Here is a 57,671-nt window from a genome sequence, read left to right as displayed (position 1 = left end):
CGGTGTACGCGTACCGCTCCTTCATCGCCGCGGCCGTCGCTGGATTAACGGCAATGTCCAGCACCGCCCGCGTCGTCCCGCGTGGGTCGGTCACCAGGTGCAGCACCTGCGACCGGGTGGCCTGCGTTAGCACCTCGGCCGCCAGCGTGTAGGCAACGTCAACCTCGTTCGCGTCCAGCTCCCGGTCGCCGTCGTCATCGACGCCCTCCTCCAGCACCTGCGCGTAGCCGGTCGGGTTGGCCGGGTCGGCGTGGTAGACCGTCGTCTGGCCGCCCTCGGTCCGCTCCACGCGGAAGCCGCCCGCGTCGTAGGCGTAGGTGACGGTCGTCGCGGTCGACCCGCTCGTGACCGCCACCGAGGACATGCGACCCGCCACGTCGTAGCCGTACGTCGTCGACTCGGTGATCGTGCCACCAGAGGTCAGGCCCGCCCGAACAACCTTCTTGGTTTGGTCGGTGCCCGGGTTCGTCGGCCCCCCGTACTCTAACGTGGTATGGCGGTCCTCAGCATCGGCGCTGCTGTCCTTCACCTCGCGCAGCAGCCGGTCGTTGCCGTCGTACGTCGCGGTCACCACCGCGTCGGCACCGGCCGAGCCGGGCGTGCCGCCGGCCGTCTGGTCGTCGTGCGCGGTCTCGATCCGGTTGCCCGAGAAGTCGTACCGGAATCGGTCGACGTACGTCAGCGGGTCGCCCGACCCGTCGAGCCCGGCGAGCGCCTCGCGCGCCACTCGGCCCAGCCCGTCGTACGCCCACATGACCGCCGTCGTGCCGACGGCGTTCGTCCGCGTCTCGCTGCGGCGACTGCCGTCCTTGTCATAGGTATAGACGAGGCCTTCGACGAGCGACTCGCCCGTGTCGTAGGCGTGATTGTCGTTCGCGTCGACGAAGTGCCGGGCGGAGGCGACGCGGCCCTGGGTGTCGTACGTGCGGTCTTCGGTGACCTTCACGCCGCCGCTCTTCGTCCAGGTCAGCTCGTAGTCGATCTGGCCGTCGACGGCGAAGACCGTGTCCGTACGCTCGGGCTGATTGCCCGTCGCGCCCGAGTCGACGTCGATCGGAGCATCGAACCGGCGGACGGCCTTGGTGCTGGTCAGGCGGTTCAGGTCGTCGTAGCCGTACTCGGTCAGCGTCGTCGCGCCCGTCCGGGCGGCGGCGAGGGTGCTCTCGCTGCCGGTCCAGGTGGCGACCTTGCGACCGAGCGCGTCGTACGCGTAGTGCAGCGTGCCCTGCGGGCTGTCGATCGTCGTGAGCCGGCCCTCTACATCATAGACGTATTGGTTGACGGCCGGCGCGAACGCCGAGTCGTTGACGGTTGTCTGTCGCCCGAAGGCGTCGTAGGTGGAGCTGATCTTGCGTACCGCCGCAGTGCCGTTCGTGTCGGCGGTGTAGGCAGCGAGCGTGTTGTAATAACGTACGGCACTCACGCGCCCGCGGCCGGTCGACGTGTTGTCGTAATCGTACGCCGTCACGCGCCCTTCGAAGTCGACCTCGTACTTCAGTTGGCCGTAACCGGGACCCAACGTCGTCACATATACGGAGCGTTCTACGAAATCATTGGCGTCCCCGGTCGTCTGCACGCCCAGCGGCAGCGTGCGCGTCAGCTGCCGCCCTTCGCCGTCATACGTGAACCGCGTGACGCTTCCCTTGTCCTTGGGCCACGTGCCGTACGCTGCGTTGGACGGTCGTGAGACCTCCGTCGTGCTGCCGGCGGCGTCGCGGGTAACGTAGACGACCTTAGCGGTCGCGTCGTCCAGGAATGCGTGCGCGACGATGTGCGTGCGGTTGCCCTGAGCGTCGTAATGGTACTCGTACCGCGGGCGGCGGCGATCCGCCGTGCCGGTGGCGCTTCCGTCAACGTCAACGGCAGGCTGGGTGACGGCGATCAGTCGGCCGTCCCCATCGTACTCGTAGTCCGTGCGCCGGCCGAGCGCGTCGACGTCGGCAAGGTGCCGACCGCGCTCGTCGTAAACCTGCTCGAGCACGATGTCGTCGGCCGTACTCGTGTCGGCCGGCGACCCCGGCGTCACGTTCGCCGGCGTGAGCCCCCGGAGGATCGTGTGAGTGGCCTGTCCTTGGGCGTCGTACTGGGTTTCGGTCACGCGTCCAGCGGCGTCGCGGACGAGCGTCTGGCGCCCTTGCGCATCGTAAGCGAACGTCGTCTCGTGCAGGTCGTCGTCACCGTCCCCGTCGATGTCCAGTTCAAACCAGACCCGTTTCTCTCGGTCGGCGTCGTCATACTCGTGATGCGTGACGAGCCCGGTCTCGCTGACGGTCGTCTCGACGCGCCCGCGACCGTCGTAGGTCGTGGACGAGGCGGAAATGACGCGGTCCGCGGCCGGCGTGCCGGCGTAGGTGTCGGCAACTCGGTCGTACTGGAACGTGGTGCGGAACAGACCTCCCAGGTAATCAGAACCCGTACCGCCCGTCACATGCGTCAACGCGACGTCCACGCCACCGATCCGTCGGACTTCATGGGCGCGGCCTGCGTTGTCGTATAGCGTATGCGTGACGCGCACGTTCGTAGTCGCGGTTCCCTCGACGTAGGGATCGGTTCGGGCGATGACGCGACCGTCCGCGTCGTACGCGGTCCGGACGATCACGACGACGTCGTTGCCCTGTGCGTCCTTCTCGGGGCTGCGAGATTCAACGACATTGCCGCGGGCATCGTATCGGTTGACCGTGACGTGCCCGAAGCGGTCGACGACAGTCAGCATTCGTCCGCCCGCATCGAACGAAGCGGCGTCTTCCGTCACTTCCACATCATTGACGAACTTGCGGACCCCGGTGATGCGTCCGGCCGCGTCATAGTCCGTCTCGGAGCGGACGACCGTGCCGTTCGCAGCGACGTAGGAGGTCGACTTCAGGCGACCGCGGGCGTCGTAGCCGTACGACGTGACCACGCCGGTCGAATCGGTGCTCGACGTCATCTGTCCGAGCAAGTTGTACCCGGTATTCACCAGATCGCGCACCTGCCCGGACGGTGTACGTTGTTCAACGCGGACGAGGTTGCCCTGCTCGTAGTGATAGATGGTGAGGTTGCCGGCCGGATCGACCGACTGGGTCAACTGCCCCGTTGTCCTGTCGATCGTGTTCGTCGTCAATTCACCGCCTTCGGTCATCGAGATGACGTCGCCGCGGCCGTTATAAACGTAAGTCGTCTCGACGCCGGCCGCGTCGACCTCCTTCGTCGGCAGGTGCGGGTGACGATCGTCGTTGTACTCGCCCCGATAGGCGTGGACGGCCGTGCCGCTTGGAGTCGTCGTATATCGGAGCGTCGTGGTCCCACTGCTCTCTGTAATCGAGAACGGGCGGGTTTCGGAGATCTTGTTGTCCTCGCCGTCGTAGGCCGAGACGGTCACGAGATAGGTCAATGTTCCCGTCTGTTGAATCTGACGGACGACGTTCCCGCGGCCGTCGCGAACGGTTTCGGTCGCGTACCCAGCAGTGTTGCGGACAATCTCAGCAGTCAGCCCGCCCGGCAGTGCGGTCGACACCGAGACGGCCGCAGAGTTTCCGTCGGCATCGATAAACTTCTGAAGGTGGCCCGTAGCCGGGTCAAATATGGCGCGCATGACATCAACGCCGTTGGTCCCATCCGTGATGCGCGTCAGGAAGTGCGGGCGGCCGAGCAGACCGTCCGACTTGACCCATTGGCCGTCAACCAGCTCCCACTTCTCATTGTACCCGTAGTGCGTCGCCTTACCGGTCTGGTCGGTGACGGTGACGAGTTCCCCGTTGACGTAGTCGTACTCGATCGTGTCGCTCGTCGTACCTTGGGCGCCGCTGTGGAACCACGTGATCTTGTCGACGAGGTGCGACGACGGCAGGCGGACGATCTCGACCTTACCAGTGAGCGTGCCGTTCTTGCGTGACTCGATGACGTCGCCGTCGTTGGCATAGGTAACGCTGTTGCCAACGCGGTCGGACTGGCCAATGAGCTCGCCGGTCTCGGAGTCGTAGGTGTACTTGGTACCGTCGAGCGTCTCGACCTGGAAGTCAACGCCGTGGGTGGCCGGGTTCCACGGAAGGCCGCCGCCCATAAGGGGCTCGCGGAACTCTCCGTTGTCATCGACGTAGAGCGTCGTCGTGACGAACCCGTTCTCCGTCAGCGCCGGCGGCAACCCGAGATCGAGCGGCAAGCCCTGCCCGGGCCCGACGTTCAGCGGTTTGACGTCGCCCGAGGCAAGTTCGAGGCGGACGTCGCGGCTGTCGTCATCGGGCATGAAGGCGATCGTGTACAGGCTGGCGAAGCTGAGGAACCCACCCGCTCCAAAATCCCCTGACGTGTCAGGCAGCGCCACCGCGGTGAACCCACGGGTGCTACCGTCGGGCAGCGTAATGGTGACGCGCGTACCCGTCGCGTAGGCTCGCAGATAACCATCAAAGAACGGATCCTCGCCGGCGCGGACATCGACCTCCAGCTTGCCGCGACTGACCGTCAGGTCCCAGCCGAAACCGAAATCGCCAGATTGGTCCGCACGGTTGCTGCTGTACGTGCGCTGGATCGTGATCGGCACGGGCCCGACGGTCGTCTCAAGGTCTGTGAAGTTCAGGGCGAAGTCGCCGACCTTGTCGGCCGTATTGCTCTTGACGGCGGCGGTGAAACTGAGGCTTCGCTCGCGGCGGCTAGCGTCCTGAGCGAAGAGCTGGAAAAGGTAGTTGCCGTTCGCCAGTTCACTCGTGTTCACGGTCGCGAGGAACCCGTCAACCGAGTCGATCGGCGTGGTGCCGTTGAGCGTTCCGTCGGACGCCAGCGTGATCGGCGCGCGGCCGTCGCTCGGCGTGGCGACGAGCGACCAGTAGACGAGGTCTCCATCCGTGTCGGTGACGCGGCCGGCCAGGTCCGTAGGTTGGTCGAATACAACGCCGTTACCAACGCCGTAGAGCGCGATGGCCGGCGACGCGGTGCCCGCAAAAGCTACCGCGAGCGGCAGCGCCCCGGTGGTTACGACGTTCCCGCCGGTGTCGCGTACCGTGGCCTTAATGCTGAACGATTGACCGGCAATCGTCGAACTCGTCGGCAGGGTGTAGCGAGCTATCCCGTCGGTGCCGACGTCGATCACCAGCGGCGTGGTAAGCCAAGGCGCAGTGAGGGTCACCTGACGGGCGGCGATGCCCAAGTCGTCCTGAGCTTGGACGAAAAAGCGGACCTCGCTACCAGCGGTTGGGGAGGTCGTAGATGCGGCGAGCGACACCGTGGGCGGCAGGTCGGTCCCGATGCCGACATCAAAGTTCTGATCGTCAGTCGCGCCCAGCGGGTCGACCGCTCGCACGGTGAAGCTACGTGGCTGGGCGCCGGGCGGCACCGCCCATTCGACCCGGCCCTGATTGTCGATGCGAAGACCGTCCAGTTCACTTACGGGATTGTCTCCGTCCATTAGCCAGAACGTCAACGCATGCCCGTCTGGATCGACCGCGAAGACCCGGTACTCGAACGTGCCACCTGGCACGGCGCGCAATGTGCCCGTGGCGGGCTGGATCGTCGGGGGTGCGTTGCTGGCCGCGGGATCGGTGACGCGGACGCGGAATCGCTGGGAAGCAGTTGCACCGGCCTGTGATGCGGTCACGATCACGTCGAACTCGCCGATGTCCGCCGTCGTCGTCTGCCAATCGATCGTGCCCGTAGCGGTATTGATCGATGCCTGCAGTCCGGGCCGGGCCGGCGCTAGGAGGCCGTAGCTGATGGGTGCGGTCGTCGACGCATCGGCGTCGGTGGCGGTCACCTTCTGCCGGTATGGTTGCCCGGCAACAACGGCGTAAATCGGCTCACTCGTGATCGTTGGCGGCGTGTCGGCCGTGCCCGCGCCGGTGCCGGAGCCCGTGCGCAGGACCAGCCGCTGCTCAGCCCAACCGCCCTGACCGTCCGACGCGCGGATCGTGAAGTCACGCTGCGTGTCTGGCTGCGGGCTGGCCCACCGGACCCGCGCACTCTGGCCATCAATCCGGACGATCGTCAAGCCGCCCGCGTCGGCGCCGCCGAGCGTGAACGTCACATCGTCTCCATCAGCGTCAGTCGCTCGGACGACGTACACGTAATCCGCGCCGCCCACACCCGGCAGCGGCGGCGTCGATGTGATCGTCGGCGGGTTGTTCGGTGGACGGGTCTGTAGCACCGCCAAGTCGAAGGACTGGACCTCACCGGCGCCGTCGGGCACATCCGCGGCACTAACCTCGACGCGCACCGGGCCCTTGACGGCCGCGGTGGGTGTCCACTCGATCAGCAGTTGTCCGGGCTTGACCTGCGTCTCTGTGTAACCGGTGATGGGCGTACCGTCGGCGTCGAGGAACTTCGTGACCGACATTGTCACGGCGTCGCCGTCAAGGTCGCGCGCCTTGACGAGGTACTGCCACGGACTGCCGACCAGCGCAGGCCCGGTCGGTTCGCTGTAGATGTCGGCCGACCGGTTGACGGTCGGGCGGTTCTCGACCGGCAACGTCAACGTTTGGCTTGCGGTCGCACCACCGCTGTCCTGGACACTGATGGTGACGACGAACGTACCGCCGACGCGCGGCGTCCACGTCAACCGCCCCGCCGCATCGATCGCCATGCCCAGTTCGGTCGCGGCCTCGTCGAGGTAGAACGTGAACTTGTCATTCGCGCCTGCGGCGTTGTCGCCGTCCTCGATGTCGCTGACGAGCAGATCGTAGGACCACTCTTCATCGACGAAGATCGGCCCCTCCGGCGCACTGGCAATGTGGGGCGGCGTGTTCTCGTTGACGACCGACAGCCAGAACGTTTGTACGTCCGTGCCGCCGCGGCCATCGGACACCGAGACGGCAATGCGGAACTCGCCGACTTCCTCCGGCGTCCAAGATAGTAGCCCGGACGTAGAGATGGTTACGTCCAGTGCGCGCGACGCTGCATCCAGCGCCCACATGAGCTTGTCGCCGTTACCGTCCTCCGCTGACAATTGATAGCGGTACGGCTGATCGAGCGCCGCTGGCCCGGTAGGCCGGGATGTGATCTCCGGGGACAGGTTCGTCGTGCGCACGTCGAGTTCGTAACGCTGGATCGCGGTGCCGCCGCGGCCATCGCTAACGCGGACGAGGACGACGTGCGCGCGCACGTCCGTCGGGCGAGGCTGCCACGTGACCTTACCGGTGACGGCGTCGATCGTCATGCCCACCGGCTTCGTCACGAGCTCGTACGCCAAAGCGTGACCGTTTGGATCGGTCGCGACGACTTGGTACTCGTACTCGTCGCCTTCGTGGACGGCCCACGCCGGCACCGAGGTGATCACTGGGTTCTCGTTCAATGCCAGCGGCGCGGATCCCAGAACGAGGCTGTAGCTGTTGTTCGTCTCGTTGCATTCAGCCACAGTTTCGTTGTCGTCCACGACGACCCAGAGATCATCGGATGGCGCGTTTGGCACGGTCACACTGACGTCTTGGTACCGGCCTGCGTCGATCGTACTTAGAGTTGCGTTCGTGGCAAGGAATGTTCCTCCAGCGTTTGGATCGCCATCATAGAACGCAACTCGTACATTCGTAGGAGCCTGGACGTTACCCGCGTTACCGACGCGGACAGTATATGAGGTGTTACCGGACTCTTGCGACGTCCGGAGATACGAGGGGATGAGGTCGGGTGCTTCGCCGCCTGCGGTGTGTAGGTGGAACTGGTCGAACGTGAGTGCGACGTGATCTCGGACCGTTGGCAGGACCAAGAGGCGTACGCCAAGCCAGTCGAGCTCACTCGCAACTGCCGTAGCGAGGATGTTAGTCAGATCGAACGACAACACGTCGTGGAGTGCAAGGTCACTAGTACCGAACGTTCCAACGACACCTAGCGACGGTGCCTCGTAGTCCGTGATATCCTCGGCGCCGTTGCCGGCATAGGCGTCGACCTGAATAGTGTGGTTCAACAGCGGCCCCTGCCAGAACAGCCCGCCCATGATCCCGACCCGAAAGTCAATGCTCGCCTCGCCTGCGAGGCCGTCGATAGCAAATTCCGTAAGCCCTCGGACGGACTCGCTGTATTCGAACCCGCCGACCTCGGCTGATCCCGGCGGGTTACCGAATGGAATGGTGGCACCCGCATGGAAATGATTACCCACGTTGGTAAAGTTGCCCTCGTTGTCATAGCCGTCGGCTATCGAAAAGGTATAGCCGGGCGCCGTCGTCTCCAGCAGCCGACAGTCCCGTTTAGTTCGGTCCGCATTATTGAGTTCGTTTGTTTCCGCTATTACACCGCCACTGTCGACGAACGCCCAGATGTGTCCGCCGGCAAACTGCACCGCGCCGGAGATCGCCGCAGCGACCGCGATCGGTTCTGTCGGCATCAATGGTTGTTCCACGCGAGTCGAGCCGAGGACATTATCGGTAGATGACGTGTACTGGCCGTCGAAGTTGAGGTCCTCGAAAAACAGCACGTCGAACGGGTCGTTCACCGAGCCGAGGCCAATGTTCGATATGGTGGCCGTCACAACGCCCTCGGCACGGAGCCGTTGCGGGTCGAAACGGACACCCTCGGCGCTGACGTTGGTGACCGTAAGGTCGGGCGTGCCAGACACCCCGGGGATCACGCCGCGGCGAACCTCGATCTGATACTCTTGCTCGCCGTAGAGGGCCGGTTCCTGCTGGTCACTGACGCGCAGGCGGACGGTGAACGTCTTACCGATGTCCGCGTACGTCGGTCGCCACGTCACCACGCCGTTGCCTGGCGCAATGGCGAAGTCCCCGCCCGGCCGCAACGTTTCGTCCACATCCGGCAGATACGAGAACGCTAATGTGTCGCCGTCCGGGTCGAATCCGTCAGCGTCGTAGCGGTACTCCTCACCGGCGTAGGCCACGACCACGGGCGTGGTGGTGAACCGTGGCGGGCGGTTCTGCACGTTTGTGACGGCGCGAACGGTGAATATCTGGTCGTAGGCGCGATCTGTAGCGCCGTGCGGTTGATCCAACACGCGAAGCCGCACCGTATGCGTGCCCGCAAGTGTCGGCTGCCACGTTAGTACGGGCTGACCATCGACGTCTTCGACCGTCATGCCGGCCGGGCCGGAGACGATCTCGAAGCGGACCGGGTCCTGTTCACGATCGTCGCCTGCCAGGGGATACCGAAGCGTGTTGTCGCTCTTCGCGACGATCTCTAGAACACTGCCGCCGGCCGCTTCCACGGAGTACGCATGCCCTTGGTCGCCGGCGTACGGGTCGGACGCGAAGCGAGGCGCCGTGTTCCCACCGGACAGGATCTGCAGAGTGTAACCGAAGCGCTGGCGCCCGGGATTGAGGAACTGGAGCACAGCTTGCGTCGCAGCCGTAGCAGGGAACTGCCCTGCAGAACTGGATCCGATGGCTGCCGTCAGATCGTAGTACGGATGACCATCAGCGGTCAGTCCGTGAGCATTCGGGAGGACGATGCCGGGCTCGCTGATGTCGCGGACGACCAAGAGCAAGCGGTTCCGCATGAACGTGCTGTCGCCAGCCTTTCGTTCGACCGAAAGGCCCGCGAACAGAGCGTCATCTGCATCGTAAAGGCTCGTGCGGTCGTACCCGAACTCGAACGCCGACGTCACGTCCCAGAGATCGCCGACGCCAGGAACGCTGTGTACGGTGCCCGGCGTGCTCGACACCATCGGAGGCATTGTCGGCGGGTCCGCGATGCCCTCGGGCGTCGTATTGGCGGTCTGCAGCGCGAACGTGCCGGCGGCGGAACGCGCACCGTCGCGCCAGTCGGTGGCGCCGGCGTAGTGGTACACCTGCCGCGTCGTGCGGTCGACGACCCACAGGTCGTCCTCGCCAGCGGCCAACGTGATGCCCGACGCGTTGGCGTTCGCCGCGTCGAGCTGCCACTGGCCCAGGAGTTGCCCGTCCCGGGCGTAGACGAACACCTTGTCGGTCGCGTCGTCGGTAACCCAGATTGTCGTCCCGTCCGTTACTACGTCGGTCGGGCTCGCGTTCGCCGCGGCAAGCGCGAACGACGACGCCTCTGACGCGATGCCCTTGCGCAGGCCCGCTGCGTTGGCGTACAGGCGGACGCGCTTCTGGACATCGTCGACGACCCAGATGTTCGTGCCGTCAGTCGTGATGCCGCTCGCCCGCTCGACCTGCGCCGCCCGCCAAGCGCCCAGGAACGCGCCATTGCCCGCGTTCGTCACCTGCACCTGCCCGGCCCCGTCGATCGTCCACAGCAGGTCGCCGACAGGATTGGACGCCACGCCGCGTGGCTGGCGCATCGTCGCGTCCATCGCGTAGAAGCCGATCGCGCCGCCAGCGGCGGTGTAGCGATACGCATTGTCGCCCGACGCGGCCGCGCCGTCATTGACGACGAAGAACTTCGGCGACCCGGGGAGCGCGCCATGGGCTCGGGTCGGCAGCGAGCCGTTCGTCTTGATCTCGTCCATGCCGACGAAGAACGTGCCGTCGTTGAGCTGGCCGGTGACGAACGCCTCCGTGTCGCCCAGTCGGATCCCGCTCAGCGCCGTTCGGAAGTCGGCGCGCCGGAACGGGTTGTTCCCCTGCGACTCGAGTTGGCCGTCGTCCTCGGGCGCGCCGCCGGGGCCGAACCGCAGCGTGTCGACGTCGATCTCGTCCGGCTCGAACCAGGGGCGCTTGTAGATGTGGACCGAGGTGACGCCCGTGCTGCCGACGTTGACCGTCGGCACGACGCGGATGTCGACGAGGCCAAACCCGAACGACCGCGTCGCGGCGCCCTGGTCGTCATCGGCGGCCGTCACGGTCGCATTGAAGAACCGCTGCCCGGCGAACGACGGCGCGTTGGCGTACACGTGGGTCGCCGTGAACGTGCCGACCGTCTCGGTGCCGGCAGCGCCCGGGACGACCGAGGCGGCGACGCGCTGTGGCGCGGTCCCATCGCCCCAGTCGATCGTGACCGTGAACGTCTCGCTCGTGCCCGCCGACGGATTGTTGAACGCCGGATCGGCGAACGTCCCGGAGATCACGGTCGCCAGTTGCCGGGCGTTCTTCTGGACGATCGGCTCGAACCGGATGCTCGCGTCGAGGCGCGGCGCGACGTTCTGGACGGTTGCCGTGGCCAACTCCGTTACCGGCTCGGTCACGCCATCCGTCAACTGGACGCGCGGGTGGTAAGTTCCCTGCCCCGTGGTCCGGTTGCCATCGTCGGCGTAGACGTGCTCGGCGGTGATCGTCTTGGTGACCGGGTCGATCGTGGCCGGCTGCGGGCCGCTCATGTCGCCCCAATCGATCATCGCCGCGTGCGAATCGCCAGCGTCCGGATCGCTGAACGTGGCGACGAGGGTGGCGCGACCGCCCTCGTCCACGGTGATCGGCGCTATCGGGTCCAGCTGCGGACGCGTCGCCTGTGGCGCCTCGCTCCCGACCAGCCGGACGGTCGAATCGTTGTCGGCGTCGGCGTTGACGAGGCGCAACTGGACGCGCACCTGCTGTCCCTGCAGGGCCGCGACGTCCAACTGCAGCTCGGTCCGCCCGTTGCCTAGGTCGCTTGCCACGACCCCGGCGCCGGCCGCGTGTCCGGACACCGTGTGCGTCACGTTGTACGCCGCATCACGGTCGGCCGCGAAGCTCGCGAGCGGCCGACCGTCGGCCGCCAGCAGCGCCACCTCGAGCGCGTCGTTGATTCGGCCCTGGCTCGTCCCGTCGAACGTCAGCCCCTCGTACACGAGCGCGAGCGTGTCGACGCCGGACGGAACGGTCAGTGTGCGCTCGATGCCGACGAGGAACGATGCCCCCTCGCGCAGCACCCAGTGCGCCCCCTCCGCGAGTGCCGTCCCTGGGTCGGCCGCCGCTGGCGACGTCACCGCCACCCAGTCGTTCCCGTCCAGTCGAAGGACGCCGTCCGCGACGGTCGACGAGCTGCTGATCAACATGGGCAACGGGCCCATGATCGCCATGGATGACAGTGCGGGAGCGACGTCCAGAACCAGCGGCTCGACGCGGTAGCTGCCGTCCTCGTCGATCGCGACCGCGCTGATCGCGAACTGGCCGGCGGCCGAGTAGACATGGGTGACCGACGAGGGGTTGCCCGTCACCACCTGCACGGCCGAGCCGTCGCCCCAGGACACGCGCCACTCGACGACCGTGTCGGTCCCGGGATCCGACGCGTGCAGGCCCAACTGGTACGTGTCCCCGGCAGTCGCTGTCACGGCGCCGCTCACCGCCACCGTGGGCGGCACCTCGCCGACGTCGACGTGGACCGGATCCGCCTCGTAACTTGTGGAGCCGGCGCTGGCGGCGACGTTGATCTCACGTCCGAGCGCTGCATCGGCGTAGACGTGGGAGACGCTGGTGGCGGTCCCGGGAAGCGACTCGGTTGAGCCGTCGCCCCAATCGATGGTCCAGCCGGACACGCCGGAGGCGTTCGCGTGCAGCGCCAGCTGATAGGTGGCCCCCTCGTCCACCGCCGCCGCACCGGTCGCGACGACCGAGCCGGGCGTCCGCACGTACGCGGTATTCGACCACGCGGAGGCCGCGCCGCCGGCGCGGACCGCGTTCGTGCGGAAGTAGACGTCGGCGCCCGGCGCCAGGTTATCGGCGAGGTAGCCGCCCGCACCTACGGTCGCGGTCGCGAGGGGGACGAACGAAAGACCGTCGCTGGAGATCTCGATCCCGATGCTGTCGCCGATCGCGGTGGACGCCAGCCACTGCAATTGGGCCTGCGTGCCGTTCAGCGCCGTGGCCGTGAGGCCGACGGGCTTCGCGGGCGCCACGTCGAACGCGACGCTGGGGACGCTGTAGGTCCCATCCTCATCGGATGCCGTAATCGTCACCACGCCAGCCGTCGTCGCCGGGCCGTACGCGTGCTCGACGGACGTCGTGTCACCCGGCAACACCTGAACGGCCGACCCATCGCCCCAGTCGATCGTCCACGTCATCGTGTCCGCGCCGGGGTCCGAGCGCGCCAGCGTCAGCGCATACGTCTCGAACTCGTTGATCGCGCTCGGACCGATCGCCGAGAGCGTCGGCGCCACGTTCTCGACGTCGACCGCCAGCGAGTCGGCGGCAGACTGGGCGCCGACCGTGACCGCGGTTGCGACGATCGTCGCGTTGATGTCACCATCGACGTAAACGTGGGTCGCCTGCGACGCGGAGGCCGGAAGCGTCTCCACCACGCCGTCCCCCCAATCGATCGACCAATGATCGACCGGATCGCTACCCTGGCCGCTGACCGACAGCGACAACGTGTACGCCCCACCCTCGTCGATCGAGGAGGGGCCATCGATGCTCACGTTTAGCGTGTTCGGCGTCGTCAGGTCAACGGTGTTGGACGGTGGCGAGTCTGGCGCGCCAGCCGCGCCGGTCCCGACGACGCGGTACCAGTACCGCGTGCCCGCCACGACCGTCGAATCGCTGTACGTCGTGACGTTGGGCGCCAGCGGCATCCCGGGCAAGGGCGTGAAGGCCGTGCCGTCGGTGCTACGCTCGACGCGGAACCCGCCCTCGTCGCTCGCGTTGTCGGTCCACGCCAGGTTCACCTGCGTCGGTGACGCGGCGGTGGCCGTCAGGTTCGACGGTGCCGTGGGCGGCGTCGTTACCGGACTGCTAGCGACGACAACCAGTCGGGGCTGGTTGCTGCTGGCATCGCTGCTGTTGAAGATCGGGAGGCTCGTGCTGTAGAACGGGCTGCGCAGCTCGAAGCTCACGCTCGTCGCGCCTGCCGCCTTCTGGGCCGCCACGACGGCGGTCACGTCGAACTCGTACCAGCGCAGCACGTTGTCCGGCACGGTCACGTTGTCGAGGCTTGAGCCCGTGAATCCCGGCTGGTTCAGCCAGTCGATCGACATCTCCTGCCACGTTTCGTTCGCCGCTTGATAGACGTGGACGACCACGTTCTCCGGCGCCGCATCGCTGTTGCGGCCATAGAGGCGCAGCTTGGCGTCTTCGACGGTTGTGATCGTCGTCAGGTCGAACCGGAGGTAGCTGTTGCGGTTGCCGCCGGTGCCCGTCGTCTTGGCCAGCAGCTGCGCGGACCCGCCGAAGTTTTCGTCCTCGTTCGTCGTGCCGTCCTGCACGTACGCGTCGGCCACGGCCCCGAGCGTCGTCGCCGGCCCGTCGGGCAACGTGGTCCCGGTGGCAATGGCGCTGTTGGCCGAGGCGAGCGTCTCGCTCATCTTGGCCCGCACGCGGTAGTAGTACGTGGTAGACGGGCTCAGGCCCGCCGTGTCGCTGTAGCTCGTGACGTTGGCGGCAGTGGTGGTGACGACCACGGTTTCGGCGCCGACCGGGAACACGGTGCTGGTGCTGCGCTCGACGATGAAGCCGGTCTCGTTCGCCGACGCGTCGGTCCAGCTGACGTTGATCTGCGACGGCGACACGGCCGTCGCCGACAGCCCGCTGGGCGCGATCGGCGGATGAGAGACGACCACGAGTTGCGGTTGGTTGCTGGTGGCGTTGCTGCTGTTGAAGATCGGCACGCTCGTGGTGTAGTCCGGGCTGCGCAGTGCCAGGCTGACCACGCTAGCGCCCGCTGCCTTGCGCGCTGCAACGAGCGCCGTCACTTCGAACTCGTACCAGCGCATCACGTTGTCCCGCACCGTCACGTTGGCCAGGCTGGTGTTGGAGTATCCGGCTTCGGTTAGTTGGTTGTTCCACGTGAGCGTCTCCTCCTGCCATCCGTCATTGAGGGTTTCGTGCACGTGTACGACGACGTTCTCCGGCGTCGAGCTCGAGTTGCGGCCGTAGAGGCGCAGCGTCGCCGAGTTGGTCGTGCTCAGCGCGCTGATGTCGAACTTAAGGTAGGCGTTACGGTTGCCGCCGTAACCGAAGGTCTTGACGAACAGCTCGGTCGAGATGGGGTAGGAGTTCCCGGAGTTCCCGCCGTCCTGCACGTACGTGTCGTCGGTCGGCGACAGCGGTGTCGTGATCGCCCCCGGCGTCGCCGGCTGCGTCGTCGCGCTGGCGGTGTTGCTGTTGGCCGAGTCGCCGGCCCCGTTGATCGCCCGGACGCGGTAGTAGTAGGTCGTCGACGGGCTCAGGCCCGTCGTATTGTTGTGGCTCGTCACGTTCGCCGCTGTCGCCGCGACCGACGTCAGGCCCTGCGTGAACGTCGAGTTCGTCGCTCGCTCGATCACGAAGCCGGTCTCGTTCGAGGAGGCGTCGGTCCAGCTGACGTTGATCTGCGTGGCCGACATCGCGGTCGCCGCCAGCCCGCTGGGCGCGGCGGGCGCCGTCGCCAGCGCCGGCGTGGTGACGCTCGTCGTGGCGTGCACCCCGCCGGCCGTGCCGTTCATGGCCCGCAGGCGGAAGTGATACGTCTTGCTGGCCGTGAGCCCGGTCACGCTGCGGCTCGTCGCGTTGGAGGCAAGCGCGACCGTGGTGACGCCGCTGGCGAACGTGCTGCTCTCGCTGTACTGCAGTTCGTAGCCGCTCTCGCCGCTCGCGTTGTCGGTCCAAGTCAGGTTGACCTGCGTCGGGGAGGTCGCCGTGCCGTTGAAGCTCGTCGGCGTCGCCAGCGCCGGCAGGTACGTCAGCGTCATCGCGTTGAAGTTGCCGACGCCGTTGCCGGCCGTGCCTTCCGTGTCCGCCACGACGCGCAGGACGTGCGTGCCCGCCGATAGCACGACGTTGCGGGTGACGGTCGAGAACGTCGTCGCAGCGCCGGTCGTGGGCACCTGCATCGCGCCGGTCAGGTCAATGCCGCCGGTCTCGACGTGGAACGTGCCGGCCGTGCTCTGGTAGCCGACGAGCGCGTCGAGGCGGTACGTGCCGGCGGTCGCGATGCTGACCGTGTACTCGACCCACTCGCCTGGCACCGTCCAGCCGACGAAGTACTCGCTGCTGACGAGCGGGTAACGCGCGATGTCCACGCCGCCAGCGCGGTACGCGCCACCGATGTTGGCGCCGTTGCCGTCGTTGTAGGCGATGCCCTGAGCGCCGGCGTCGAAGTCCTCGGCCTCGACGCGCATCCCGGCCGTGCCGGCGGCGGGGCCGACCGCCCAGGGTGCGTTGGACGACGTGTAGGCGACCTGACTGACGTTGTTGGCCAGCGCCTTACGCCCGTCGTAGCCGCTCATGGCCGAGTCACCAGCCGCGTTCGAGGCGGCGACCTTGTAGTAGTACGTCGCGGGCGTGGCCGAACTGGGCAGGCCGCCGGCGCTGAAGAACGTCGCGCCCGGCCCGGTCGTGCCGATCAGCGAATACGTGCCGCCGCTGCTGGTGCTGCGGTAGACCTTGAAGCTCGTCTCGTTGTCGCTGGCGTCGTTCCAGATCAAATCGACGCTCGTCGCACTGGCGCCGCGCGCGCGGACGCCGGTGGGCACGGCTGGGACGGATGAGGTGCGCGAGGCGTCGGTGATCTCGACGAACGCGATACGGTTGTCGACCGCGCCGCTGGCGTTCGTGAGCGTCAGCTTACCGTCGCTCACGCTGACGTTCGCGGTGCCCGTCACCCAGCGATTGCTGCTGGTGGGCGAGCCGTTGACGAGCAGCGTGCCCTCGGCGTTGATCTTGTACGTTGCGCCGCTCGTGACGGTCGGGTCGCCGGCGACGACCTTTACCTGGTAGGTGCCGTTGGGGACGGCGATCTCCCACGTGCTGGCCCCGCCGCTCGCCTGCATGCGAGCCAGCGTGTCGTATCGCTTGTCGGGCGCCGCCGTGCTGCCGCGGTCGAAGGCGTTGGCGCTGTTGGACGTGTTCCAGCCGTAGGTCAGGCCATTCGTGTGGGCGCGGTAGGTCTGGCCGAAGTCGCGGTAGTAGCCGGCGGGGGTGCCGCTCTCCTCCACTTGGAAGTTCACGCCGGCCTGGAACGCGAACAGCAGGCGCTGCTCCAGCGGCTGGAGCTCGAAGATGTTCTGCTGGAGACGCGTGCGCGCGGACCGTGCCCGACCGATTCCGAGAATCTTGCGTAAGCTCATTGAGTTGTGCCCTGAAGTTGCGTGCTGCTGCTGCTGCCCTGCCCATTCAGCGGCCCCCCGATGAAGCCGCTATAGGCGAAAAGGTACACCCAAATTCACGTTTGGCAAGGGGGCACCCCGGAAATGCTTGTGGCGCTCTTTGCAGCAGATGTGGGACGGATTGCGCGACGCCGAGTCGTCGGCGCGTTAGCCGCACCTGACGCGGCACCTTCCATCCTTTAGCTACCGACCCTAGCGAGCAACACATCGCGCAGGTGCGTTCGCAGAGGGATGAGGCACCGCACCAGCTGGGCGGATCCACCGAACTGCCAACGACCCCCGTCTAGCGGCGCAGGGGGTCGCCCATGGTGTCACCACGTGATTGGGTTCCCACAATCGGCAGTACGGCCACAACCTACGGTTGATCTGCCGCAGCATGACGTGACGGTTCGCGCCCACGTGGGGCATGTCCCATACACGGCCCCTAACACCGCGCCGATGCGTCGGACGCGACGCCCCCGCCACGGGCACGTCACTAGCCGCCCCGCCGCCGATCGCCTCGCCCGATGGCCACGCCGCCGCACGCGCGTCAGCGCGGAGGATCGTAAGCTGCGAAGCCGGTCCCCGCTGTCAGCTCGCCTCGGGGAGGCACGAACCGTGGCAGTCACCGCGCTCTCGCCTCGACTGAGGGGTTGGCCATTAGGGCTGGACCGCACGGCATCCGGGCATGTCGCGTCGGTACTGCTGGTGCAGGTGCGCTGTCCGCCTATGGGGACATTCCGAAGTCGCGCGAGGCTGCGAATGACTGGCTGCCGTTCTACAGGACCCTTATTCCATCCGACGTTGCTCACCCTTCTGCCCCACGGCGTCTCCGTTCAACGCCCGACGCGTCACCTCTCCAAATCGCCTGCTCAAAGCCGCCGAAGAAGATGCGCTGTGCGGACCCAAGTGCCCGCACATGCCGGGTTGATGTATTCGAAAATCGGAATCGAGAATTGGCACGCCGCAGCCGCCGTCCGGACGCTCTGGGGAGGGGCCGGGGGGCTTTAGAACGCCCTTCGCTTTGCAGGGGGTAGAAGAGGGATATGGAAGGGCGAGGCGCAAGAGGCAGAACGCAAATGAGCACCCCGGGGGGGTGGTGCCGTAGCCGACAAAGGGGCAGAGCGATCGCGGAGGGGGCGGTGAAAAAAATTCCGGGGTCGACGAGGATGGCACCCTTGCGCGAAGTTAGAGAGTATCGGACGCCGAAGCATTCGCTACCGCGTGTGGGGAAGGAGGTGGCCAACTCGTGGATCGGCACGCTGTCGGCTACGCAGCCCTATGTGATCGACGCCGATAACGCCTCGCAGAGCCTAGGGCGGGACGCCTCGCGATCAGGAGCACGTCGATCGCCGAGCCCATCGCCCCCTGGTCCACACGGCCGCCACACGCACGTCAGTTCGGAGCATCGTAAGCTGCGATGGCCGTTCACCGATCACGTCTCGCTCTGTGGAGACACGGAGGGTGGCCGTCACCACCCTACGGCGTGTATTGAGAGGCGGCCATCACGGCCCGACCGAACGACATCCGGCACGGCGCGTCGGAATCGCTAATGCAAATGCGCGACTCGCCTAGGGGTAGCATTCGAAGCCCGCGAGACTGTGAATGATCCCGTGCCGCTCTACCGGACCGGTTGTCCACGGTACGCTGCACGTCGTACTGTCCCACGGCATCTCCACCCCGCGCTCAACGGAGTCGACCTTCTAAAGCCTTCATCAGAAGCCTCCGAAGAAGATGCGCTGCGAGGCCTCGAAGGAACCGCGCACGTCATGTCGATCCTGGAAAATTTGGATCGAAGATTGGCACGGCACGGCCGCCGTCCGGACGCTCGAAGGCGGGGCCGGGGGAGTCCTTGTATGCCCGGTCGCTTTGCAAGCGAAGAACGGGGGTAGGGCAGGGCGAGGCGCAACGGTCTGACGCAGATAAGCGCCCCCCGGGCGGGTCTATCCTGTAGCGCTGATGAGTCCGCCGAAAAGGGCCGGTGTCGAGAAAAATTCTTGGGCCGACGCGACGGTTCTATCATTCCACGCCGCCCTGTTTATGGGACCTCGACGCCTTCTTTCGGAAAGAGGAGGTCTTGCCACCCCCGGTTTCAATTCACGGCGATGCTCATGCTCATCTCCTTCGTCCTGAGCGTGTTAACCACGGTGTCCCATGTGCTCCATCCGGGCCGACACATCAAGTCGATCGGGGGTTGATTCCGAGCGTGAAACAGGACCAAGATTGGAGTGGCTGCCCGAGCGCAGCGCACCGCGGCGGTGCAGGGGCGCAGCACGTCCTTGGCGAGGATCGCGGCAACCTCGCGGAGGCGGTCTTCTGCGGACATCGGGGACGGGTCGGTCGGGTCGAGGTACGACATCGGGACTCCGGGTGGAGGCGATGCCCGCAACGACCTTCTCTTGGAGATGGGTGTGCTGCCTGGCAACGGGTTATCGGCGGGACGCTCGGCACGGTGCGCGAGGTCCCTACCCGTTAACTACGGGGTTGGCGGGCGGAAGGGGTGGGGAAGGCGGGAGAACGCTGGCAACCAAACTTCGCGCAAACCCGTTTCCAGAATACGCGGAGCGCCGCGGGAAAAGGTTTGGCGTGTAACCCGCGGCGGGATAACCTCTTGGTGCGTGGGCCGGGGTGGGAACGTTTCCTGCTACATGGACTGCGTTCGAGGTAATGAGATGTTACGTCGCACGGGAGCGCGTCTTCGCGATGGCAACGCCGTTCCAGTTCGACCTCGCGGGACAGACGTACGGGCTCGCCATTGCGAATCGGCATCGCTACCTTCTCGAGGACGACCGTTCGTTCCCGGTTCGCGTTTGGCCGGCATGTTGCAAACGCTGCCAGGGGTTCTGATGAAGTGCGATTGGCTCCCGTTCCCCCCCTCTGATGATCGGCCATCCCACAACTGCACCTGGCAATCCGGACCCCATCCTCATCGCGCGCTCGGACGACACGATCCGGGACTCGAAGCCTGCAGATCAATGACCCACAACGCCGAAGCCATCGACACGTTCATGTGCGTGCACTCGAGCGACGTCCCCTACCTGTTGGAACTGGCGGTGCGGTCGTGGCGCATCAACTTCAGGCCCAAGGGCAGGCTGTACCTGATCTGCAACCAACGCCACCCCATTCAGAACTTCGTCGATCGAAACGACCTGTCCGACGTCGCGGTCATCAGCACCGACGCCGACTGGCTCTCGGCAAAGGAACTGTCGCTCCACGGCTGGTACCGCCAGCAACTCATCAAGCTGCGCGCGTACCGAATCTGCAGCACGGCCAACTTCTGTAACCTCGGCGCCGACACGATCCTGCTGCGCGCCATCGAGTTGGACGACCTGCTGGTTGACGGGTACCCCATCGCCTACTACACCGCCCGACCGCGCACGATTGCCGACCCGCATTACCGCTACGAGCTGTTTCGCACCCTGAGCCTCGCGCGCATCCTGCGCACGCTGCCGACGCGAACGCTGCGCCACGTCGACTTCATCGCCGACCTGTTCACCTTCAACCGGGCCGACCTGATGGCGCTGGACGATCGGATGACCGCGTTGCACGGCGCAGATGCCTACCACGCGTTGCTGCATCGGTACGGCACGAGCGCGCGGAACCACAAGCGGTTCGGCGAGTGGACGCTCTACACGATGTTCGTCCTGGACGTCCTTCGCCGCCAACCGGTGCTGCGCGACATGTCGCGCGGCTTCCTGCGGCAGGCGCACTCGCAGTCCGCCCTGCAACGGATGTCGCTCGACGTCAGCGTGCTGCACGTCGCATCCAAGCAATGCGACGTCGACGTGGTGGCCCGACTGGTCAACCCAAGGCTTGCCCAATCCGCCCCGACCGGCCACGCCTCCGGCGCCTGACGCCCCGCCCAAAGAGGTTGAACCACAGAGGACTCCGAGCATACGGAGCGAAAGCTTCGGTAGGCGTTTCCCACCCTATTCAACGAAATCCGGAGATCATGAAGGACGGCACGACCATTGCGAACTCGTCCGGTTTACCGTGGCCGCGTATCGGTCACCCAACAAAGGAAGGAGGCGGACATGGTTCGCCAGATGCGAATGTTAAGCGTGGCCGTGACGTCCGTTTTGGTCGGTGGGGCCGTTCTGATGGCTGACGATGCGGCCGTTCAACCGGGCGGCACCGGACAACAGTTTGGCAAGACCGCCGGTCAACCCCCGATGAACGCCGAGGTCTCCAACGACACCGACGCGGCCGCCAATGCCCAACCGGCCGGGGCCCCGATGAGCCCGGGTGGCAGCGCCAACGTCGAGCAGATGATCTCGTCGTGGCCCCAGAGCTCGCAGGACGCGGCGAAGATGATGATGAAGCAGTACGGCCAGCCCACGGGGGTGACGCCGAGCCGGCTGGTCTGGACCGACCAGCAACCGTGGGCGGAGATCATCGTCTACAAGAACGAGGTGTCGCACAGCTTCCCGGTTCAGCACCCCGACGTGCTCGAGCAGGTCATCTATTACCAGGTGCCCGCCGACAAGTTCGACGAACTGGCGCAGTTCGACGGCAGCGTGATCGTCGAGCGCACCAAGGGCACGATGGCCGCCCGGTGCGACAAAGAGCCCGCCAACTACCTGGCGCTGAACCTCGCCCATGACATCGTCGAGGGCAAGCGCTCGGTCGACGAGGCCCGCCAGATGTACGCCGACACGATGAAGAAGGTGATGATGGGCAACGAGAAGCCCGAGATCACCCAGAAGCTGATGTTCCAGCCGCAGTCGCAACAAAAGGCCGGCGACCCGGACCAGTCCGTCATGCAGAAGCCCTCGGGCGGTGGCCAGTAACCGCCTGATGACCGCCTCATCGCGGTCCGTCAAAATCCGATGACCAAGGCGAGGGGCGGTCCCGATCGGACCGCCCCTCGCTGTCGTTGCGAACCGCCGGGGCAGCGAAAAGGGAACGTCTGGACTCTGTCTCGATCCTCCTTCGTGACACGGGCCCGCTATTGAGCATCGAGACTGAGCCGCTCCGGAATATCGCGTTCAGGTGCGCTCGCCCGCCGTAGCCGTACGACGCCAGCGTGGCCAACTTGGCGAGCGCAACCCGACACAATGGCGATCGGCCGGCGTTGTCCGACGCGGCTAAGGATATCGTAGAAGAATAATTCCGCGTTAAGGCGGGTTCCGAAGTCAGCTTCCGCCACGAGAACCGCATCACCGTGGATCGACCGCCGCCCCACCGACGGGAAAACCGACCGACGCCCGAAGGTGACACGCGGGTGATCGGCCTAAACGCTGCACGTGGTGGTGGCACGGAAATTCACCGCGGACGCAAGGTCATCGGGCAACAAAGCGTACGGAGAACCGTTCTTCGGTGTATTGGCAAAGCGGCGGCGACCCGACGTGGGTTGATTTGTCGGCGCTTTCAGCCCCGCCGAAGCCGCGCGTCGAGTTCACGCCACCCTCACGCCCCGCGCGAGTTGCTGACGCGCAATTCCCCTGCAGCGGCCACGTTCGATACAGGCATTGCCGCAATGCCGGTAAGGCAGGTCCTTACTGCCTCGTTCGTCACGCGCCACCCTGCGACGCCGCATCGTCGGCTGGTCCGTTTATTGCTGTGGCCGCGACTATCACCACCGCACGTCGCGATGGCCCTTCTGTCCACCCTATCTTGGAGAGGAAGATGACGATTCAATCGCGCCCCGTGCGCATGATCGAAGCTCTGGAGACCCGTCGCCTGTTGTCGGTCGCCAGCGGCATTCAGGAGTTCGAGGTCGACTTTCAACCGCTCAACGCGGCCTACGGATCCAATGCCGAAGGCGAGGCCCGGCTCACGCTCGACACCACCGATCCAATGAAACCCACCCTCCGCGTGCGCATCGACGCGACGGGCCTTCAGGACCTGACGGCGATCCCGGGCGCGGTCCACCTGGCGCACATCCACGGTCAGTTCGAGGGGAACGCCGCCGAGGCGTTGCCCCAGCAGCTCGTCGGCCCGTTCTTCTCGGGTGACGGCGGCCTGCCGGGCAGCGGGTTCGCGCCGGTCAACTCGACCGTCCCGACGAGCGCCGATGACGGCGGTCGGCTGGTCGACGAGCCGGCGCTGGGGCTGGGCTCGACCCGGTACCTCGACTTCTTCGAGGGCCTGCCCGACTACGGCCCGGTCGTCATGAACCTGCCGAACACCGACCTGCCCGCCCCGCCGGACGGCGTCTCGCCGACCGAGCAGTTCGTCAGCGGCGTGCAAGCGGGGACGATCAACCCGGCGATGCTGTTCCCCCGTGGGACCGAGTTCGTCCTCGACACGACGTACGTGTTTGACCTGAGCGACCCCGACGAGCACCGCCAGTACCACAACACGGTCGGCGAGAACGGGCAATTCCTCGACGACCGATTGATCGTCCTGCACGGGCTGACCGTGCCCACCGGCATCTCCGACGCGATCGACGACGCCGCCGGCGTGCCAGCGGGCAACCCGCAGGCGGGCGTGCCGCTGGACAACGGCGAGTCGTTCCGCATCGTCGCCCCGGTCGCCGCCGGCGAGATCCGCGCCGTGACCGGCATCGACAGCGGCATCTACCGCCCAGGTCCCGGTGGCATGGGCAACGTGGCGCTGCCCACGATCTACCTCGAGCGCGACGCCACCTTCAACAACGAGACCGGCTTCTTCGTCACCGAGGCCGACGGCAGCATCGACGGCATCGCGCCCGGCGAGGACGGGTACGCCGAGGCGGCGCTGCGCTCGTCGTCGCGGCACGTGCTGTTCGAGGCCGGCACGGGCCAGGGCGCCCTGGCCACCCCCACGGTCGGCGCCGACCAGAACATCGTGTTCTACATCGTGCAGGACGCCAGCACGCAGCAGTTCCTGGCCGACAACCCGGACAACTCGCTCGGCGGTGACGGGCCGCTCGCCTTCTTCAGCGTCACCGAAGCCAACCCCGACCATGCGGATCACGTGCGCGTCAGCAAGACCGGCGGCGGGCTGCTGGAGTTCCGCTGGGAGGACCTGACCAACCTCGGCGACCGCGACTTCAACGACGTCGTCTTCCCGATCAACGTCGTCCCCGCCGGCGCGCCGGCGGCCGACCCCGACGTCGAGACCTTCGCGGCGGTGATTGAGACGCTCAACGCGTCGGGCGTGACCGGCGTGGCCCACGTCACGCGCGATGGCGACGAGCTGACCGTGACGATCAACGCGACCGGCCTGGCGCCCGACAAGCCGCACGCCCAGCACATCCACGGCCGGTTCGAGGGCGACCCGGCGACCGAGCCGCGCGAGGCGCGCAACTCGGTCACGCCACCCCCCACCGCCGACACCGATGGCGACGGGTTCATCGAGGTGCTCGAGGGCACGGCGGCCTACGGGCCCATCCTCCTGCCGATCACCTCGCCACCGATCGACGACAACGCGATGCCCATCACGCAGTCGTTCCCGACGGCGCCGGGCGGCACGATCCGCTTCACGCAGACCTACGACCTCAGCAAGGAGCAACAGTTCTTCGACCCGTTAAACGGCATCGACTTCGACGGCGACGACGTGCTGCCCCTGCCCCTGCGCGAGATCGTGCTGCACGGTGGCTTCGTGCCGGCCGGCGTGGGCGAGGGCACCACGGGAGAGGTCAACGGCAGCGGCGGTTACCTCCCGACACTACCGGTCGCCACCGGCGAGATCTTCTCGGTGATCGAAATCGAGGACGAGGACGAGGAGGTATAACGAGGTTCTCGCAACGATAAGTTCGATCCTTCAAACGTGCGGCGCCCGATCTCGGGCGCCGCACGTTGTCATTCCTGCACCAACTGCTCGTTCAGCAGCCAACGCAGCCCCGTTGGCGGTGGTGAAATCGGCAACGAGTTGTGGAGAGCCCCAGACGTCGGGCGAGAGTGGGGACCGATACCCGCAACGACCTTCCCTCGGGGACCGGCGTGCTGCCTGGCAACGGGTTGTGCGGGGACCCGCGACGTGCGAGGTCCCCTACCGGTTAGCTACCGGGTTGGCGGGTGGAAGGGGTGGGAACGGTGGAGTAAATCTGCCCGCTGCCGTCAGCTCTACATCAAACTTGCAAAGCGGTGGCCTCACAGCGCTGGGCACCTTAGATCGACCCGGCCGCCCAGTCGCGTTACTTCAGCGATGCTGCGATCGCCGCCGCAGCGGGCGTCGTCCACAACGCGTACTGTTTCGCCGACGGCTGCAGCCGGTCGGCCGCGAACATCGCCTCGTCACCGGCCGCGTCCCGGCTGATCGGCGTCACGTCGACCCATGCTGCCCCGGCCCTCTTCGTCAGGTCGTGGCACGCCGCGTTGAAACGGTCGATGTCGGGCGAACCGCCGCCGGCGTGGCCGCCGGACATACCGTTGGCCACGCTCCAATCGGGGATCGACAGCACGACCACGCGCTGCGCGTTCCCGCCGGCCAATCGGGTCGCGCGGTCAAGCAGCGTCTGAAACTGCTGGCGATACTCCTCCACCGGCCGACGCTGGTACTGGTTGTTCACCCCGATCATCAACGTCACGCAGTCGTAATGGCTCGCGAGCTGCGCGGCGTCCATCGCCCGAAGCAGGTCACCGGTGGACCACCCCGAATGGGCGAGGATGGCCGGGTCCGCCAAGTCGACCCCGGCCGCTCGAACTGCCGCCGCCTGCATGGGCCAGCGGTCGACTGCGGCGATGCCCTGACCGATCGTGTAGGAGTCACCGAGCGCGAGGAACGAAAACTCCCCGACGCGCCCGCTTGGCACGAGCGGCTGAGCACGCTGAGACGGCGATACACTGCCCGCTGGCCCCGCACGGCCGTGCGTCCACCAGGCCGCGAAGACCGCCAACGCGACGATCGCCACCGCGACCGTGCGCCCGTTCAGAACGTTCCGTTGGCTCGTGCCCGTGTCCAAGTGCGTGTCCTCGCCCGTGCTATGATACGGAAGCCGATGGGAGCCCGATGCGAAAGAAACGGAAAAAGCGAAAGCGCCGGCGTCTCATCGATGAGGGCGCCTACGTCTGCCCGAGCTGCGGCGAGCAGATTGAGATCCCGCTCGACCCCTCGGCGGGCAGCGACCAAGTGTACGTCGAGGACTGTCCCGTGTGCTGCAACCCGAACGTGATCCACCTTGAGTTCCTTGGCCCAGAGGAGCCGCCAAGGGTGTGGGCAGAGGCAGAGTAAGGCATATACATACTTGACTCATTCAGGCGCGAACTCAACGCTTACAATCTTCGGACACTGCTGTTTTCGTCGACCATAAGTCCTGATGATGAGTCTAGTATGTAGTCGCCCAGAGTAACCTGTCGGCCGGGCGCACCCCCCGCCCCCTCCCGGCCGAGACGGTACGATGGCGGGCGACGCCGGGGCGGGGTGGGCCAAGTACACGGTCGTCCGTCCTCTGGCACGGATCGGCCTTGCGTTATGCGACGACGGAACCAGTCACTACTCGCCCTGCTGGTCGCATCGATGTTCCTCCTCTCGTGCTGCGGGCCGTGCGTCGCAATGCAACAGGGCAACGGCATGTGGCTACTGCTCGCGATCCCGCCGTCGCTGTGCGTTATTCTCCTGGCGGTTGCTGACCTGCGACGCGTGGAACATCGCGGGCGATCAGGGCTGTGCCCCACCTGCGGCTACGATCTGCGCGCCACCCCGGCCCGCTGCCCCGAGTGCGGCACGGGGCGGGCCATCGTATAGCCTGTAGCTGGCCCGCGCGGCGTTACCGTGGCTCGCAGTCGTGTTCGCAGGCCGAGTCGCGAGATGACCGACCCGCCCACGCCCGATGTTCAAGACCTCATCATGGGCCGGTAACACAGCGTCATGCCCACCCCGAACAGCGCTGCGACGACGCCGGCCGGCGCCAGGTGGGTGAAGCTCGTGTAGCCGATGACGGGATGGACCGCGATGGCCGTCGCGAACCCGACGCCACCCGCCCACAGCAGCACTTGCCACAGGCTCCGGCTCGGCCGGCCGCACCAGGTGCAGACGAGCACGGCCACGCCCGTCGTGAACAACGCGCCGCCGAACCCGGCGCGGTCGTGGGCGATGAGCGGGACCAGCCGCGGGTTGATCGCTGCCAACTGATCGGCGGACATGCCCATGTATTCCAGGTCCTGCGGCACGAAGACGCTGGTCATGCCGATGTACGTGATCACCGCGCCGCCAACGATGACCATGACCGCGGTGACCAGCAGGCACGCGCGGCCGAGGCCGTACCCTGACGTCCAGCGGACAAGCAGCGCCGGCCGTACCAGGCTGGCGGGCGAAGCGTCCGGGCCCGCGACGAGCCGGTAGGAGCGAAAGAGGCCAACCCCGTACACCGGCAACAGCGCCAGCGTGGCCGCGAGGTGCCACTGGTCCAGGTAGCCATAACCGAGGTAGGCCAGAAAGCTGCCGAAACCGGTTACACCAGTGAGGGCGAACAGCCACCACGCCCAAGGGGCACCCTGACGCAACGGGAACTCGGCCAACCACATGTACAGCGAGCCGAGGGCAATCAGCACGCCGCCGAAGCTCACGCGGTCGTGAAACATGAAGTGCACGATGCGGCACTGGTTCATGTCGCACAGCTCCTCCTTCGTCATCCCCAGGTAGTGCACGTCCTGCGGCAGGAAGTGACCCGTGGCGGATTGGAAGATCGCGAAGGCGCCGCTGAAGATCAGCGCCAGTCCGGTCAACGCCAGCAGCGGGCGGCCGTCGCCGACAAGCGCCCTCAACAAGCCACGCTGATCGTGTACGGGTGTCATCATGGGGAGCAAAGTCGGCTCTTAGAAGCCCAACACGATCGGCCGGATGCCGGCTGACTTGAACACCGGATCGAGCCGTCGCGCCAGCTCGGGCCAGTTGTGGTGCGGCACCATCGGGTAGAGGTGGTGCTCGAGATGGTAGAGGTGCTCCATCGCAATGATCGACGCGACCTTTCCGCGAAACAGCTTCGTCTGCAGCAGTGCCGTGGCCCCTTCGGGGTTGTGCGGCAGGTACGACGTGACCAGCGGGATCACCCACGCGCCCATCACCATCAGCACGGCATAGACGCCGAACAATGGCGTCCAAGCCAGCGTCACCAGACAGATCAGCAGCAAGCCCAGGGCAGCGACTACCTCCATCGCCACAACGTGCCGTAACTGATGCTTGTGCGCCAGCGCCCACCACATGATCCGCGGCTGAAAAATCACGCCCTCCAGGAGCGTCCGCCAGAACGACATCTTCGCTGCGGTGCCTTCGATGTCGTCGTCGTGCGGGAACCGCGCGTGGTGATGCAGGTGCGCCAGGCGATAAGCGTGTCCGGAGCGGAACGCGAGCAGTTCGATCGTCGTCAGAAAGAACTCGTTCCACCGCCGAGGCAATGCTAGCGTGCGGTGGACGAGGTCATGAGAGATCGACCCATAGGTGACGAAGCTCAGGTACATCAGCGACAGCACGGCCAGCGGCCATAGCCGCACGGATGCCAGGACGAAGTAGGCGGCCACGCAGATGAAGGGCGTTGCCAGCGTCAGGGCTCGCCGCTCGCGAGTGATCGTCAAGAGATCGGCGCCCAATTCGCCAATCGTTGGGAGCTGCGTTGCAGGCGGTGCTTCGGACATGGGGACCTCCTCCGTCGTACGGGCGACTTTGATCGCTCTGCCATAACTGTGGCCGCGATCAAGCTAGCCGCGGCCACGGCACCCATCAATGGCTGCAGGTCCACCCCACCCACCATTCCGAACCGGGTTAGGCACGGGGTCCGAACCCGACGCGGTTGTTAACTGGCGGCCAAAGATAGAGTGGAGAGTCCGAGAGTTCTGGGGTGCGGAAGGCCCAGAGTGTCAGATGGCAGTTGAAGCGAGCCCTCTCCCCTCCCCTCTCTCATCCACCCCAACACGAAAGCACCGCAAAACCAGCGCGAAAACGAGCGAACCCTGTTAACTGGAATTAACAGAGTTCGCGGTAAATTATATAACACATTTCAGTACAAGAAGTTATGAAGCTTCCCGTGCCTGACCCTCTTGGAACTTTCTCTGCATGTCGAAAACCTACGCGTCGGTCACATTGGCTTGAAGATGCTGTTGGCCGAACGATGACCGCTCTCGACGCACCGGACGCCCTTTCCCGCAGAGGGCCGCCGTGGGCGGTACCGCGGTGCTGTGACGGCGGGGCCCAACGACGGTGCACATCAATAGGCGTAAACCCTGCATCGCCGGACGGCGACGTCGGGGTCGAGGCGCAGGTGACGCTCGTCGCCGTTGAGACAGCGGCCCGGCAACCAGCGGCCCTCGCGCCAATCGCCCTCCCACAGTTCGAGGAAGTCCACCCGCGGCGACGACGCGGCCGCCGGCAGGAACCTGGCGACCACGCCGTAGCCGATCAGCAGGAACTCGTCGTCCGCCAGCGCGATGGCCAGCAGCCCACCGTCGACTGCGGCGCGCCGGTGTTCACCGGCAGCATCGGCGGCGATGGCCGCGCCGCCGGCGCCGGCCACCGGATTCGCCTGGCCACCAGTGGAGGCGCGCGGCGACGCGACGCGCAGGCGGTACCCCCCCACGTCCAGTTCCGTCGCCTCCCCGTCACGAATCAGCGCTCCGCGAACGCGGCCGGGTTCCCGCGCGCCGAGCAACGGCGCAAGCTCGCCCAGCAACCGGTACACCTCGGCGAGTTGCGCCGCAGCCCGGCCGCTCATGCCCTCGAAGCCGAATGGCGCGAAGCCGATCGCCGCGTGCTCGCCCACCGCATACAACGCACGGGCCGCCGCGTGCTCGTCGGGCTTGGACTCGGGGACCAACAGCGGGTTACGCTCGCGGACGTAGTCGGCGCAAGCGTCGGCAAAGTCGTCGATGTAGATGTCGGGCGCCGTCAACTCGACGACCGGCCGCCCGGCGGCGCTCACGCTCGACACCGCGGCGCGCCACACGTCCCACACCCGAGCAACCGGCCCACCGCTGGGGTAACCGCCCGGCTGTTGGCCCGGGTGCTGCACCAGCCAAGCGTTGACGAACATCGGCAAGTCGTGCTCGGCCCGTCCCGCCGCCGCCACGGTCGCGCAGTAGCGGCCGAAGTGCCAGGCGCTGAAGAACTCCTCGGCGTCAAGTCCCGATCCGAAGACCTGCGTCCAAGACCCCTCGGCCCGCCGCCCCGCCGCCCGCCAGGGAGCAGCAACCTCCTCGCGAAGCTCCCCCTCGTGCGCAGCGAGATGCGCCGTCAGCTCGCGCGGCACCGGCCCGGCGAACGCCGCGTCGGCGGCCGGCGAACGGTCCCGGGCCGAGCCGAGCAGCCCAACCTCGTTCTGCACCTGCACCATCGGGACGACCGCGCCGCCCGGGTCCAGCTCCCTCACCCGCCGCATGACGGCGGCGAAGGCCCGCGCGTCGGCGGCGAGCACGTTGGGGTCCAGGACCGACTGCTGGCCGCGCGGCTCGCCCGCCGGCACCTCCGTGCGCGGGAAGCGGCCGAGGTCCGTCCGCACCCACGCGGGCGCGTAGGTGCTCCACGTGTTCTTGTACGCGCCGAACCACAGCGGAACGAGGTACGTGCCGCGAGCCCGCGCGCCGGCGACGAGGGCGTCCAGGAGCGTGAGGTCGAAGTGGCCCTCGGTGGGCTCGGTCAGTTCCCACGTGATTGGCGCCAGCAGCGCGTTGAGGTTCATCGCCACCGCCGCCGGCCAGACGACCTCGTCCATGTGCCGGACGGACGACGAGGCCGAGTTGTGGCATTCGCCCGCCAGCAGCGTGACGGGCCGGCCGGCGACGTGGAGGCGCGTGGCGCCGGCAGCGTCGCGGACGAGGCGGGGAACGGAATGGGCAACGGTTTCGGGCAAGGGCATCTCAGGGTCCTGTCGTGTCAGCTCGTTCGCGCCCCTCAGCGGGCGGCGCTTGTCTCTCGCAGTTCGATCCGACCCATCCGTGCCGGTGAGACGTGGGGCTGTCCCCACCGCGCCGGCACCCAGTTCATGAACACCGCCCCGCGGGTGCCGTCGGTGGCGGCGGTCGGGCGATCGTAGCGCACGAGGTTCAGTCGCATCGCGATGGGCGCCAGCGCCTTGCCCCCCGTGCGTTTCACGAGCGCGCCGGCCGGGATCGCCACGTCCGCGATCCACCCGCCGTCGGTGGGGCCCGCTGCCGTCCTCAGTCCGGGGATGTCATGTTCGAGCAGCTGCCACAGCTCCCGTCGTGACGGGCCGGTCAGCCGGCCGTCGTCGTCCGTCGTTGGCGGCGCGGTCATGACGTAGAGCTTGTCGAGGACCCCGTTGGCCGGCGACACCTGGATCTCGTACCACTGCCGCCCGTCGCCGACGGGGTCGACGAAGACCTCCACGACGTCGCCGTCGTGGTGCATCGCGTCCCGGCCCTCGTGGGGGGCGTACGGCTCATCGTCCTTGTTGATGAATCGAACGTACAGCGCCTCCGGCCGCCAGAGCAGCCGAACCTCGGTGGCCACCGGTTCGACCGATTCCGCCTGCGGGCCCTCGGCGAGCGCAAGGCGTTCGATGCGGGCGGCGTCGCGCCACGCGGGATCGTCGGCCGAGGCGTCCATCCGTGGCGCCACGCCTCCGCGCGGCACGGCGAGCGCAGCGTGCTCCGCTGGCCGCGTCTGGGCGAACATGGTGCCGATCGTGGCCGTCAGTGCGGCGCCGATCATCAGCGCCGACGCGCCACGCGCAAGGCGGGGTAGGTAGCGCGTCCCTCCGTCACGTTTGCGGCTATCGACGTTCAAGCAGGTCATCACGTCACCTTCTGGATGCAGGGTTCCACACACCGAACGCGCCACACGGCCACCGATTTCGCCCGTCCAAGTCGACTCGCCCGCCGCACTGTTATTGCTCATCGTGCCGCGTGCGCCACGAGCGTCAACTCGTGCCGCAGAGATTGCTCGCCGTAGGTGCAGAACAATCGCCACGTCAGCTTGCCCGGCTCCAGCTCGAGGCGCTGCGGCTCGGCCGGCAGGCGCACGACGAGTCGCGCGCCCGCACCGATGTCGAACGCGACGTCGCGCGGTCCGACGCGCTGGGCGCTCAGGGCCGGAACGTGCAGCCGCCACTCCACCCGTCCATCGGGGCTGCGCGTCGGCTCGTCGTCGATCACCAGCGTGCCGTCAGGTCGCCAGCGGAACGTTCGAGTGACGTGCGGCCGGTGATCGTATGGGATCGGCTCGTACCGGGTGCCCTCGCGTTGGGCGTTGAACGGCACCTGGCATCGGACGACGACCGCGCCGTCGTCCTGTTGCTCGCACCGGTCGACGTGGAACCCGTGGCGGTCGAGGTGCTGCAGGGGTTCGAGTTCCGGGAAGCCGAGCACGTTGTGCCCCGCGTGTCGCACCTTCAACGGCCCGTCCCCCAGATCGGCGTCACAGGCGAGCAGACGGCCGCCCTGCCACCACCAGAAGCTGCTCTCGTCCGGGTGATAGTGGCCCCACGCATCGCCGCAACGGATGACCAGCAGTGCCTCGTCTGCCGTGCCGAAGCGCCGGCGGGCGGCGGCGCCGAATCCCGGCAGGTGCAACAGCGGAGGCACACTTGGTGGCGCGGCCCCAGCGGCCGCTTTGGGGTTGGCCTGGAGCAGTGGGCCGAACGTATCGCACTGCCGGTCCGGCTTGCCAAGTTCGGCGCCCATGGCCTGCCACGCCCACAGGTACGCCTCGCGTTCGGCCGGCACCAGCGTCGCCAGCCAGCCAAACAGGTAACCGTAACCCCCCTTGTGGGAATAGCCGTGGTCGCCGATCGCCGGGATCGCGCGATCGCCGTCATGGATCGGGTCCGGTGGCGATAGAAGCGGCACGAAGTACCGGCACATCGCCAGGAACCGCGCGTCGGCCATCAGGTCCACCGGCTCGGGCGCGTGACGCATCGCCAGTGCCAGCGGCAGCAGGCACAACTTCACGTGATTGGCATAGGTGTGGCTCTCCTCCCAGCAGCCATAGCCGTCGGGGTACGGCCACACGAAGCTGCGCATCTGCCCGTGAAACTGCTCGACCGCGTGGCGCCGCCAGCGGGCGGCGTAGGGGTGGTTCGGCAGCACGCAACCCGCCAGGCCGACGAAGGCGTAGGCGTCGGTGTGGAAGTTCTGGTTCATCATCCCGCGGTACAGCGAGTGGTGATCGGACGTGTGGGCGTCGTAGTCGTCGTACGGCACCTCCGGCGGGCGGTGGCAGATGTGCCAGGGGTAGAAGTCGCGGCGGCGCAGCAACTCGGCCAGATCGGCGATCAGCCCGACGGCCTCGCGCCGGTCGGCGTCGCCGAGGTGGCCGGTGAAGTCGAGCAGGTGGACCATCGCAGCCGTCGGCCCCAGCACGCGCGCGGAGACCGGGTTGCCCAAGGGGCTAAGAAACGCAGCTCCGGTCAGAGCGGCGCTGAATCGGCGCAGCGTGTCGAGCACTTGCCGCCGGGCCTGGTCGAAGTCGCCGAGCCAGAAGGGATTCTCAGCGGCCAAGCCGGGCTCACGCCCGACACGATCGCGCGCGGCCTCGAACTCGCCCGCCGCGCCGAAGGCGAAGTGCTGCGGCCGGTTTGACGGCATCCGATCTGCCAGCCGCTGTTGATTGGTCAGGCGTTCGGGGCGAGCGAAGCCGTAGCGCGCGATCTGCTGCGCTGGCCAGGCGGTGAATCGCTTTCGACCCAGATCGGTGGGGGCGTCGGCGTGCTTCTCGTCCTTCAGCGCCACTTCGGTCGGAGCCGTGGCCAGCAGGTACGTGCGCCGCAGCGTTTCGGCCCGGTAGGCCATGTTGACCGACACGCCCGCTGGCACGCGGTCCCCGGCGGCCTCGTTCTCCAGCGCCCCATCGCCCCGCGCTTCGGCAAGACTGTAGCGCGGGTGCGACCAGCGGCCCGAGCGCAGCGCGATCATTCCGGCGCAGCGCCCACCGTCGCCGTCGTCGTCGCCGTCACGTTGTTCGGCGAAGACCCAGTCCCGCAAATCGTAGAGCTGCCCGTACTGCGTAAAGGCGCCGAGCCGCACCGACCGGCCCTCGGCCGCCGGTTCCGACAGCGCGACCAACTGGCGATGGGTGTGCATGGTCTGCCCATCGAACCGCCAGACCCACTGAGCCGCGCGTGCCCGCGCCCGCTCGACGACCTGTACGAGCCCCACGCCCGCCTCGCGATCGCCCAGCGCGGTTGAGACAAAGGCAATGGACCAGTGCGCGGTGCTGCCTTCGTCCTGTATGCGCAGGCGCAACCGAAGCCCGCCGCGCGACCGCCGCCGGGTCGCGTGCCCCACCACCCTTCCCTGGGGCACGAACCGCCCGCGGGCGAACGTCCGACCTTCATGGCGAAGGTCGAACGTCAGCACGTCGCCCGCGTCGTCGCGCCGAAGCACAGCCGACAGTTCGACCGACCGGGCCATGGTTATCGCCATGCCCCGCTCCAGCGTCCCAAGATCGTCGGTCATGTCGTCGCTCTGCATCCGCCTCATCCGATCGTTCACGCCAAGCTTACGCCGGTCCCGCGGCCCGTGGGACCGAATCAGCGGGCGGGCTCCCAGCCGAACTCCAACTCGTTGGGCCAGTGCGTCGCCCAGTCGGGGTGAAACGAACGACTCATCCCCTCGGCGATGCTGCGCCGCATCGACAGCTCCATGTCCGGCCCGCCCGCGTCGTTGTTGACGCGGAAGCTGAACTTCAGGGGCTCACTGCGCTGCATCCGCTCGCGGACGTGCGGGATCTCGGCCCAGGGAATGGCCGCCTCGACGTAGCGCGTGCCACCGTCGTGCGCGATGGCGAGCCTGGCCGCGCTGACCGGTCCGTCCTTCGCGTGAGCGGGCTGCCGAGGGTAGAAGTGTTTGCGGGGCATTCCCGGCACCTCCAGCCGCCACACCTCGGTCCCGCCGCCGTGTTCGTCGGCCACCTTGTTCAGCGCGTACTCGTAGTCGGTGCTCTTGTAGACGGTGAGCTTCGGCGGCCGGCCCGGGAGGTGGGCGAGCCAGCCGTCCTCGCCCGTGGGGATCGGGTTGAAGCCGATCAGCACGTTGTCGAGCCGGACGCTGCCGTCACTGCTGGGCAATTCCGGGCGCTTGCGGTAGCTGAACCGGCGGACGTTCTCCGGCCAGCGATGCTCGGTCATGGCCTCCACCTTCGTCAGCGCGATCATCGACGCGCCAGCGCCGCCGGGTTCGACGCCGGGCAGAAAGTGGGCGGTCTCGCCGTAGCGGCCTTTCCAATTGCCGCCCGTCTCTTCGTCGGGGCCGGTGAAACGGGCGAGCGGGGCTCCCGCTGTGGCTTGGCCGTCACCGGGATCGAGGAAGACGCCGGCCACGGTGGGGTACCACCACATCGTCGACCGCACGACCACCCGCACTTCGCCGGCGGCAACAAAGTTGACGTAGACGCCCTTGCCGAACTTCCGGACCCGCGTCTGGGCCAACTGCTTGCCCGTGGCAGGATCGAGAACCTCGACGACCTGCTGACGACGGGCAAGGTCGTCGGGGTCCAGCAGGTACATTGACACCCGCGTCGCCCGATCGGTCGGCAACGCCAGGTCGAAGCCGACCTTGGCAGCCATCGGGCGCCAAAGCTTGTCGACGCCGCCCTCCGAGTCGGGCCGCTGTAGCGCGTATTGCCGCGCGTCGCCGGCGAGAGCGATCTCTCTTGTCAGGATGGTCTTGTCAGGGTCGAACTCCTGCGACACTTCCGGGTAGAAGAAGGCGTCGTCGTCGCGCGTCGCGACGCGAATCGCCCCCGGGTGCTCCGTGGCGTCGGCCACCTTGGCCGCGAAGTAGAAGTAATCGTCGTCGTGGGCGACGTAGCCAATGGCGACGCCGTCGGCGGTCTGCTCACCGTCGAACCTCTCGAACGGCAGCCACGTCTGCTCCTCAAAGCTCCGCTGGGCCGTCTCGCCCCGCGCATCGACTGTTTGCGGCAGCGCGCCGGACCAGTCGCTCAGGTCCCCGTCGACCGCGATCGTCTTACGGCTGATCCAGTTCACCCGCATCGTCTCGTCGTGCGCGACCTTGCCCGCGTCGCCGGCATCAAGGCGCACCATTAGCGGATAGAGGTTGCTTTGCGCCGCCTGCCCACCGCGGACCCGCACGTCCACCCACTTCCGCTCGCGCGGGGCCAGCGACACCTCCCGCGGCGCTTCGACTTCGAGATCGCCAAGCTTGACGTCAAGCGCCGCCGTCACCGGCCGCTCGAGCTGGTTCGTCAGCCGCAGCCGCACGGTCGGGCGCTGATCAATTGGCCGGACCATATCTTGGGCAACGACCTCGATCGGTTCGAGGCCGACGAGCTTGGCAGACGTCACGGCTTCCAGCAGTCGGGCGAAGGACCCAGGCTCGACCGGGCTAGCGCGCAGGAAATAGCCTCGCTCGTCCAGCGGGACGACTATCATGCCGTCCTCGGCCGGAAGCGCGTTTCCGTAGAAGTCGTAGAGGGAGAACGGCGCGTTTCGCGCGTCGATCCGCATCGTCGGTGGCCGGGACGGTTCGAGCGGTTTGGCGTGGGCGTTGACCGGCACCGGGCGGTCGGGCCGCATGCCGAACGCGCCGGCGATGTCGCCGACGATGACGACGGTCCCATCGTCGGGGTTGCCGTCGTACCCGTCGAACACGACGACCGATGGCACGCTCTGGTGGAACAGCAGTTCCTTGAATTCGCGGTCGCCGATGAAGTGCTGCACCGCGCCGTATGCCGCCGCCAGCGGCCGGGCCTCGGCGACGCCGTGTACCTTCCGCGTGCCCGCGTCGGTTCGGATTTCCAGATCCGTTTCGGCGTTGGCGATCGCGTAATCCCAGCGCGTGCCGAGCGCGCGGTCGTAGCCGGCGGCCCGGTTGCCGGCGACGACGGCGGCGTAGCGGTCGTCGGCGTTGGCGACCCAGCTCTCGGTGTCCCAGATGAGGACGCGTCCGTTGTAGTGCTTGCGGTTCACCCATTCCGGATGCAGCGCGGGCGTGCCGAAGCCCTGGTAGTGGATGCCGCAGAAATCGAGGTACTCCGGCCAGAACGGGCTCGCCTCGAGCCCTTCGGGAAAGAGCTTGTCCCAGGTGTTCGACCCGCTGTCGGCGCCGCCGATCAGCACCTCCACGCCCGCCTCCCGCCGCGCGCGGAAGACGGCGTCGCCCGTCCGCTTGTACAGCTCGCGGTAGCGGAGCATGTCGGCGCCCCAGCCGCTGATGCTGATGCCTTCCCACGGCTCGTTCCAGAGGTCCACGGCCGTCACCGGCCCGTGCGGCCAGCCGTACTTGGCCGTCACCTCGTAGACGAACTGTTCGTAGTCGTCGTCGTACGACGGCAGCCAGACCATGTCAGACTTCGTGTCGAGCATCACGTTCTCGTCGCTCAGGTGCGGCCGGGGCCGGCCGAGCGGCTGGTGCTCGCCACTGTTGGGCCCGACCCCCCATTCCGCCATCACCGTGATGCCCCGCTCGTGGTACTGGCGCATCTGCCGGTCGAGGTCGGCAAGGTACTTCTCGCGCTGAGGCCCCGCGGGCCAGTACTTGAAGCCCATGCGACCGACGGCGTTGAAGCCCAACCGGCTCATCACCTCCGCCGGTAGCGCGTCCAGCGCCTGCTTGCCGTACTGCACGCCACGGCTGCTCGGCTCGAACGTGCGCACCAGCGACGTGCCGAACGTTCGGCCTTGCTCGCCGAAGTCGAAAATCAGCGCGTAGCCACCCTTGGTCTCAGGAATGTCCGGCCGGAACGTGACGTTCTTAAACCCCTTAGCCGCTACGTCGACGTTCAGCGGAATCTGCCCGACCTTCTCGATCCTGCGAACGGTCGGCACCCAGATGTCGCCCGGCGTGCCGTGCTGCCCATAACGGATCACCTCGACGTGCCCTCGCAATTCGAGCGGCCGGTCCGAAGTGTTCTCGATCTGAAACTCCAACTCCGGCGTCTCGCCCGGATGAAACACGTTCGCCGGCGCGCTCTGACCGATGAGAGCGACCTTATAAGACAGCTTCGCATCTTTCTTCAGGTCGAACTGCTCGAAATAGCCTTTCGCCTGAGGCAGCGCCTGCTTCATCTGCGCGCCCGCCGGCGACGCAGTTAGCAACGCGAAAGCCATCATGGCAACACAGGGGAGGGTACGTATGACGGTCATCAAATCTCCGTTTTCGCGGGCCGGGCGGTGGGGCCGGTCCCATTCTTCGACTATCGGCACGATGCACGGTCGCTCAGGTAGCGCCCTTATGCCGGCACGACCTCCAGCCAGTCGACGTTGCCGGCATCCTGTCCGATGCTGGAGAGGACGATCGAGTTACTGGCGGCGAGCAGGTTGACGGTGATACTCACGGTCGTCCACGTGCTCCACGACCCGGTTGAAGCGAACGTAACACCCCCGGCAATCGACGAGCCGTTGACGCTCAGCCCTGCCGTGCGGGCGCCCGACGAGCCGCCGTTGGCGTAGCGGAACTTCAGCGTGTAGCTGCCCGCGGTGGCAGCGCTGACGTTGGACCACGTCGCCGTGCCGCCGTTGGTGGGGAAGTCAACGAACGTGCCCTCGGCCCCGGCGTGGTTGCTCGCGACGACGGCGCCGCCGGCGAGCGTCGCGTCCTCGGCTTGATGACGCGCCTGCGTCATCACCTGGGTCACCTCGATGAAGTTGATCTTGGAGTTGTTGCCGTCGCCAGCGGCGGCGGTGACGGTGAGCATGCCGTCGGTCACCGTCACGTCCCGCGTGGCGTCGAGGTACCTGTTGGTGCTGGTGACGGTGCCATCCAAAACGAGCGTACCCTCGGCGGCGACCTTGTACGTGCTGGTGCCCGAGGCGCGGGGGTCGCCGCCGACGATGCGGACGCGGTAAATGCCGTTGGGCACCGCCATTTCCCACCGCCGGCCTGGCGCCGTGTGCAGGGAGATCAGCGTGTCCCGCTGCTGGTCAGGCGCGTTGGCGCTGTCCTCGTCGACCGCGTAGTACCGCGGCTGGCTGCTGTCCCAACCGTAGGTGTATCCGTTGCCGCGGTCGCCGTAGAACAGTCCGTTGTCGGCCAAGAACCCGGTCGGCACCTCGACCGTCGTCGCGTTGCCCGAGGCGTCGGATTTGACGTCAGGCTGGAAGTTGACCTTCACGGACGAGAACGCGGAGGAGGTCGGGGGGCTCGTCACCCCCACCGGGACCGACGCCATTGCGTCGCCGGACGTGCTGCCGTACGCGCGGACGCGGTAGTAGTAGGTCTGCCCAGCCGCGACGGTGGTGTCCGAGAAGCTCACCGTGCCCCCAGCGCCACCCGACGACGCCGCGACGTTCGCGCCCACCTGTTTCCAGAGGCCCAGCGGGTCGGTGGCCCGCTCGACCTTAAACCCGCCCTCCACGGTCGACCGGTCCGTCCAGGTGAGGTCGATGCGGGTGGACGAAACCGCTTTGGGGACGAGCGTGTCGGGCGTGGAGGGCGGCAGGCCGGCATCACGGTAGAGCATGACCTTGCCCCACTCGTTCTCCTCAGCGAGCAGGACGTACTCGCCGTTGGACCGCTGGTGGGCGTTGATGGCGCGGGCCGTGTCGTACAGGCCCGTGGACTCGCCCACCTCTGGCCCCGGCGCGATGACCGAGACGCGGGCGCCGGTCTCGTTGCTGAAGGCCGTGATGTACCCGGGCTGGTTGGCGACGAACACGTAGCCGCCGGCCACCGATACCTGTGCCGGGACGTCGACTTCGTGCCCGTTGACAAACCGTCCCTTGAGTTCGCGCGTCGGCATCTCGGCACGCCACGCGAGGGCGGGCGAGCCGGTGAGCCAGCCGTCGTAGCGCATGAGCTCGGTGTTGTGCGCGCTGATGTACGCTGGGTTGGTCTTGTCGGGCCGGAGCTTGGTGCTGGCCAGGAAGTACATGCGGTCGTTGGCCGCGTCGTAGAACACTGACCGCCCGTAGATCGAGTCCACCTCGGCGGGCCGACTGTAGGCGACTGGGTCGAGGGCGTACGTGAGCCGGCCGTCGGCGGTGAGCGTCGAGACCCAACGCTCCATCGCGCGCCCGCCATGGTAAAACCAGACGTCGGCGTTGCCGTCGACGAACCATTGCGCGTTGTACTTCGTGTACGTCAGCACGGCGCTGATGTCGGTGTACTCGCCGGCCTCCATCTGGCCGTCGCCGTCGTCCTGCCACAGGATCGACGTCTTCTCCGCCGCGACGTTGGCACGGTTGAAGGGCCACTTGCTCACGTCGTCGGGGGCGTCGCCGTAGAAGAGGCTCATCGGCACCGCGATCTCGCCGTCGAAGCGGTAGGCGGAGAGTTTCTGGCCGCCGTTCCATCCCTGCGAGTAGGCGAAGAGGAACTTGGCGCCGCCCTTGTTGACGACCTGCACGCCGCCGCCGAGGTCTTCGTTGTTGCTCCCGATCCGGGGATCGTGCGGGTAGCGGAACGGGTCGAGCGTGACCGCCTGGTAGCGGCCGCCCCACTCGCCGCCCGGGGCGGTGTTGGCGTAGTTGAGGCTGTAGCGGTGCAGGGGCGAGTGGGCGTTCGTGTCCGCCGCCGGGTCGACGTGGGCGTTGGTCATCCCTTCCAGCCCATACCGCGCCCAAGTGGGCGTGCTGGCCGACGTGGACGCGAACTTGCGGATCTCGCTGCCGTCCTTGAGGTCGTTCGCGTCGAAACCGGTCCCGCCACCGCCGACGTAGATCGCCCCGGCGTTGTCGACGCCGACGGCGTAGGGGAACCACAGCTTCTTCGGGCCCCACGCGCCAGGCGTGGCGCCGCCGAAGACCCCGCCGGTGTCGCCGAACGTGCTCGATGCGGAGCTGATCGTCGACGAGCCGAGCGTGGCGCTGTTGTAGATCTTGACGTTCTGGTCGGGCCCCGAGTCGGCCACGAGCAGCCGGCCGTTGCCGGCGTCGAAGGTCAGTCCGCGCGGGTTCCACCCCGACGGTCCGTTGACAGTCCGCTGGAGCGTCCCGGTTGCCGAGTACCGGAGTACGCGCGGCGCGCTGGCGGCGTCGCCCGTCTGCGTGACCCAGAGATTCCCGCCCGCGTCGAGGGCGAGCTGCGCCGGCCGGGCGACGGCGAACGTGCGCTTGGCCCCGGCGGCGAGGTTGTTGGTGTCGAAGACGTGGATGGTCCCCGTGTCCCCGAGCGAGTCGGAGTACGTACTGAGGTAAAGCTCGTCCGCCGACTCGCTGACGGCGACCCCGCGCACCTTGCCGGTGGTGGAGACGGGCAGGAAGTTGCCGTCGCTCGCCCCGGTGAAGTTGGCTTTGCTGCCGTCGGGATCGAAGCGACGGATGCCGTAATGCGTGACGCCATTGCTGGTCCAGTTCCGGTCCACGTACAGGCGGCCGTCGCCGACGCCGATCGACTTGCCGGTGACGTACAGGCTCGCCTTCCACTTGCCGTCGGTGTCCATCACGACGCCCTCGGGCCCCTGCTCGTCGGGGCCGCCGGCGGTGTAAATTGTGCCCGTGGCGGGATCGACGTACATCGACCTTAGGTTCATCGGCACCTGCCGGTTCGCCCCCTCCCACGTGTTGCCAAGCCAGGACGTCTTGTGCTGGGGCCTGAGCTCGCTGACCGTCACGTCACTGGCGGTGCCCGTGACAGTGGTGGCGCTGGAGTGCGTGGAGCCGACGGCGAGCCCGAGGTGGATCGTGCTGCTCATGTCCGTTAGCTGGATTGCGCTGGCGGGCCGCCCCCAGTTCCCAGGGTGGTCGGAGCGGTAGATGCTGACGTGGTCACCCCATCGCATGATGCGGAACCAGTTGGGGCCGTTGAGTTCAACGCTCGTCTGATCGGTGGTGTTGAAGTACTTGATCTCCCTTGACGGGCCGCCCGGGGCGTCGCGGACGATCGTGTTGCCGTCGCGGCCACGGTGGAACGTGAAGGCATAGCGGCTGTCGGCGGCGAGCGTCTCGCGGACCATCAGCCCGAACCGGGCCGAGTCCGACTTGGTCGGCGAGAGCGTGTCGAGGCGGCCGACGATCTCGAAGTTGCCGGTCCGCTCTTGGTAGACGAAGCGGAAGTTCTCGCTCGTCTGGTTGGGCGCCAACGTCCGGGCGTTGCTGGCCACGGTGAACGTGCCATCGGCGTAGTCGGCGGCGACGGTCATACCATCGACGCCGACGTCCGCCACCGACCAGCCCGTCGGCAACGCGAAAAGCACGCGCTCTTCCAAGCGCTCGACCGCAAAAGGACGCGCCGCGTGGGACGTGCCGGCGCGCGTGGCATCGAGCGTCGCCGAGGCAACGGTGGCCGACGAACCGAACAGGCTGGCGATGGACGCGAATCGTGGGGCGAAAGACATGATCGGTATCCTCCGTATCGTAGATATGACCAGAACGGATCAGTGGCCGGCCCGATGGCTGCACACGCGTGCAGCGCTACCGATTTCGGACCGAAGTGGCAGGACCGTTGGCCGCACCGCGATCGGCCTCTACGACTGTGCGGCAACACCGCGCAGCAGCGATTGCGCTGGCCCTCGAAAGTGACACGGTCGCCTCAAAGCGCGCGGCGGCGGTGGCGGCACAACATGGCCGCTCCGCACAGCACCGGAAGCAACACGAGCGACGGCTCGGGCACGAGGCTCACCGCAAAGACGCGGGTGTCCCAGCGGTCCAACTCGAACTCGAAGGAACCCCTTCCGTCCCTCAACAGGAACTCGAAGCTGAGTTGGTCGTACGGGTTATACGTAGCGTCGAAACCGAGCAGGTCGGTCGCGACGCTGCCCTCGCCGGTAAAGGCCGGATCGACCGAGAGGGTGACCGTGACCGTGCGGCTGTCCATTCCGGTTGCCTGATTGTTGACGTCCGTGCGATTGGCTAACACCACGAGGCGCCCCTCTTGGTCGATGAAGGCAAAGCCGCTCGCCCCCTGGCTGAAGCGGATCGGCGCATCGACCAGATCCCACTGAGCGGGGGTATAGATCGGCGCGATGGCCTCAAGGCGCGCACGCTCCGCGGCGGGCATTCGCTCAAGGCCACTCGTGATCCACGCGGTGGGATGCGAGTCGCCGTCGAGGCTTGCCAGGGCCGCATCGCTGACGAAGTAGCCGGGCATGAAGCCGTTCTTCCCGGCGACTCGCACCTGGTCGTGCAGCGTCCAGTTCATGCGATCGTTCTCGAACGAGCGCTGCACCTCCTCGGAGTAGTAGACGGCAGCCCCGAACGGCTTGACGGGACGCACGTCCTGAAACAGGTTCCACACCGCGTCTGGCACGCGCCCGTTGTCATGGTAATGGCGCTGCACGCCCTGCACCGCCCGCCGCGCGTCACCGTTGCGTCCGGCGACGTGGGTCCACCCGGCGCTGAGCCAGCCCTCCTTTAGGTACTTTTGGCCATACTCAACTTTCTGGTCCAAGCTTAGCTTCAGCCCCTCGTTGGCGCTCGTTCGGTCGACGCTCGCCCAGAACGCGTCCTTGCTATTGTGGGTGGTGAGCGAGCTGGGCGCGCTCATGATCATGCTCATCTTCAGATCCGGCTCGTAGGCGGCGTGCATCCCGAGCCGCGGCGCGGTCTCGAATGACCGCTTGAGGTTTCGTACGTGATCGCCCTGGAGTTCGACCGACACGAAGGTCCAGTCGGCGACGCCCGACATCTGCGAATGGATCTGCCGGAAGTCCACCCCGTTGTCGCGGGCCTGTCCGGGCAGGTGAACCACTTGCATTTGAAACGCCACGGGGTCGCCCGTCGCCGCCTTGACCCGACGTAGCGTGCCGCCCCACATCTGGGCGTACTCCTTGCCCCAGAAGTCGTTCCACTGCGCGAACAACTTGTTGTGCGCGCTCCGGATGTACGTCGCCCGCTGCGCCGAGGTTGCCCCGGGCACCGTCACGCCGTGTAACTGTTCGAAGCGGTCGATTATGCCAAGGTTGAAGTCGAGCGTGCTCGTGGTGCCGTGCGGAATGCTGTCGTAGTAGTCCGCCACGCTCAGGCCCCGCAGCCCCTGGTTTACCATGTGCTGCGAGAGGCGCGCGCTCGTCCATTCGCCGTACGTCGTGGGCTGTCCACCGAGCCAGTCGGCCTGGTTCAACGGCATGGCAGGACTGACGTGGCCCCGCTCGCGCGTGCCTTCGGTGAACTGACTTCCATCATTCTTGATGGACCAGAGAGGCTTGCGATCCGTCAGCCAGCCATGCCACGCCACCATCGAGGGTTGGCTGGTTTCCGGGCCGCTCGGCCTGCTGTCGTGATAGGTCGAGGTCCAGCGGATCATGCCCATAAACGGGATGCGGCCGGTGCTCGCCATCTGCTGCAGGTTCCACCGGCGGTTGGCGGAGCCGACCGACGGATCGCCGAACCCCGTGTCGTCGTCCCAGTGGAGCTTCCTCGGCCCCAGGCCCCCACCGCCGCGACCGTCAAACCGGATGTCGCTCAGCAGCGGAGGCGATTGAGGATTGGGCACCACTTGACCCAACGCGACCGATCCGCCACAGGCCCACAGTGCGAGCATGCATAAGCCGGCAGACAACCGCATAACGCCGGACCGTTCGAGAGTGGAGACGTTCGGCATCGAATGCCCTCCGGTGATCTGACGACGGTGTGCGGCAGGAGATCGCGCGCCCACACCGACCTGTGCAAAGGCGGCGGCTCGTGTTTACACGGGCCCCCACCGAGGAGGACGTATTACCGGCGTCGCCGAACCATGAGCAATCCCGCGCCAGCTGCGGCCAGCGCAAAGGACGTCGGCTCGGGAACGACCGCCTCCGCCGTGGTCAACGTCAGGATCGGCTGATCACCAAGATCCGGATCGTTGGCGGTGTTGAAACGGTACCGGTCGTTGGTGCCGTCCCTATCCGGGTTGACCGGCGTCAGACGGACGAACAGGTATTCGCCTGCAGAATAGTTGGCCGCGAGAAAGCCGCCGAGCACGAGGGACTGGGATGCGTTCGTGGTGAGCCGGCCTTGGGAGGTTGACCCGGTCACGAAGTCGTCGGCGATCTTCGTCTGCCCCACCGGCCCGGCCGGCGTCTCGCCCTCTCCGAAGTCGCTCGCGAGGACCGTCGCTGAACTCCGGACCGCCAGAGCGTAGAGATCGACCCGTAGGTCTTCCGAATCATCCGCAGAGTAGCGACCGTCAAACACAGCCGACGTTACGCCCTCGCCAGCAGGCAGCGCCGGCAGCTGGAAGACGAACACCGGCGACCCGACGTTGTTATCGCTGCCATGGCCGACGAAGAAGGTGGCGTTGGTAGCGTCGATGACGGAGTTGTTGGACCGCGGCGCCGCATCGGCGGTGTTCCCGCTGATCGGAATGACGGCAGCTTCACCCATGACCGGGACGGCAGCCACGACCGCAGCTGACATGAGAACGGTTCGACACAAACCTGCGTTGTTCTTCCACATGCAAATTTCTCCTTCGAGTCTGGGGATCGGAATCCCGCCCATCGACAACGGCGTCAACGTGCGGGCGTCGCGCTGCGATCACAACGCGAGCGCGTAAAGACCTGGCCGCCTGCGGCACCGACACCACACGGTGCCAGCCGCGTCGCGGGCGTGATGTTTCACGTTATCGGGCCGTCGGTGCCGGTAGGTCGGTCTCGAACACGCGGCTGTCCCAGTGTTCGAGCGGGAGCGTGACGCTGCCGCGGCCATTGCTGACCACGAAGCTCAGCGTCTCGTTGCCGTCGATCAGCTCGCGGGCGGTGTAATTGCCATCGGCGACGCCCTCGAACTGGATCGTGATGTCGCCGCTCACGCGGTCCTTCCACTGCGACTGCGGGCGGGCGACCACGAGGATCGTCTTGCCGTTCTGGTCGACGAAGCCGAACCCCGTGGCCCCCTCGACGCGCATCGGCATCGGGACGCGGTCGGCCTTCTCGTAGTCGAGCAACGGCGCGATGGCCTCGATCTGCTTCCGCTCCTCGGCGGGAATCAGATCCAGATGGGAGGAGATGAAGGCGGAGGGGGCGACCTTCATGTTGTCCAGCGCCACATCGCTCACGCCGAAGGCCGGCGTGTAACCGCGGTCGGCGAACTTCTGGATGTCAAAGTCGAACCGCGACGTCTTCGCGTCCTCCTCCAGCGCCTTCTCGATCGCCACCGACCAGTACACCGCAGGGCCGAAGGGAGCGCTCGGCACGCGGGCCATGACCAGGTCGTTGACGTTCTTCGGCGCGCGGCCCTTGTTGCCGTGATTGCCGTGCCAACTCGCTGCGGCACGCCGCACGTCTCCGTCGCGCGTCGCGACGTGCGCCCACATCACGCCCAGCCAGTGTTGCTTGGTAAACTTGTACATGAACTCGGAGCGTTCCTCGTCGCTGGCGAACGTCAGGCCCGACCGCTTGTCGATGGCCGTCGACATCTTCTCGCCCTTGTGGTAGGTGACCGGGTTCGGGTCGCGCTCCGGCGACGATATCTGCACGCCGGCCAGCAGGTCCGGCTCGCGCGCGGCAAAGAGCGCCATGCGGGGCGTGGCGATCGAGATGTCCTTCAGGCCGCGCTCCGGCTCGGCCTGCAGTTCGATGCGCGGCAGGATGTGCGCTTGGCCAATCTTCTCGGTAAGAAGCCGGAGGTCCATGCCGCGACTGCGGTCGGCGGCGATCGCGTTGTGCGCGGTCTGGAAGATGAAGAGCAGCTGCTCGCCGTCCGTCTTCTGCGCATGCAGGTCGATCATGCGCTGCATCCACGTCGCCCACGAGTTGGCCATGTAGTCGACCCAGAGGGTCATGTGGTGCTGGCGGATGTACGCCGCCTGCTCCTCGACCGATCCGGTCGGGATCGACAGCCCGTTCTTCTCGGCGAACGCGGCGACGACCCGCGGGTTGAAGTCGGCGACGAATGCGTCCCCATTGGGAATGCCGTTCCAACCGTCGGCGAGGCTGAAGGCGTTGAAGCCGCCACGGCTCGAGAAGTCGGTCAGCCTAGCGGCGGACCAGTCGGCGAAGGTGGCGTTCTTCACCCCCTCGGGCCAGTCCTGCTCATCGAGCGGCATCGCTGGCGACACCCAGCCGCGCGCGACCAGCTCACCGTTGGCACGCCGCGCCTGGTAGTGCGGCCGCGCGTCGATCCACTTCACGAAGTCTGCCGCCCAGTCGTCGGGCTTGGCTGCCGCCTCCTTCTGGGCCTGCCCATAGAAGGCGCCCACCCATTGCATCAATCCCGCGTCGACGTAAGGCGTCTCGCCGCGCTTCCCGAGGTTCCGCCGTTTCGCGTCGGCGAGCGCCTTCGGGTCGTAGTTCTCCCAGAAGACCTTCTGCCAGGCGTACCCGCTCCGCATCTCCCCCGGCGAACTCACCTCCTCGATGTTCAGCGGCCGCAGGGCATCGGCGATCGGTGGAGCGTCGGCACCCAGGGCGTTGCCCGCGACGGAGGTGGCCAGGACGACACCGAGAAAACCGAACTTGGTATGATTGTAACTTTGCATGCCTTCTCCAGATGCCACACGACGCATGACGATGCGCGCGAGCGGCAAGATCAGATTCACGGTCGACGGGGCACGGGATCGAGCGGCTCGCTCAGACTTAGTGGAGAGCGTTGGCGGACGCCGCACACGATATGCCGCTATAGAACAAGCTGACTTCCGGTTCACTCCTCGAACGGTCCCCAGGCATACGCCGCGGGAACCTCACCGGGCATCTGCGGATAGTCCTCATGTGATCAGCCCAACCTCGAGCGGGAGCGACGTCTACTTACCGTCATTCCATCCCGGGTGGTCGTACATCATGTAGACCTGGCGGGCACTCGAGCCGCCGAACTCGTCCCACCTGATCACCGTCACCCGTCCGTCGAGAAACAGGAGTGACCGGCTCGGGACCTTGAGCGGGTGCATGGAGGCCAGTGCCGTCGCGCTCCCCTTCTCCGACGGCCAGTTTTCGGCGGGCTGGTTGTTGGCGTTGTAGCCGAAGGTGTTGGAGATGCTGGCGGCCGTGCTGCGGCGACAGCCGAGAATGGCGATGTCGCTGCGACCCGACATCCGGGAGCCCGACGGCTTTATCCGCACGGAGTTGATCGCCTCGTCGGCGTCCCATGCCGGCGAGCTCGTGTTGGCCGTCGCGGCCCGGTTCCCGGTGTTCAACCAGTACGACCGTCGCTGCGACGCACCCTGCGCCGACCCACGCTCCTCGTCGAACGGGCACTGCCAGACCCGCATGGCGTCGCCGATCGGTGGCGCCGCGTTTACGTTCCAAGTTACGCGGGTCCCGAGATTGCCGGCGATCGCCTCGTCCCAGCCCGTGCCCTTATAGGAGTAGCCTTCACCGCCCGGCACAGGCTCGTAATCCTGCCCGCGTGCCGCAGGGAAGAACCCCCGGTGTTCGCTCGCGTAAGCCTGCAGCGCGACCCCGATCTGCCGAGCGTTGGACTGGCAGACCAACAATCTGGCCGATATGCGCGCCTTGTTCATCGCGGGAAGCAAAATGCTTATGAGCAAGGCGATAATACCGATGACGACGAGCAGTTCCACGAGCGTAAAGCCGTGACGATGTTCCGAGGTAGGGGTGCGTGACATGACGTGTCTCCTTCCGACGTTATCAAGTAGCCGGACCCGTTGGACCGGCAGGACGTGCCGCGCGAGCCGTGAGATCGGCCGAGGTTCGTTCTTTGCCGCACCCAATTTGATGGGTGAGGCTATCAAAAATAACTAATGCCCACAGTCCGACATGTTCGACACGGAGCGAGGGCCGAGGGAACCAGCCGGACTCAAATGACGGCGCCACGGGCACTGGCGGCCAGCAAGCCGGTCGCCGTCCGAATGCGATCGTCAAGCCGTCCGGTCTCCCGCCGCCGGTTCGACCACCACCAACTCGGGCTCGACCAGCGCGTGCTGCGGTCCCGCCGGCAGTTCACCACGTCCGCGGGCCAGAATCATGTCCACTAGGGCGCGACCGATCTTCGGGTTCAGTTTGTCGACCGTCGCCGCGGGGACCGTCGGCTCCCACTCACGCTCTGCGGCACCAGACCAATAGTTGTCGTAGCCCACGATCGTCACGTCGCGACGCGGATCCTTCCCGAGCACGCGGCAGGCCGCGGCCACAGGCAGGACCTGCGCATCGGTCAGCACCATCAGCGCGTCCACCGGATTGGGCCCCAGGAGGTGATCCGCCAGATACCCCGCCAAAAGGCGCTTGGTGGTCTCGAACCGGTGGCGCAGCGATTCGATCCCGTAATCGGGCGACCTGGAAAAGCCCAGTGGCGGCAACACATCGAGTCGCGCTTCCCGCATCGCCCGCTCGTAACCAGCATCCCGGCGCGCGACCCAAGCCAGCCGGCCCGGCGTATCGGGAGAGTCCCAACATCGAAGTATTCGGCGGCAACCCCGACCGATCAGGAATCGCGTCAACTGATACTCGCCCGACTCGTGGTCGGAACTGACCGTGTCGAACTCGTCGACCGATGGATCGTGCCCGTACACAACCGCAGGCACACCCGCGGCCACCACTGCGCTCAGCACGTCTCGACGGGCCATCGACCCGCCGTCATAGCGAAAAGCGATCACCCCGCGCGGGCGCTCGTGCAGCAGGCGACGCAGGCGCGCGCCGTCCAAACGGTTGGGCTGCAACGTCAGGGCGTGCAACTCTGCACCGCGGATCGCCTCGACGGCACCAAGACTAATATGATGACTGAAGCCCGGCTGCGGCCGCAGAGGCGCGTCCGGCGACGGAGGATCGGCGAGAATGGCGATCGTGTCGCCCATGATCCCCCGCACCTCTACCGGCCCGGCCTTGTCGGTGAGAACCCGCCCCCGCCCTTCGACCCGCACCAGTCCCTCTGACTCGAGTTGCCTTAACGCCCCCCGCACGGTCATCCGCGCAACCCCCAACCGCTGGGACAGCGCCTCTTCGGACGGCACGCGACCGCCAGGCACAAACAACCCTTCCTCAATCCAGCGGCGCAACGACCGCAACGCTCGCCCCCCCGCGGTCTCACCCGTAATAATGTCGTTATCAGTTTGCAACGGCATTGCGTGCCCCACGAGGTCATACTTGGCGCCGACTACACAACGACACCATACAACATCCTAGACTAAAAGCAAACCGATCGTACATTTTCAGTCTATAAACGGTATATCCCTTCCGCCGACGCTGCTTCAGAGGTCCCACACCCCGCCATTCCGGTAATCATAATCCTTTTCTGAAAATATACTTACCACTCGAACATCGACCACCCAACCCAGCCTTTCATCGACCGAAGCAGCATGAACTTACGTTTGGATTGGAGACGGGTCACCGAATCAATCGTGCTGTGAGCGTGTCCAGCCACCGTTCGGTCTACTACCAGTACAGCACCATTGTGAATGGTTTGCCAGGAAGAGTACATTTGCCCTACGTTAGTCGCTGATGCGCATGGGGGTATCATCACTTCTCGATCTGCGGCTCCGGGCGGGCCGCGGCTTGAACGAGGGTCCTCCACGTCGGGAACCGGGTAGACGGCGAACCCGCCAGCTTGGCCACCAGCGGTAGAAGGTTGGGATCGAAGTAGGACGCCTGCTCCAACTCGTCCAGCGCGTCCTGCGGGTCGAACAATTTGCCCGGTTGATACGCCGACAACCCAGCCGCCGCGCGGCGACGGTCGAGGTCGACGGTCGTGTTGACCCACTCCTGCCGCGTCAGGGTGCCGTCGGCGTAAGGAACGAGGTAGTCCAAGCTTTTCTTCACCGAACTGCCGGTGGGCGATTCCCAGCGATACCAGTCTCGGTCGTCCCCACGGGCGAACGTCGCGATGTCCAGCAGCGGGGCCAGCGCGCTGCTGTGATACGTGAGCGTGTCGCGCCGCTTCAGGTCCTCGCTGGTGCCATCGGGGTACAGGCCGGTCGTCACGAACTGCTCGAAGCCCACCCGCACGTCGCGCAGCAGGTCGCGGTCGTCCAGCGACAGGGCGACCAGCGCCATCAGGCGCAGGCGCTTCGTATAGCGGTTCGTACGGCGTTCCGTTTGCTCCCGGGCGGCCGCACGATGCTTGCGGCCCATCTCGTTCAACCAAGTTTGAAACTGCGTGGCCTGCGCGTCGGTCATCCGGCCGCGCAGGGCACTGCCGGCGATGATGACCGGCAGGAGCTTGTTGTCGTTGACGTCATTGCCGGTCGGCGTGTACGTCGCCGTCCACGCGGCAACGTATTCGACACATTTGGCTGCGGCCCGCGCGTCGTCAGACGCCTGCCACCACTCGAACATCGCCGCCAGCGCGTCCATGTCCGCCAGGTGCTCGACCGTCCGCACACGGCGCGGGTCGGTGTTCACGAGCCCCTCGTACTCGATCTTCGCCAGCGGCCTGGGCGTCGCGTCGAGCAGCCTTCGTGCCTCGGCCGCTCGCCGATCGAACAGCGCGCCGGCGTCCGGGTCGCCAGCGACGATCAGCCGCAACCGCTGGCGCTCCGCCGCGTCCAACGGCAACAGGTCGCGGATCGTGAGCTCACCCACCTCCTCACCGAACACGGACGACATGGGACCAATCAGCAGCGCCAACAGCACGCAGGCAAATTGCAGATTGAAGCACCGGCGGATGGGGTACAGAAAGTTTCGCGTTGGCATAATGACCTCGCGTAAGGATATTCCAGATAAAGTTGACGACGGCGGCCTGGGTGTACGTGCGCGTGGCAAGCCTTGGATTGCGAGTTCCCTATTACACGCAGCGGGATGGGCACGCAAGACGCTCCGAACGCTGCGGGTTCCGCGACCCGATTTATGAGCCAAGCAAGGCAACGGGAGACGAGGACTCTTCGGTATGCTCTGGCATGTCGTCGCTCCTCAGAAAGCGATGGCCACGGCCTCGGGTGCTTGTAACACCGCGAGGCCATTTTGTTGCGCGCGGCACGCTGCCGGGCGCTGGCGGGACATTGCTCGATGTGGGGCGGGACAGCAAGTTGAATGTGGATACAGCGAAATCTATGAATACGAGGGTGTGCTAACTGAGGTCCATTTCGACGCCTACTTCCGTGGAAATCGCCGTCTCAGCCTCGATAAGCGCGTATAGATTCACGTCCGCTTTCGGTGTCTCGATCGTAACGACCAAGCTGTACCTCGCCCGACTCGTCCACTGTTCGAGGTGCGGCCGTTCTTTCCACCACCCGGTCACAGGATAAACGGCCAACCGGTTTGAATCTGCCAGTTCCGCCGCTGAACCTTCCCACCAGTCCGAATGGAGAGAGCCGTGTGTCCGGCCATTCTCGCCGACGACCCAGTTACGGCTTTCGCCGACAGGCTTCGGTCGCCCAGCTGCCTCATCCCATTAATTACGTGAGATTCGTTGCCGGAATTCGAACTCGTTCTCCAGTGGGCGAATGACGTCGAAGCGTAAACCGTGTGATTGATATCGATGACGTTTCTGCCAGCCGATCCGACCCGGGCTAGGTTCGACAAAGTAGGATAGAGTTACTCGCATCGAAAGCTGCGTGTCCCCCAGACCCAGCAACGCCTCACGCGGCCATGGAAGCTGGTGGATGTGCATCTCATTCGTCTGCACATCGTCGCCGACCTTCGTGTAGGGCTGTAAATCGCCTTCGAAGATCATCGTGACTGAATGTTCGGCGCTCCACAACGCCTTCGACAGTCGCGGAATGCCGTAGCCGTAACAGCGAAGTCGCTGTTGCACGCTAGCGCGAGCCGAACCCGGGAAACGAGTCCTCATTGCGTCTGTCCACCTTGCCGAATGTACGAGCAGCGCGCGAATCGTTTCTGGCCAGTAGCGGGGATAGTGGCTCGCGATGATCGCCCCGAGCCGGGCACCCGCTGCCGTAGCCGCGCTCGTGTCACCGGTTGTCGCGAGACGTTTTCCATCGGATTTCATCACTGTGGTCAGCACTGACAGATCGTCAAGGCTCGTCCGATCGCCGTCTTTCTCGATATAGTTCCCGCCCTCCAGCACGAGGTCTGGCTTCAACGGCCAACCTCGGTGCAGTTGCTCAGGCCATGCTAACGAGGTGCGACTGGCAGGAGCCAGGTCACCGCTTTCGGCCATGACCTGCCAGTCCCGGTAATCCGGGTCCTTGACGAACGCTTTCTCGGTAATCGCACCTACGGTGACCGCGTTCCAAGATTGCCCGGGATCTTCGAGTCCTCCGCATTCGCAGTTCCACTGGTGGTACTTGTAGCCGACCGTTGAGAACTCGCTGCCGACGTTACCTGCCGCAATGAACATCAGGCGTCTAGTTTGGTCGAGGTGCCCCGAACACATCTGGTCGATCGCCGCCGACCAAGAGGACGGCAACGCCTTATCATCGGTGTCACTCGTGATCGTAAGACAGATGCTTCGCAGTCGCTGAGGAGCTTGCACCTCGGCTCTGGCGACCGCCTCCTGTGTCAAAGCGCCGTACAGGTCGGGTTCGTTGCTACCTACGGGAGGGAGAAGCTTGACCGATTCGAGCCGATGCCGCAGGACGTAGGGCCCGGTACTGTCAAAGAGGTCAGTCAGGCAACCGTAAAGCGCGACACCCGCCATGGCGGTACCGTGCTGCCCACTGTCGTGGTCGGAACTACCCCATTCCGGGCGAAGTGCTTGAACGTCGTCTTCGTCTAGAGCGATTGCCAAAAGCGGATGGCCGCGATTGACACCAGTATCCAGCAAGCAGACCGCAGGTGCATCTGGGGCAGGCTTCACAATCCTCTGCTCAGCATCTTCGATGTAATCACGTTGGTAGCGCGGTGGTAGCGTCACGTACTCTGACGCTAACTCCTTTGCACGACGAAGCTCGGCAAGTTCGGCGAGAAGGTCTAACGAACTGCTGAGCTGTTCCTGAGTGCCACAAGCTAACGTGACGACCCGCTCGGGAAATGAAATGCTTTGATCGATGGTCCGAAGACCCGCAGCCACAAGTTGGCTCCTGAAACGGCTAAACGTGCCACTGGCCCCGCCTGGACCGAGCCGAATCCAAACTTCCCACCAGACCTGCTCGTTGGGCGCCGGGAACGCGGAGGGATCTTGCCATAGATCCCGCAGGGCAGCGAGGCTAATGTTGCTGATGCTTTCGATCAGGTTCTTATTGCGATAGTTGCCGCTTTTAGACGCTTTCCTCTTATAAGCTTTTATCAAATTGAAGAAGACTCGCAGCTGCCCGGTTTGAACTCGGATCGTGGCAACCTCAACATCACCGTCGTTCTTGACGCTCTGAAGCTCAATGCCTTGAGCAGGACGTTCGAGGCTGCTGAGCATAAGCTTGTGGCCGGGCTCGCTGCGAAACGTGTAAACGAACGCTTTGGCGCCGCCTTCGATGCCTTGTTCCTCGCTAGCCTGACGTGCTGCAACAGAAGCCTGAAAGAGTTCGCCTTCAAGTTTGGCAGCGTGTGTTAAACGATCGCGTGGGGGCAGCTTGAACTCTACGCCTCCTCCGCCCCCGGCGTACTTGTAGCGACGTGTATCAGGCTTTGCAGCAATCCGAAGGTGCGACTTCTCGCTCATTACCTACCCCGACCCTGAGTCCGTGTCTTGTGCATCGCCTGACGCGTAAGCAGTGCGGCGGCCAACAAGGCTGGGTCAATTTCGCGAGAGTCGCTCATGACCGCTTGTTTCGCCGCCTCGTCACATGCTCGCGCGATATCCGCGTGGCTCAACCCGCGCGCCGCCCTCGCTATCGCGTTCCACTTCAGACCAGAGATGTTAAAGCTGCCAAGCCGGTTCTCGATCAAGGTCCGAATCATCGGCCCCGTGGCCAAGCCGTACTCGATGACGTCATCAAAACGACGGAACAGGGCTTCGTCAAGCATTCCGACGAAGTTCGTAGCGGCGACGACGATGCTGTCCGAGTCATCACGCTCTAGTAGCTGAAGGAACGAATTGAGGACGCGGCGAATCTCTCCAACGTCGTTCCGTGCTGCACGAGTCGCACCGATCGCATCGAACTCGTCAAAGAGGTAAACGCCCGGAGCCCTCCCCATGGCCTCAAAGACGAGGTGAAGCTTGGCTGCGGTCTCGCCCATATATCGTGTAATCAGGCTGTGAAGCTGAACGAACATTAGGGGCAACTTGCACTCACCCGCTATGGCCGAAGCGGTCATCGTTTTGCCGCAGCCGGGGGCTCCGATTAGCAGCAACCTTCGCTTCGGCGTAAGTCCATGGGAGCGTAGCCGATCCCTCTGCTTGTATTGTCGCACCACCTCTGTAAGGCGATTGGTAATGGAACCGGGCAACACCATGTCCGAAAGTCGGGTTGTCGGATAGGACGCCTCCACGAGACCCGTCAACTCACCGGCGGGCCTAGCAATGGGAACTGCCCGAGGGCCAGCCGCAGCCGATTGGACACGTTGCAGGTCGTCGACCAGCGTCTTGAGTTCTTGAGCTAGCTGCGTGTTACCCTTACGAGAGGCGTGCGAAGCGATCTGCATGGCGATTGATCGGAACCGATCATCGTCGCCATCGGCATGACTACGGAGCAGTGCCTTCAATTGTTCAGCGGTCGCCAATGCTGCTCCAAATCCGGGGATCGGTAAGTTCGACTGGACTGTCGTACCGCTAGGATAATCATAGCGTCTAGGCCCCATGGCCACCACGAGGAACCTCGTTGATCCGCAAGTCCTATAAGTGCGCGACGGAACGGAACATCGGCAAGCCAGTGGCCGGGTAGTGAGTGCAAGACATGAAGGCGCCCTGCGTTTAGTCCCGTGGTCGTGTGGCTGGACACGGCACCAATCGCGTCCGTTGCCAACGACTGGTGTATCGGCAACGAGCTGATCCTCGTTGCCCGTCGCCCCTCACCCAAACCGCTTCCCCCACCCGTCTGCCAGCAGCTGCTCGTACTCCGCCCGGCAATCGTCCCGCGGCTGAACGGCCGGGCGCTTCGCCCGCATCGCCTCGACCTGTTCCACCACCGTCGGCACGTGTGCCCGCATCACGACATCCCCGCTCACGCCCACGTGGGTGGTGCAGAACGCGTCCCACGCCGCCCAGGTGCCCAGCACGTTGCCGACCAGCCGCCGCACGATCGACCGGTGGAACCCCGCCACTCGCTTGTTGGCCAGCTCGACCCACAGCTTCGGTGCGTCCCACGCGTCCAGCTCGCGTAGCTGCTTCGGCGTCGGTTCCCACGTCTCGTCGACCTCTTCGGTGAACACCGACAGGCCCGTGCCCGCTCGGGCCTCGGCTAGGTACGCGTCGACGTCGAGGTAGTCGCCCTCCTCGTCCCCCACCTCCATCGGCGGGGACTGCAGCGGCTCCAACCCCTGCCCCAATCGCCAGCCGGCCAGGAAGCAGAACTCGGCGGCCATCGCGTGCGGGCTGGTCAGGTACGGTGTCATCTCCTCCACCGACTGGAAGATGCGCAGCTTGGCGAGCATCACGCGCAGGTCGGCCGAGATGGCCAGGGCGAGGACGCCGATGTACAGGCGCCGCTCCTCGAACGCCGGGTCGTCGATCTTGTAGGCGGCACGTGGGCAGGAATAACGCAGCTTCTTCACCTCCGCCCAGTCCTCGCGCGCCATCGCCTCCATCAGCAACGACAATCGTTCCGTCGGCGTGAACTGGTCGTACAACGTGTCCATCGTGCTAACTCCGCTTCTGGTTCGCCTGCCGCTGTTCCCTCGCCCGCAGCTTCAGCACCCGCTCCACCGCTTCGAGGCGATCCTGTACGTCCCGGCTGTCCATCGCACGTAGAACGACCGCCGACAGCCCCACCAGCGTTCTAGCCTTCTCTGTGGGGTCGGCACCGACGTCGCCCCGGACCGCCCCCGCCTGCTCGGCCAGGATGGTGAGCACGTCGGCGGGCGTATCCAGCGGCAGGGGCGGTGGTGGCACCTGACGGCGCCGCAGCAACTCCAGGTTCTCCACGCGGCGAACGAGGTTCACGACTGGTCCTCCAATGCGCGCGGTTGTGGCGGCTGAGACAGTGCCTGCTCCAGCACCTCGACCCGCACCGCCAGGTCGTCCAGCTCGATCCCCTCCCGGCCGAACTTCAGCAGCACCGCCGCGGCGGCCACCTTGGCGTTGGCCGATGCCCCCGCGTCGTTCATCATCTTCACCAGCGTCGCCACCGCGACCGGGGCGTAGCGTTGTGTCAGGCCGATCGCTTGGCCGAACGCTTCGCGGCGGGCGGCCAGCAGCGTGTTGCGGAAGCGCTCGCGTCGCATCCAGCTGCGCAGTGTCCGGGACGACACGCCCGCCGCCATGGCCGCCTTCTCCATCGTCTGGCCCTGCAGCAGTTGCTCGATCGCCTGCCCCTGGCGGGCCGAGAGGCCGGGGTAGTCGGCGACGACCTCGCCGGTTTCTGCCGTGGATTGCGGCGGCTGATTACCACGCGCCACAGCCCCTCCCGCCCCCGGGCCGGGATAACCAGATTAATGACTTGACGTGTGTTGGCACCCATGGACACATGTCCGTCACCGGGGCCGGGATGGCCGGCCCCTTCAGGAGTTCAACGCAGGAGCGAACATGACGAAGGACCAGGTACAAGTGGGCGAAGCGTACGAGGCGAAGGTCAGCAGCCGGTGGGTAGGGGTGACCATCCTCGGCCCGGCCAAGACCGGGTGGAACGCCGTCAGCGACATGGGCAAGCCCGTGCGGGTGAATGACGTGCGCCACCTGCGCCCGGCGGCTGCGGAACCCGAGGCCCCGCAACGCGCGCCAGAGGCCCAACACGAGGCGATCGCGCCCGCAGGCGACCCTGAGCCCGCCGAGGTCGCACCAGCCGCAAAACGGCCCGCAAAGGCGAAGACGACGGTGGCAGCGCCCGCCAAGGAGGCTGAGCAGCCGAAGGAGGACGCCCGCAAGGGCAAGCTCGGGCACGTGTCCCAGCCCCGTTTGTGGGCGTTGAGGCAGATGTAGTAGCTGTAGCGCTTGCTCCCCTTGCTGGTGTAGGTGTGGCCCATCGAGCAGTCGCAGGGGCTGCACCGCAAGAGCCCCTTGAGGATGGCGCCGTAGCGGTTGCGGACGGCGGCACCGCCCGTCTTGCCGTTGCGGGCGAGCACCGCTTGGACTTTCTGGTACGTCTCCTCATCCACGATCGCGGCATGTTCCCCGGGGTGGACCTCGTCCTTGTACCGCACCTTGCCGGTGTACACGACGTTGGTCAGCAGCTGGTGCAGCGTTGACTTGTTGAACGGCTGGCCACCCCGCGGCGTGCCGTCCCGGCCGACCCACGCCTTCGTCGTCCACCCGAGGGCAGTGATCGCCGTGACGGCCGGGATCAGGGCCCGGTTCTCCAGGTAGGTCGCGAAGATCCGCCGCACCTGCTCGGCCTCCGTCTCGTTCACCGCCAGCTTGGGC

The 57,671-nt window shown here is 66.2% G+C and carries 27 protein-coding genes (1 of these 27 running past the window's edge); 5 read left to right on the top strand and 22 right to left on the bottom strand.

Annotation, left to right across the window (positions count from 1 at the left end):
• Both VGN72_10885 and VGN72_10880 read right to left on the bottom strand, forming a co-directional pair.
• On the bottom strand, positions 1–16,786 hold the 5' portion of the coding sequence (locus tag VGN72_10885; GenBank protein ID HEV7299861.1) for a DNRLRE domain-containing protein. It extends 977 nt beyond the left edge of the window; 16,786 of the gene's 17,763 nt are visible here — the first part of the coding sequence; it begins with the start codon at positions 16,784–16,786; its stop codon lies off the left edge, out of view.
• Between the two features lie 2,110 nt (positions 16,787–18,896).
• Entirely contained in the window at positions 18,897–19,163 is a 267-nt protein-coding gene (locus tag VGN72_10880; protein ID HEV7299860.1) for a hypothetical protein, read from the bottom strand.
• Between the two features lie 616 nt (positions 19,164–19,779).
• On the opposite strand from VGN72_10880, the gene VGN72_10875 reads away from it, so the two are divergent.
• The 3 genes from VGN72_10875 to VGN72_10865 all read left to right on the top strand — a co-directional run bounded on the left by VGN72_10875 (position 19,780) and on the right by VGN72_10865 (position 24,463).
• Positions 19,780–20,658 (top strand): DUF6492 family protein, encoded by an 879-nt coding sequence (locus tag VGN72_10875; protein ID HEV7299859.1) that lies wholly within the window; start codon positions 19,780–19,782, stop codon positions 20,656–20,658.
• Between the two features lie 180 nt (positions 20,659–20,838).
• A complete protein-coding gene (locus VGN72_10870; protein ID HEV7299858.1) occupies positions 20,839–21,594 on the top strand; it encodes a hypothetical protein in 756 nt (251 codons plus the stop codon).
• A gap of 838 nt (positions 21,595–22,432) precedes the next feature.
• Positions 22,433–24,463, top strand: a complete 2,031-nt coding sequence (locus VGN72_10865; protein ID HEV7299857.1) for a DUF4114 domain-containing protein — start codon at positions 22,433–22,435, stop codon at positions 24,461–24,463.
• Between the two features lie 403 nt (positions 24,464–24,866).
• Here VGN72_10865 and VGN72_10860 read toward each other — a convergent pair whose 3' ends face one another.
• Positions 24,867–25,634, bottom strand: a complete 768-nt coding sequence (locus VGN72_10860; protein HEV7299856.1) for an SGNH/GDSL hydrolase family protein — start codon at positions 25,632–25,634, stop codon at positions 24,867–24,869.
• A 47-nt stretch (positions 25,635–25,681) separates the two neighbouring features.
• Between VGN72_10860 and VGN72_10855 the strand changes: the two genes are divergently transcribed.
• Together VGN72_10855 and VGN72_10850 are read left to right on the top strand one after the other, a co-directional pair.
• A complete protein-coding gene (locus VGN72_10855) occupies positions 25,682–25,903 on the top strand; it encodes a CPXCG motif-containing cysteine-rich protein (GenBank protein HEV7299855.1) in 222 nt (73 codons plus the stop codon).
• A gap of 240 nt (positions 25,904–26,143) precedes the next feature.
• Positions 26,144–26,416 carry a hypothetical protein gene (locus VGN72_10850; GenBank protein ID HEV7299854.1) on the top strand — a complete coding sequence of 91 codons (273 nt, stop codon included), beginning with the start codon at positions 26,144–26,146 and terminating at the stop codon, positions 26,414–26,416.
• A gap of 89 nt (positions 26,417–26,505) precedes the next feature.
• On the opposite strand, the gene VGN72_10845 is transcribed toward VGN72_10850, so the two are convergent.
• The 19 genes from VGN72_10845 to VGN72_10755 all read right to left on the bottom strand — a co-directional run.
• On the bottom strand, positions 26,506–27,468 hold the full coding sequence (locus tag VGN72_10845; protein HEV7299853.1) for a hypothetical protein: 963 nt from the start codon (positions 27,466–27,468) through the stop codon (positions 26,506–26,508).
• A gap of 18 nt (positions 27,469–27,486) precedes the next feature.
• The gene (locus VGN72_10840; GenBank protein HEV7299852.1) at positions 27,487–28,302 is read right to left on the bottom strand and encodes a fatty acid desaturase; all 816 of its coding nucleotides are present in this window, start codon (positions 28,300–28,302) and stop codon (positions 27,487–27,489) included.
• A gap of 569 nt (positions 28,303–28,871) precedes the next feature.
• Positions 28,872–30,515 carry a DUF5597 domain-containing protein gene (locus tag VGN72_10835; protein HEV7299851.1) on the bottom strand — a complete coding sequence of 548 codons (1,644 nt, stop codon included), beginning with the start codon at positions 30,513–30,515 and terminating at the stop codon, positions 28,872–28,874.
• A gap of 35 nt (positions 30,516–30,550) precedes the next feature.
• The gene (locus VGN72_10830) at positions 30,551–31,414 is read right to left on the bottom strand and encodes a carbohydrate-binding family 9-like protein (protein ID HEV7299850.1); all 864 of its coding nucleotides are present in this window, start codon (positions 31,412–31,414) and stop codon (positions 30,551–30,553) included.
• Positions 31,415–31,512: 98 nt separating this feature from the next.
• Positions 31,513–34,089 (bottom strand): hypothetical protein, encoded by a 2,577-nt coding sequence (locus VGN72_10825; protein HEV7299849.1) that lies wholly within the window; start codon positions 34,087–34,089, stop codon positions 31,513–31,515.
• A gap of 59 nt (positions 34,090–34,148) precedes the next feature.
• Positions 34,149–37,691, bottom strand: coding sequence for a hypothetical protein (locus tag VGN72_10820; protein ID HEV7299848.1), 3,543 nt, complete (start codon positions 37,689–37,691; stop codon positions 34,149–34,151).
• A 119-nt stretch (positions 37,692–37,810) separates the two neighbouring features.
• Positions 37,811–41,854, bottom strand: a complete 4,044-nt coding sequence (locus tag VGN72_10815; protein ID HEV7299847.1) for a carbohydrate-binding protein — start codon at positions 41,852–41,854, stop codon at positions 37,811–37,813.
• Between the two features lie 194 nt (positions 41,855–42,048).
• Entirely contained in the window at positions 42,049–43,950 is a 1,902-nt protein-coding gene (locus VGN72_10810) for a hypothetical protein (protein HEV7299846.1), read from the bottom strand.
• Positions 43,951–44,171: 221 nt separating this feature from the next.
• Entirely contained in the window at positions 44,172–44,891 is a 720-nt protein-coding gene (locus tag VGN72_10805; protein ID HEV7299845.1) for a PEP-CTERM sorting domain-containing protein, read from the bottom strand.
• Positions 44,892–45,054: 163 nt separating this feature from the next.
• Positions 45,055–46,911 carry a hypothetical protein gene (locus VGN72_10800; GenBank protein HEV7299844.1) on the bottom strand — a complete coding sequence of 619 codons (1,857 nt, stop codon included), beginning with the start codon at positions 46,909–46,911 and terminating at the stop codon, positions 45,055–45,057.
• 261 nt (positions 46,912–47,172) lie between these two features.
• Positions 47,173–47,994, bottom strand: coding sequence for a DUF1559 domain-containing protein (locus tag VGN72_10795; GenBank protein HEV7299843.1), 822 nt, complete (start codon positions 47,992–47,994; stop codon positions 47,173–47,175).
• Between the two features lie 252 nt (positions 47,995–48,246).
• The gene (locus VGN72_10790) at positions 48,247–49,446 is read right to left on the bottom strand and encodes a GntR family transcriptional regulator (GenBank protein ID HEV7299842.1); all 1,200 of its coding nucleotides are present in this window, start codon (positions 49,444–49,446) and stop codon (positions 48,247–48,249) included.
• A gap of 394 nt (positions 49,447–49,840) precedes the next feature.
• Positions 49,841–51,013: an alginate lyase family protein gene (locus VGN72_10785; protein ID HEV7299841.1), complete on the bottom strand. Its 1,173-nt coding sequence runs from the start codon at positions 51,011–51,013 to the stop codon at positions 49,841–49,843.
• A 697-nt stretch (positions 51,014–51,710) separates the two neighbouring features.
• Positions 51,711–53,876: a S8 family peptidase gene (locus VGN72_10780; GenBank protein ID HEV7299840.1), complete on the bottom strand. Its 2,166-nt coding sequence runs from the start codon at positions 53,874–53,876 to the stop codon at positions 51,711–51,713.
• On the bottom strand, positions 53,876–54,610 hold the full coding sequence (locus tag VGN72_10775; protein ID HEV7299839.1) for an ATP-binding protein: 735 nt from the start codon (positions 54,608–54,610) through the stop codon (positions 53,876–53,878). The genes VGN72_10780 and VGN72_10775 overlap by 1 nt, the downstream gene beginning before the upstream one ends.
• A gap of 555 nt (positions 54,611–55,165) precedes the next feature.
• Entirely contained in the window at positions 55,166–55,951 is a 786-nt protein-coding gene (locus VGN72_10770) for a hypothetical protein (GenBank protein ID HEV7299838.1), read from the bottom strand.
• Positions 55,952–55,955: 4 nt separating this feature from the next.
• Positions 55,956–56,255, bottom strand: coding sequence for a hypothetical protein (locus tag VGN72_10765; GenBank protein HEV7299837.1), 300 nt, complete (start codon positions 56,253–56,255; stop codon positions 55,956–55,958).
• Entirely contained in the window at positions 56,252–56,710 is a 459-nt protein-coding gene (locus tag VGN72_10760; GenBank protein ID HEV7299836.1) for a hypothetical protein, read from the bottom strand. The genes VGN72_10765 and VGN72_10760 overlap by 4 nt, the downstream gene beginning before the upstream one ends.
• 102 nt (positions 56,711–56,812) lie before the next feature.
• The coding region (locus VGN72_10755) for a recombinase family protein (GenBank protein ID HEV7299835.1) at positions 56,813–57,671 on the bottom strand (859 nt) is incomplete at its 5' end.

It is taken from the genome of Tepidisphaeraceae bacterium (genome assembly GCA_035998445.1).
Lineage (GTDB): Bacteria > Planctomycetota > Phycisphaerae > Tepidisphaerales > Tepidisphaeraceae > DASYHQ01.
This window is presented reverse-complemented; position numbering and strand designations above follow the sequence as displayed.

Excerpts from the sequence above, each read along its gene's own strand:
- VGN72_10855 (HEV7299855.1), top strand. The coding sequence starts at position 25,682 with ATGCGAAAGAAACGGAAAAAGCGAAAGCGCCGGCGTCTCATCGATGAG.
- VGN72_10870 (HEV7299858.1), top strand. The coding sequence starts at position 20,839 with ATGGTTCGCCAGATGCGAATGTTAAGCGTGGCCGTGACGTCCGTTTTG.
- VGN72_10800 (HEV7299844.1), bottom strand. The coding sequence starts at position 46,911 with ATGCAAAGTTACAATCATACCAAGTTCGGTTTTCTCGGTGTCGTCCTG.
- VGN72_10785 (HEV7299841.1), bottom strand. The coding sequence starts at position 51,013 with ATGCCAACGCGAAACTTTCTGTACCCCATCCGCCGGTGCTTCAATCTG.
- VGN72_10825 (HEV7299849.1), bottom strand. The coding sequence starts at position 34,089 with ATGCAGAGCGACGACATGACCGACGATCTTGGGACGCTGGAGCGGGGC.
- VGN72_10770 (HEV7299838.1), bottom strand. The coding sequence starts at position 55,951 with ATGGACACGTTGTACGACCAGTTCACGCCGACGGAACGATTGTCGTTG.
- VGN72_10815 (HEV7299847.1), bottom strand. The coding sequence starts at position 41,854 with ATGTCTTTCGCCCCACGATTCGCGTCCATCGCCAGCCTGTTCGGTTCG.
- VGN72_10840 (HEV7299852.1), bottom strand. The coding sequence starts at position 28,302 with ATGTCCGAAGCACCGCCTGCAACGCAGCTCCCAACGATTGGCGAATTG.
- VGN72_10775 (HEV7299839.1), bottom strand. The coding sequence starts at position 54,610 with ATGGTGTTGCCCGGTTCCATTACCAATCGCCTTACAGAGGTGGTGCGA.
- VGN72_10820 (HEV7299848.1), bottom strand. The coding sequence starts at position 37,691 with ATGATGGCTTTCGCGTTGCTAACTGCGTCGCCGGCGGGCGCGCAGATG.
- VGN72_10830 (HEV7299850.1), bottom strand. The coding sequence starts at position 31,414 with ATGACCTGCTTGAACGTCGATAGCCGCAAACGTGACGGAGGGACGCGC.
- VGN72_10795 (HEV7299843.1), bottom strand. The coding sequence starts at position 47,994 with ATGTCACGCACCCCTACCTCGGAACATCGTCACGGCTTTACGCTCGTG.
- VGN72_10875 (HEV7299859.1), top strand. The coding sequence starts at position 19,780 with ATGACCCACAACGCCGAAGCCATCGACACGTTCATGTGCGTGCACTCG.
- VGN72_10880 (HEV7299860.1), bottom strand. The coding sequence starts at position 19,163 with ATGTCGTACCTCGACCCGACCGACCCGTCCCCGATGTCCGCAGAAGAC.
- VGN72_10835 (HEV7299851.1), bottom strand. The coding sequence starts at position 30,515 with ATGCCCTTGCCCGAAACCGTTGCCCATTCCGTTCCCCGCCTCGTCCGC.
- VGN72_10790 (HEV7299842.1), bottom strand. The coding sequence starts at position 49,446 with ATGCCGTTGCAAACTGATAACGACATTATTACGGGTGAGACCGCGGGG.
- VGN72_10780 (HEV7299840.1), bottom strand. The coding sequence starts at position 53,876 with ATGAGCGAGAAGTCGCACCTTCGGATTGCTGCAAAGCCTGATACACGT.
- VGN72_10865 (HEV7299857.1), top strand. The coding sequence starts at position 22,433 with ATGACGATTCAATCGCGCCCCGTGCGCATGATCGAAGCTCTGGAGACC.
- VGN72_10850 (HEV7299854.1), top strand. The coding sequence starts at position 26,144 with ATGCGACGACGGAACCAGTCACTACTCGCCCTGCTGGTCGCATCGATG.
- VGN72_10805 (HEV7299845.1), bottom strand. The coding sequence starts at position 44,891 with ATGTGGAAGAACAACGCAGGTTTGTGTCGAACCGTTCTCATGTCAGCT.
- VGN72_10845 (HEV7299853.1), bottom strand. The coding sequence starts at position 27,468 with ATGATGACACCCGTACACGATCAGCGTGGCTTGTTGAGGGCGCTTGTC.